Origin of the sequence: Halioxenophilus sp. WMMB6, from assembly GCF_033283405.1 — a bacterium.
Taxonomy (GTDB): domain Bacteria; phylum Pseudomonadota; class Gammaproteobacteria; order Pseudomonadales; family Cellvibrionaceae; genus Halioxenophilus.
The window spans coordinates 57,672-115,342 of record NZ_JAWMQR010000013.1 but is presented as its reverse complement, the minus strand read 5'-3'; the positions used below and the strand labels follow the sequence as shown (position 1 = coordinate 115,342).

Below are 57,671 nucleotides of genomic sequence, written 5' to 3'. Positions count from 1 at the left end.
AGCGAGAACGCCGAGTTTGTCGGCCTGTGTGAGGCGGCCGGTATCGCCTTTGTCGGCCCCACCCCCGAACAGATGCAAGGCTTTGGCCTGAAGCACAAGGCGCGCGCCCTGGCCGAGGCGGCCAGTGTGCCGCTGGTGCCCGGTACCGATCTCTTGGCCAGCCTCGACGAAGCGCTGGCCGAAGCCGCGCGCATCGGCTACCCGGTGATGTTAAAAAGCAGCGCCGGTGGCGGCGGTATCGGCATGGCGCTGTGTCACTCGGCCGAGGAGCTGAGCAAGGGCTACGACAGCGTCAAGCGGCTGGGGGCCAACAACTTTGCCGACGACAGCGTCTTTTTAGAGAAGTACATCGCCCGCGCGCGCCATATCGAGGTGCAGGTGTTTGGCGACGGCCAGGGCCAGGCGCTGGCTATTGGCGAGCGCGACTGCTCCAGCCAGCGGCGCAATCAAAAGGTGGTGGAAGAGTGCCCGGCCCCCAACCTGAGCGAGGCCGTACGCAGCCAACTGCACCAGACCGCCGAGCAGCTGCTGGCCAGTGTCCACTACCGCAACGCCGGCACCGTGGAGTTTATTGTCGATGCCGACACCGAGGCTTTTTATTTCCTGGAAGTGAATACTCGCTTACAGGTGGAGCACGGTGTTACCGAAGAGGTGTTTGGTGTCGACCTGGTGGCGTGGATGCTGGCCTTGGCCGCAGGCCAACCGCCGGACCTCAGCGCCGCCCGCGCCACGCTCACCCCCCAGGGCCACGCCATTCAGGTACGGGTCTACGCCGAAGACCCCTACCGCGACTTCCAACCCTGCGCCGGCCTGCTTAGCCATGTTGCCTTTCCCCAAGGTCCCGGTATTCGCATCGACCACTGGCTGGAGTCCGGCATTGAGATTCCACCCTGGTTCGACCCGATGCTGGCCAAGGTGATTGTGCATGCCGCCAACCGTGAGCAAGCGCTCACCAAACTGGCCGACACCCTCGCCCAGACCGAGCTCTACGGCAGCGAGACCAACCTCGGTTACCTGCGCGCCCTGGTGGCCGACCCGCAACTGCACGCCGGCCGGGTCACCACCCGCTACCTGAACGACTTCCGCTACCAGCCAAGTCGCGTCGATGTGCTCAGTGGCGGCACCCAAACCACCATTCAGGACTACCCCGGCCGCAGTGGCTACTGGCATGTGGGCGTGCCCCCCTCCGGCCCCTTCGACAGCTACAGCTTCCGCCTGGCCAACCGTCTGCTGGGCAACCCGGAGGCGGCCGCCGGCCTGGAGATCACCCTGCAGGGGCCGAGCCTGAAGTTTATCGGCGCCACCACTATTGTCCTCACCGGAGCCGAGATCAAAGCCGAGCTCGACGGCCAGCCGCTGCCCGCCTACCAGCCGGTGGCGGTGGCCGCCGGCCAGACCCTGGTGCTCGGCCGCATCACCGGTGCCGGCGCCCGCGCCTACCTGGCGCTGGCCGGTGGCCTGCACTGTCCGGCCTACCTCGACTCCCGCGCCACCTTTACCCTGGGCCAGTTTGGCGGCCACAACGGCCGCGCCCTGCGCGCCGGCGACAGCCTCCACTTTGGCCAGTCGGCACCGGTAGCGGCCACGCCCCTGGCCGACAGCTTGCGCCCGGCGCTTAGCCACACCACCGAACTGCGGGTGATCTACGGCCCCCACGGCGCCCCCGACTTCTTCACCGACGACGGCATCGCCAGCTTCTTCGCCAGCGACTGGGAGGTGCACTACAACTCCAGCCGCACCGGCGTCCGTTTGATCGGCCCCAAACCCCACTGGGCCCGGGCCGACGGCGGTGAGGCAGGGCTGCACCCCTCCAATATTCACGACAACGCCTACGCCTTCGGCACAGTCGACTTCACCGGTGACATGCCGGTGATTCTCGGCCCGGATGGCCCCTCGCTGGGCGGCTTTGTCTGCCCGGCGACGGTAATCAGCGCTGACCTGTGGAAACTGGGCCAGCTGCGCGCCGGCGACAAGGTGCGCTTTGTGCCGGTCAGCCTGGAGAGCGCCGTGGCCCTGGAGGCGGCCCAACACCAGGCCCTGGCCAGCCTGCAGCCGGTGCCGATGACGGTGCCTGAGGTAGCCCCGGAAAGCCCTATTCTGGCGCTCATTCCCGAGGACGAAAAAGGAGAACGGGTGGTCTATCGTGCCGCCGGCGACCACTTCCTGTTGGTAGAGTACGGCCCCGAGGTGCTCGATATCCGCCTGCGCTTTCGCGCCCACGCCCTGATGCGCTGGCTGCAGGCCAACCCTCTGGCCGGACTGAAGGAGCTCACCCCGGGTATCCGCTCGCTGCAGGTGCACTACGACAGCCAGCAGCTCAGCCACGAGCAGCTGCTCAACCATCTGCAGTCAGCCGAGGCGGTGCTCGACGACACCCTCGACGAGCTGAGCGTACCCTCGCGCATCGTCCATATTCCCCTCTCCTGGGACGACGAGGCCTGCCACCTGGCGATTGCCAAGTATCAGCAGTCGGTGCGCGCCAACGCCCCCTGGTGCCCCAGCAACCTGGAGTTCATCCGGCGCATCAACGGCCTGGCCAGCATTGAGGCCGTTAAGCAGGTGGTGTTCGACGCCGCCTACCTGGTGATGGGCCTGGGCGACGTCTACCTGGGGGCGCCGGTGGCCACCCCCGTGGATCCACGCCACCGGCTGGTGACCACCAAGTACAACCCGGCGCGTACCTGGACGGCAGAGAACTCGGTGGGTATCGGCGGCTCCTACCTCTGCGTCTACGGCATGGAGGGGCCGGGCGGCTACCAGTTTGTCGGCCGCACCCTGCAGATGTGGAACCGCTACCGCCAGACCGTCGAATTTAAGGAGCCGTGGCTGCTGCGCTTCTTCGACCAGATCCGCTTCTACGAAGTGAGCCACGACCAGCTGCTGCAGATCCGCCAGGATTTCCCCCAGGGGCGCTATCCGCTCAAAATTGAGGAGACACAATTCAGCCTGGCCGACTACCAAGCCTTCCTCGACGACCAGGCCGATGCTATTACCACCTTTAACCAGCAGCGCCAGGCCGCCTTTGCCGAGGAGCTGGCCCACTGGCACGCCCAGGGGCAGTTCCACTACGACGCTCCCGAGCAGGAGGCCGGCGACGAGGAGCAGAGCTGGCCCGAAGATAGCGTGGTGATCGACAGCCCGGTCTCGGGCAGTGTCTGGCAGACGGAGGTTTCCGTGGGCGATACGGTGCAAGCCGGCCAGACCCTGCTGGTACTGGAGTCGATGAAGATGGAGATTCCGGTGCATGCCCACGCCGCCGGCACCGTCAGCCACCTGTTGCGCGGCGCCGGCCAGGCGGTCAGCGCCGGCCAGGCGCTGGTGGTGTTAACCCCTGACGACAACTAAACAGACACGATATTTCTATTTGGACCCAAGCCGTGCACACCGCACTACCAAGGAGTTAGTTTGATGCAAACCATGACGGTCAGCGCCCTGCGCCAAGCCTACAGCGAGGGCTCGTTAAGCCCGGATACGTTAATGGCCGAGATCCGCCAGCGGGCCGCCGAGTTCAGCGACCGCAATATCTTTATTCACCTGTTGAGCGCCGAGGAGCAGGCCCCCTATCTGGCCGCCCTGGCCGACAAAGCCATCGCCAGCCACCCCCTGTGGGGCATTCCGTTTGTGATTAAAGACAACATCGACCTGGCCGGCATCACCACCACCGCCGCCTGCCCGGAGTTCGCCTACACCCCCGGCGAATCGGCCTTTGTCGTGCAGCAGCTGCTCGACGCCGGCGCCATCCCCGTGGGCAAGGGCAACCTCGACCAACTCGCCACCGGCCTCAACGGCACCCGCTCCCCCTACGGCGAGTGCCACAACAGCTTCGATCCGGACTACATCAGCGGCGGCTCCAGCTCCGGGTCGGCGGTCTCCGTGGCGCTGGGGTTGGCCAGCTTCAGCCTCGGCACCGACACCGCCGGCTCCGGCCGGGTGCCGGCCTGCTTCAACAACCTGGTGGGGGTTAAGCCGAGCCGCGGTCTGCTCTCCAACCGCGGCATGCTGCCCGCCTGCCAGACCCTCGACTGCATCAGCATCTTTGCCCTCACCCTGGACGACGCCAACCAGGTACTGGCCGTGGCCGAGGGCTTCGACAGCGAAGATGGCTACAGCCGCAAAAACCCCTTCCACAACAGCGCGCGCAGCTTTGGCATGCGCAGCGGGCCATTAAAGCTGGGCGTGATTCCCGCCGACCAGCTGAAATTTTTTGGCAGTGACAGCTACGCCCAGGCCTACCAGAAGAGCCTCGACGAGATCGCCCAGGCCGGTATCGAACTGGTCGAGCTCGACTACGCCCCCTTTAACGAAGCCGCCCTGCTGCTCTACGAGGGTCCCTGGGTGAGCGAACGCTACCTGGCCGCCCTGCCCCTGGTGCAAGAGAAACCCGAAGCCCTGCTGCCGGTGATCCGCACCATTATCGAACCGGGCGGCAGCAAGCTCGCCACCGACCTGTTCAGCGCCCAGTACCGGCTGCAGAGCCTGCGCCAGGCCTGCTATGCCCAACTGGAGCAGGTCGACGCCCTGCTCACTCCCACCGCCGGCCGCCACTACACAGTGGCCGAGCTGCTGGCCGAGCCCATCCTCTACAACAGCAACCTCGGCTACTACACCAACTATGTGAACCTGCTGGATATGGCCGGCCTCGCCATCCCCACCCAGTTCACCAGTGAGGGTATGCCCTTTGGCCTCACCCTCATCGGCCCCGCCTTCAGTGACCGGGCGCTGATGGCCATCGGCAACCGCATCCAACAGGCCTGCCCGCTCGACAGCGTCGGCAAAGGCATGCCGGCACCCGCCGCCGCCACTAATCCGGTGGCCGCCCCCAACACCATCGACGTCGCCGTCTGCGGCGCCCACCTCGACGGCCTGCCCCTCAACTGGCAGCTCAAAGAGCGCGGCGCCAGCCTGGTGGCAGCCGTCGACTCCGCCCCCTGCTATCGCTTCTACGCCCTGGCCGGCGGCCCCCCCTACCGCCCCGGCATGATCCGCGACGAGGCCAACGGCCGCGCCATCGCCATGGAGGTATGGCGGGTACCCGCCGCCGAATTCGGCAGCTTCGTCGCCGGCATCCCCGCGCCCTTGGGGATTGGCAAGGTAGAGCTGGCCGATGGACGGTGGGTGAGTGGCTTTATTTGTGAGCCTTGTGGCGTGGATGGGGCGGAGGAGATAACGCAGTTTGGCGGGTGGCGGACTTACTTAGCCAGTAAGGGGTAGTTTTTTTATTGCCATCGAGGTTGCGGGGCCCGCTAGCTTGGGATTTGTTGGCTACAAGATACGCCTGCCGGTGCGTTTGACTCACACTTCGGGTGAGCAGACAGGGATGAATGCAGCGAGTGGCTCCCCATTTCGTGCTAAATCTCCGCTGTGCTCAGGTTCGCTGCAGCTAAAGTGGCATGCTGATGCATGGGGTGGTTCGATTGCCATCGGGGTATTTGCAGGGAGTAACGCAGCAAGCTGCTCGCCCTGCAGCGAGTGGCTGTTACCAAGCCCATGGATGTACTAGGTAAAGGTCTTGACCCACCCACGGGGGCGGGACCCCGCCACCTCGATGGCAATCGATAAAAAAAGCTTAACTACTCCGCCACTCGCTGAAGAGAGACCCAAAGCAAAGTGGTGGCCACGCCCGAATCCGCGAGCAGCTGTGGCATTACTCCCTGCAAATACCCCGATAGCAAACAAACCAAATCAAGCCGGTCAGAACGACGGACTAAAAATCAGCTCTCCACCCAACCAGCACCATAACCCCACCCCAAATACTGCAATCACCACCAACAACACACAAAACCCTCAGGTAAATCGGCCGCAACTGACAAACACTATTACGCAGCTCCCCTCAAACTCAGTAAGTCTTAAGCAACCCTTTTCAACAAATCAACAAAGAAAACAATCGGGTCGGGATAATCCATGGGTCCCAATGCACTACTACCAAGTGACGCAGCTCAAAAGTTCATAATAATCACAATCAACGACTGCAACCCAGAGAGACAGGGACCAGGGAGAGGACACCGTGACCAACATTCAACCAATTGTGATCCAGGAAAACACTGCAAACATTAAAGAAGTGTTAAGTGGAGAACTCAAGCACGTTAGAAAAATAACAGTTTCAAATACATTTACACCTTACAAAAGTGAAGATTTTTGCCCGGATAGATCAGAAGCAATCATCTACCTCGAAGATGAAGATATCGAATTTGCTTCACTCTTAACCTGCTTAAAAGATTTGGAAACACTCGTCGTTATCAATATTCCGTTCGCAGGCCAGCTCGAGAGCTTAGAACAGTGCTCTACACTAAAAAACCTCTCTTTAATACAGAGCCATATTGATGACGATTGCATACAACAGCTGGCCCTACTCTCCAATTTGATCCACCTTAACTTACAAGGTAATCACCTTCGGTCAAAAGGCGTAGCTCAACTGAGTGCACTCAGGCAGCTTACTACAGTAAATCTAAGCAGCAATAGAATCGACGCGCAGGGTGTGGAGACACTGGCTGCATTACCCAATTTAACATCACTCCATCTCAGCAATAATAAACTAGGCTCTGAAGGCGCCAGGGCATTATCCACACTATCAAACTTGAATACACTTAACCTCAGCTACAATCAAATAACGCCAGAGGGCGCAGAATGCATAACTTCACTCAAGCAGCTTTACTCGCTAGATCTTTCTGGTAATAACGTGGGCCTTGAGGGGGTAAAAGCAGTAACAACACTTGCGGGATTAACAGCACTGAACATCTCCAACAATCAACTCGAAAAATCGGAGGGCAAACACGCCTTCAACGCCATTGCCAAACTAACAGCATTAAAATCTTTAAAGTTAAACTTTAACCGAGTCGGCCCACTGGGAATAAAGGCATTAAAACCGCTTGAAAAGCTGACCGAACTCAGCATGGAGAGCTGCGACATAGGCAACGAAGGCATAAAGCTACTAGCTAATTTCAAACAGCTCACTCACCTAAACTTGGTAAACAACAGAATAGGCTCACTCGGCGCTAAAGAGCTCACAACCCTGACACAACTCAAGGTTTTAAACCTTGGCGGCGAATCACAAAAAATTTACCACAAAGATCACCTGCATCAACAATATCTTAATGAGTGGCAAAACAGAATAAAATCCAGCGGCGCAAACCACCTATCCACACTACAAAAGCTAACAACGCTTAATCTTTCAAATAATGAAATTGGACCAGATGGCGCTAAAGCGCTGGCATCACTCAACAATCTGATCACACTAGACCTATCCAAAAATAAAATAGGCGCAGACGGAATTGGGGCCTTATCATCGTTTAAAAAATTAACCAGCCTCAACATAGCACACACCGGATTAACCGCCAGAGATCAGATAGACTTAAGTTCATTCCCAATGTTAAAACTGCTGGACATCTCCAAAAACAGCATCGAAAACACAGAATCGATTCAACTTTACCAACCATCCCAACTGATTACCCTAAATTTAAGCAACAATCCGATTTCAGACTTAACACCATTCGAAGAGCTCATTCGACAAGGATTAACTCCACTACCGAATCAAGACGGAAACTTTGCCAACGGCATCGGGATTTTCGACTGCCCAATAAAGAACCCACCACCAGAGATAATTGAACGCGGGAAGAATGCCATACTCAATTACTTCACCGAATCCAAGGCGCAAGGAACCGACCTTCTTTGTGAGGCAAAAATGCTGGTTGTTGGTGAAGGGGGCGCAGGAAAAACCAGCTTAATTAGACGGCTATACAAACCAGACAAGGGACTACCACGAGAAGAGGAAACCACCAAAGGAATTGATATAGAACCAGTACACTTCAACCTACCCAATAATAGGCCCTTTCGTTTAAACGTTTGGGACTTTGGCGGGCAACACATTTACCATGCTACACACCAATTTTTTCTTACCAAAAGATCACTCTACGTATTAGTAGACAGCAGCCGAACCAACGATAAAACTGTTCAAGATGAAGCCTTCAGATACTGGCTGGAAGTCATTGACACATTAAGTGATAGCAGCCCGGTATTAATCTTCCAGAACCACGTGGGAGGCCGAAGCAAATCGATTGATGAGCGAGGCATTCAGAAGAGGTTCACTAACGTCAAGGAGTTCCACGGCGCTAATCTCGCCACAAGAAACAGTGTTGACAAAGTCAAATCCTCTATTGAATACCATGCCCAAAGCCTGGAACACATTGGCGATAATATTCCTGCAAAGTGGGTGGTCATCCGTAGAGCACTGGAAAATCTGGCCAAATCAAAGCCATTCATCAGCCTCGATGAATATTTTAAACTTTATAGAGAGCACATTGAATTTAACCGTGAAAGAGCACTATTCCTAAGCCAATACTTTCACGATCTTGGAGTATTTTTACATTTTCAAGATGACCCTATGCTCAACAAGATTGTGATATTGCAAAACAATTGGGCAACCGAAGCCGTCTTTAATGTGCTTGATGACTCCGAAATTACGGCACGATTAGGAAGGTTTACCAGCGAAGACTGCAATCGCATTTGGAGCAACGCTAATTATGAAAACGTCCGCGGGGAACTACTTGCCCTCATGTGTAAATTTGAACTGTGTTATGAGCTAGCAGACTCAATTCCAAAAACCTGGTTAGCCACACAATTGCTGCCTGCATCCATGCCGGAAACACTGGAAAACTGGCCAAGAGAGGGAGATATATCCCTACTGTACCGATACGACTTTCTCCCCAAAGGGATAATCAATCGCTTAATGGTCAGGATGAACCGATTTGTTAACGACCCAACCCTAGCTTGGAACTATGGCATTCTGTTCAAGAAAGGCGAAACACAACTGCTCGCGCAGGAGACCGGCAGCGGCAACGAAATATCCTTAAGAGCTAGAGGACCAGAGGCGAAATCTTTACTGAGCGTAATCGCAAATGACATCGATACAATCAACCACTCGTTTACTGGCCTACGGCATAAAGTTAAAAAATTCATCCCCTGCATTTGCGCTGAATGCAGAAATTCAGACGACCCACACCTCTATGGAGAAAGCCATCTACTTCGCAGAAAAGATAGAAACAGCCTGCAGGTCGAGTGCGAAAAGAGCTTTCAAAAAGTTAATGTTTTAGAGCTTTTGGACGGATTAAAACTAAGCATCCCCGGATGGGCCAAGGAACCACATCCGACTTTATCGCCCAGCCCAACCAATGAACCAGCCCCCAAAACCAACACACCCATAAAGTTAAAAACAATAAAAGTATTTTTAGCCTCATCTTCAGAACTGAAATATGAAAGAGATGCATTTGACCTATATTTTCGCAGACAAAACGACCACTATAAAAATATCAATATTCACCTTGAGATAATTCGTTGGGAATACTTTCTTGATGCAATGTCAGAAACCCGTTTACAAGACGAGTACAACAAGGCAATCGAGGCGTGTGATATCTTCGTTAGTCTATTTAAAACAAAAACTGGAAAGTACATAGAAGAGGAGTTCGACACCGCCCACAAGCAATTTAAAAACGCCGGCAAGCCTAAGATATACACCTACTTTCAGGAAACCGAAGTTCCCATCCACAGCCTGGACTTAAACGACTTGATATCTCTCAGAACATTTCAAGAAAAGCTAAAAGCGCTAGGGCATTTCCACACTACATTTAAAAGCAAAGAAGACTTGCACCTAAAATTCAAAGATCAGCTACAAATACTATCAAAAGATCTGATAGCAACACATTAAACAACCAGCACTAGCTCGAGCGTAGTCCGCAACTGACGCTTAAACTGGCGCGATTGGCTAAGCTATGTTATGTTGGTCGGCGGGCGCCGCATATCCCTCAAGAGCGAAGGTAGGGGCGCACCGCACGACGCTGGCAGCCCCATCAAAACTGCAACCCCTTGCCACTCAACAACCGTCCAAACGCCTCCGCCGGCAACGGCCGACTAAACAGATACCCCTGCGCCTCCCGGCAACCGCGCGCCTGCAAAAACGCCAACTGCTCCTCGGTCTCCACCCCCTCGGCAACAACCCCCAAGGAGAGGTTGCCCGCCAGGGCGATGATCGCCTCGACGATAGCGGCGTCGCCGGTGTGGTGGTGCAGTTCGTTGACGAAGGAGCGGTCGATTTTCAGGGTGTCGATGGGCAGTTTGCGCAGGTAGGCGAGGGAGGAGTAGCCGGTGCCGAAGTCGTCGATGGCGATGCGCACGCCCATTGCGCGCAGCGCTTTGAGGATCGACACCGCCTGGTTGGGGTCGTCCATCAGGATACTCTCGGTGATCTCCACCTCCAGGTAGTGGGCCGGCAGGGCGTGCTGCGCCAGGCTATTTTTCACCAGCGCAACCAGGTTGCCATCCTGGAACTGCTTGGAGGAGAGGTTGATGGCCACGGGGGTAATCGGCAGCCCCTGGCGGCGCCATTCGCTGATCTGTTGGCAGGCCGCCTCCAGCACCCACTGGCTGATGGGCAGTATCAAATTACTGGCCTCGGCGGCGGCGATAAATTCGTCTGGCGGAATCAACCCCTGCCCCGGTTTATGCCAGCGGATCAGCGCCTCGGCGCCGACTATTTTACCGCTGTCGATGTCCAGGCGCGGCTGGTAGTGGAGCAGGAATTCGTTGTTCTCCAACGCGTGGCGCAGGCCATTGGTGAGCTGCACCCGCCGCTCCAGACGCTCGTTCATGGCCGGGCGATAATATTGAAAATTGCTGCGCCCGCTGGCCTTGGCGTGGTACATGGCGGTGTCGGCATTTTTCAGCAGCTCTTCGGCGGTCATGCCATCACCGGGAAAAACCGCAATGCCCAGGCTGGCGCTGACAAACGCCTCGTGCCCTTGCGGTGCAAACGGCTGACTCAGTGCGCCGATAATATTCTGTGCCACCAGGCCGATGTCATCCTCGTTGTGCAGGTTGGTTAACAGCACCGTAAATTCATCGCCGCCTAGGCGCGCCACCATATCGGTTTTGCGCACACAAGCTTTGATACGGCTGCCGGCCAGCTGGATAAGACTATCGCCGACGTCGTGGCCGAGGGTGTCGTTAATATCCTTGAAGTTATCGAGGTCGATAAACACCAAGGCTAAGATATCCTCCTGACGCAGGGCCGAGGCCAGGGCTTCACTCAGCCGGCGCCGGAACAGGCCGCGGTTGGGCAGGCTGGTTAATGGGTCGTAGAAGGCGAGCTGCAAGAGCTGCTCTTCCGCCTCTTTCTTTTCGGTGATGTCGCTGAAGATGCCGACATAGTGGCTCACCTGGCGTTGGTCGTCGTAGATGGTGTTGATGGTCAGCAGCTTGGGGAAGAGTTCACCATTTTTGCGCTTGTCCCAGATCTCGCCATGCCAAAAACCCGCCTCGCCAATGCTCAGCCACATCTGCTTATAAAATTCTCGATCGTGCAGACCGGACTGGGTAATTCTGGGGTTGTTGCCAATCAGCTCATCGTAGCTGTAGCCGGTGATGCGGCAGTAGGCGTCGTTAACATCGGTGATGCAGCCTTGGGCATTGGTGATCACCACCCCTTCGCCGGTATTTTTTATCACCTTCTGCGCCAGCTGCAGCCGCTCCTCAATCGCCTTGCGCTCACTGATGTCGGTGCGGATGCAACCGACACCATAGATGCCACTGCTGTTGCGCAGGGGAAAGCGGGAACTCAGGTAGGTGCGGGTCTCACCGCCGGCGGTCAGCTTCTCCTCCAGGGTGCTGGCCCGCTCGGTTACCAGCACCGCCTGGTCGCGGGCGGCACTGAGCCGGCTCTGGGCGCCGGGCAGCAGCTGTTGCAGGGTGCGCCCCAGGCTGTGGCTGCCGGCCATGCCCAGAGTCGCTTCAAAGTGACGGTTAACCAGGGTCAGCTGGCCATCGGTGTCCTGCAGGGAGATCAGCGCCGGCGAATACTCGATCAGATCGCTCAGGCGCTGGCGGGCGGCCTCCAGCTCCGTGCTGCGCTGCTCCAGCGAGAGCTGGTTTTGGCGGGTACGCTTGACCATCTGATAATAGAGGTCGACAAAAAACCAGAGAATCACCAGATAGGCCAGCAGCCGCAAAAAGTGCCACAGCCACCAGGTAAAATCCCACAGTGCGGAGAGATGAAACAGCAACCCGGCGGAACCAAACAGCAGGCAGTGGTTGGCCAGCACCAGCCGTTCGCGGCGGTCGTGCAATGTGCCCAGAAAGGCGAAGTGGAACCAGGCAAAAATAAACCCGGCGCCACCGATAAAGTTGAGCGCCTTGGCAGTGGTGGTGAACGCCTTATCCACCACCATGGCCGGCAACAGCTCCGGGTAGAGCAGGGCACCAACGCCAAGCAAAATACAGACCGGCGCCATGATCTGGGGGGCGCGGTTGAGCGGCCGCCAGCGCGCCAGAGACTCGGGCAGAATCACCAGGGCGAAGGTAATACCACCAATAAAGGTGGCAAAGCTGTGCAGCCAGACAAACGCCTCGCCGGGGCCGACGGCGGCGTGGAAGCCATCCAACAGCCCCATCCCCATCAGGGTGGTCGCCACCCAGATATAGCACGGCGTCAACAGTGCGCTGCTGCGCATCACCAAGATAAACACCGCCAGCAGCACGGCGATAAAGGCGCCGATACTCTCCACCAGGGCGTGCACGGGTTCATTGGCCCAAGTGCTGTCGCGCAGCAGTGGCGTAATCAACAGCGCGACGCCAATCGGCAGCACGGCACTGGGCACAACCGTCGACAACAGGGTCGCTAACCATCGGCTTCTGTGCCGATGCACTTCCGTATCTTGTAAAGCAGCCGTCATGGCAAAAGTGGTCCTATTATTCTTGAGAAGCAGCCGCGTCCGGCACCGGGCATTTCAGCCCGGGCAACCTAACGGCTCTTCTCTAATTGCCACAACAGTCAAACGTGGAGCGGAGGCAAAGCGTTTCGGCCTGAAGTGACGGGTTGAACGCTACGCCTTGGGAAAATACACCTACTGTGTGTAGGTTTTATCAAATAATAGGCACCTATTTCCACATTTATCCGGACTAAATGCTCAGCGAGTTGATAATAATCGCATGTTTATAGGTCATTTGAGCCGCGCAGATTACTTTGTAATGCAATGCTGGCTTGGCACCCGGGATAACCTAGTTGTCCTTTAACGACCCATTTTCGGCATAGATTGCTGAGCAAGAGAACGCCAAATAGCGTTTATAAACAGCCGCGGGGGCGTGAGCACCCCTCTTTCGATCGCCAGTCCTCGTGATTACAGCCCCAGCCGATCGCCCCGTCCTTAACTTCAGCCGGAATAAATTGCTCTTTTTTTAACCCGCTTATTCAAATTGCTACTAAACTTTTAAATTGTAATTCCGATATAAATCAAACTGACCCGGATCTGCTGGCACTTCTGGGGCAGCGCGGGCTGTGTAGAGACGTATTCACATAAGCAGCGGACACATCGTATGACACGGACTTCCACCTCTTCTGGCGTGAGTTTGCCGAAGAAATTGTTGATTCTGACCGGCCTCTCCATCCTCCTGGTAGCCGGCGGCCAGATGATCTCCAACTACACCAACCTGAAAAAAGAGGCGTTGAGCGCCCTGGCGTCGCAGGTGGCCTCGGGCACGGGTATCTTAAGTCGCAGCATTCAGGACTGGGTCACCAGTAAAAAGCTGATGGTTGAAGGGCTGGCCGACAAAGCCAACAGCAGCACCGACCTGACCGGCACCATTGCCCAGACCAAATGGGATGGCCAATTCTTATCCACCTACCTGGGTACCGCCGAGGGGGTGATGTTATTGGAAACCGGTGAGATGGGCGGCGACTATGACCCGCGCACCCGCCCCTGGTACCAACAGGCCAAGGCGGCCGGGCGCACGGTACTAACCCCGCCCTACACCAACGCCTCCGATAAGGGCGAACTGGTGATGACCTTCGCCACCCCCACGCCGGAACAGAACGGGGTGATCGGTGCCGATGTCGCGCTCACCGACGTAAAGGAGACCATTCTCAACGCCGACCCGGGCGGACACGGCTATGTAATGCTGCTGGATGCCAACAACCGCATTCTGGTGCACCCGGATCAAAGCCTGTTGATGGAACCGGTTACGGCGTTAGCTACAGCACTGAACAGCCAGCTGATTGACGAACTGAAGCGTTCCGGTCGGATGGCCGAGGTCGAAGACCGCAACGGCGAAGGCCTGTTGGCCGGGGTCTACCCGATTCCCGAAACCGACTGGTTTATTGCGGTGATCCAAAACCGGGAGAGCGTCATGGCCTACGCCCAGCGGTCGCTGTTAAGTTCGCTTATCACCGCCGCGGTGATTGCCGGTATTTCACTAATTTTTGTCAGTGTTTTTATCAGCCGCACCCTGCGCCCCTTGCGCCACCTCAACGAAGCCATGGCCGAGATCGCCCAGGGCGATGGCGACCTGAGCCGCACGCTCACGGTGGAGACGCGCGACGAACTGGGCGCAGTCAGCCGCAGCTTTAATCAGTTTGTCGATAAGATTCGCACTCTGATCAGCGACAGCAACCAGACCAGCCTGGCCTTGAAAGAGCAGTCGGAGCGGCTCTCGCGCGATGCCCTCAGCAACGCCGACAAACTGGCACAGCAGCAGAGTGAAATCGCCCGGGTGGCGACCTCCATCAGCGATATCAGCAACACCGCCAACCAGGTCGCCAGCCAAACCGAACAGACCGCCAGCGAAGCGCAGCTCTCCGCCGAGGCCTCCAACACCGCCCGCACGCTGGCCGAGGACAACCACAGCAACATGAGCAATCTGCTGGCCGGCATTGAACAATCCACCCGTGTGATTGAAGAGCTCGACAGCCACGCACAGAACATCAGTTCGATTATGGCCACCATCAGCGGCATTGCCGAACAGACCAACCTGCTGGCCCTGAACGCCGCCATTGAAGCCGCCCGCGCCGGCGAACAGGGGCGCGGTTTTGCGGTGGTGGCCGATGAGGTGCGCGTACTGTCGCAGCGCACCCATCAATCCACGCAGGAGATTCAGGCCATGATCGAAACCCTGCAACAGCAGACCAAAAATGCCGTGCGCATGATGGACAGCAGCCAGGCGCTGGCGAGCAGCACCATGACCAATACCCAACAGGTCACCGACGGCCTGGCCGGCGTCAGCGAATCCATCCAACGCATCTCCGTCATGGCCAAAACCATGGCCGCCTCCTCCAGCGAACAACACACCGCCACTGAAGCCATCAACCGCATCAGCAGCGCCATCGCCAGCGCCGCCAACGACATGGCCGACAACGCCGCCGACACCCTGGAGACGGCCAAAGCGTTGGATCATCTGTCGAGTGATTTGAATGTGAATTTGAGTCGTTTTCGGTTGTAGGAGTTGGTTAGCTTGTAGGAGCCTATGGCTCACCCTCCGGGTGAAAAGGCAGGGAGTTGCTGCGTTAAACCAAGTATCAGGGAAGAATTCTCGCCTCGATTCTATTTAATAAAACGTTTGAGCGATTCCAGGCCATGAATGGTCTGTAAGCGCGACTCCCAAAACTCGATTGGAGGGAGGCAGGCCGGATAGCTACATGGATGTAGCGTAGTAGAGCAACGCAGGGGCACCGGGCTGGCGTACCAGTTGCCGAGGCCGAGTGTTGCCGGGGTGTGCTTGGTCTGCCTGCGGGGCGGGACCCCACAAATAGCACCGATGACAACTGCAAATTACTGAAGCCTCTGCAATTTGGCGCCGAAATAAATACCTCAGAGGTATTAAAAATAAACTCCAAGGTTAAAACACCCACCTCCAGGCGAATTTAAAATACCTAAAAGCTAAAAAGCCTAAGCTCCAAGCTCAGTGAAAATACCCCAAGGGTTAGAAAAAAATACCTCAGAGCTATTTTCACTCCCCAAAAAGGTGCGCCACTTAAGCTAAAAGATAAAAACCCTAAGCTCAATGCTTAGGCGACAAAGCAAAAAGATTAAGAAAGGCAGCTCAAAGGTATTAAAAAAATAGCGCCGAGCTATTTAGCGGTGGTTGTGGCAACCCTATCTGGGCTGCAACTGAAGTGGGTCTGCCTAACAAGACAGGAGGGGGTTACCTCGTGCGCTATGGGGTGGGTACCTTAAAGTCTCGCGCCCGCAATAAAAGCCTCGCCACCGAAAGAAAAAGCTCCGCCTTCCCAGCAAAAGGCCCCCCACCCTAACGATAAAGATCAAGCCAAGGCCAAGCTGCGCGGCGAAGCACCCGCTGGTTTTATTATGGTGCATGGCCAAAAAAGTGGTTTCGGGTGGCTCGCAGCCATTACCCAAAATTTTAGTTGGCCCAATGGCTGCATCGCGTTAAGCAACTCCGCAATGGACCAATTTAACCATTTGGTTAAAGTGGGTACCCCCATTCAAATCGAATGGTAGGATTACTCTCAATAAAAAAGCGCTCCCTGCTTCACTGACTGCTCCTCAACATCCCCCCAATAGAACCCTTCCCCCGCCAAACACTTACAACCGCGTCCGTTGCGTCGGTTTTACATAGCTGAAATGAATCGACAGCCGTCGCTGTTCCGGGTCTGAATCAAACGCCGGCCGGCCCTCCTCGCCGGTTGGCTCTGCAGCAGGAGCCGCCATTGGCTTATCACCATTGGGAGCACGACTATCCACCCAGGCAAAGCCCGCACTCAGGGTACCGACTACAAGCACCACCAACACCACTCTAACGACAACTGCCCAACGCCCCATCATCTCTTCACAACCGCTTTCAATAGTTATTCGGCACCGGGCTCCCCCAATCAACGGGAACCCGGCAGTTAGAAGCAGAGTAAGGAGCAGGCGTTTTAGCGAGCGTGGTAATGAGCGTGGTAATTTGCGCTGGCAGCGTGGTTAGGGTGTTTTTTGTGATTAAGAAGGCGATTTATAGAGTTTCGACTGCGGGGTTTTATGAATTAGGGGAGTTACGGCTGAGCGGGTGGTGCGGGCTCGCAGGTGTGTTGTTGGGTATCGTAGCGGCCGCCACTATCCAGGCATTTATCTTCCGCCATAAAGGCGAACAGGTGTGGCATCAGCAGGCCAATCAACAGCCCCAGCGCTACCACAAACAACACTACCCCCAGCATTATTCTGGCTTCCCGGCGGAAGTGATGATTGATGGTGTTCATGGGGGGCTCCTGCATGGCAGCCTGCGCAGTAGTGCCACCATTCGTTTTCGACAGAAAATTGGGGCAAGATTACCACGCTGATTTCCACGTTCCACGGTTAACATCGCCACTCAAACCAGACCGGCACTCTCCACCGGCACCCTCCAGAAAGGAAGATTATGGCCAAGCCACACCTCACCCACACCCCAACGTTGCTGCTGGTGCTGCTTACCCTGCTGGCCAGTGGCTGTACCAGTCTGCGCACCACCGAGCCGAGCCCAGCCAACGAGTGGCAGTTGACCAAACAGCAGGCGGGAATCGATTTCTACACCCGCCCCAGCGAGTTGGGGCCACTGCCGGAGTTTAAGGCCAGCACCGTACTCAAGGTACCGAAGGGCGAGGTGATGAATCTGCTGCTCGATTTCGAGCGCCACCCCCAGTGGGTCTATGGCTGCCAGGAGAGCGAGATGATTGCCATGGAGAGCTACACCGAGGCCTACATCTACCAGGTGACCAAAATGCCGGTGATCAAGGGGCGGGATTTGATTATGCTGGCCACCACCACCGAGGATTACGCCAATGGCCAAACCATTATTGAGTTGCAGGCGGCACCCGATTACTGCGCTAATAATTCCGACCGCGACTGCACCGCCATCCGCGCCGCCAACTATGTGCATGTACAGCACGCCCGGGGCCGTTTTATTGTCACCGAACTCAGTGAGCAGAGCACACAGATCGACTGGATACAGTATGTCGACCCGGCCGGCCTGGTGCCGCACTGGCTGGTGCGCGCCAACCTGGCGCGGGTGCCGATTAAATCACTGCGCCAGTTGAAGGCACTGTTGGAATCTGAAAAGGCGGGAGCAAAATAAAGCGCAAAGGCAAAGGCAAAGGCGTAATAATCGAGGAATAAACCCGGTTTTAGTCGGGCAGGTAGCGCTTCTGCAATTTGCGCTGCAGAGTGCGGCGATGCATTTTCAGCTGTTTGGCGGTCGCCGAGATATTGCCGTTGTTCTCCTCCAGCGCCTGTTGAATGGTCTCCCACTCCACCGACCTCAACGACGGCTTGGCCAGCTCGTCCGGCTGGGCCGCCACACCCTCCTCTTCGCCCAGCAGAGCGGCGATAATCTCCTGGGCCGAACAGGGCTTGCTGAGAAAATTAACCGCCCCCAATTTCATCGCCTGCACCGCGGTGCGGATGCTGCCGTAGCCGGTGAGCATAACAATGGTATCGATACCCGCCTGTTTCAGCTCTTCAATTAACTCCAGGGAGTTATCCTGGCCAATTTTCAAATCGAGCAACGCATGGCTGTAGTGCCCCTCCGCCACAGCCATGCGCAGACCGGCCAGGCTGTCGCAGTGGCAAACGTCAAAGCCGCCACGCGCCAGCGCACGGCTGGTGACGTGGGCCAGGGCTGGGTCATCCTCCAGGTAGAGCAGCCGGTTAACCATCGGCCACCTCATCGTTCTGGCAGGGCAGCGCCACGGTGACACAGACGCTGTAGAGGCCATCGGCGGCGGCCGGTTCAACATCAATAGCGACCGTGCCGCCCAGCCGTTCGATGGTGCTGTTGGCGAGAAACGAGCCAATGCCAAGGCCGGTGGTTTTTTCCGACTGCAACAGCTTGCCCCACTGGCGCAGGCGCTGCTGCTCTCCCGCTGGCGAGCGGTTGCTGATGGCGATGGTGAGCTGCTGTGCGCGCCGGCCAAAGCGTACCAGCACCTCCCCCGCGGTGGACTCCAGGGCGTTGTTGATCAGGTTGATCACGGCAAATTCAAACAGCTCGTTGACCGCTACTATGCCCTGCCCCCCGCCTAGATCTTCAAAGCGGGGCTGGCGCTCCGGCTGGGCAAGGGCGTAGTGGTCGATCAACTTGTCGATCACGCTCTGTGTTGCGCGCGGAGTGAGTTGATCGCTCTCGCGGGCGACTTTGGAGAGCTGTTTGATAGTCGCCTGGCAGCGCTCGATCTGCTGCTGCATCACCGGCAGGTCGGCGATGAGCAGCTCGCTCTGCTCGCCACTTGCGGCCAGCTCCTCCACCAGCAGGGTGAGGGTCGCCAGCGGCGTGGCGAGGTTGTGCACCGCCGAGGCGGAGACGGTGGCCAGGCCAATCAGCTGCTCGCTGTTGAGGTTCTGTTCGCGTATCTGCTGCAGCAGGGTGTATTGCCGACGCAGGGCGGCCACCAGGGTACTGACAAAAAAGCAGATCAACACTGCGCCAATCAGGTAGTTCAACCACATGCCAATCAAGTGCACCTGGTAGGCAGATTCGAAGTGGCGAAAGTGGGCCTGCAGCTGCAGCCCCAGCAGCAGTGAGTAGATCACAATAGTCGCCAGGCAGACCAACCAAGCCAGGCGACGCGACAGCAGCATGGCGGCAAAGGCAATAATCACCAGGAAGTAGTAGATAAACGGGTTGGCGGCACCCCCGGCCAAGGCCAGTACCAGGGTAGACCAGGCCAGGTCGAAGAGCACCTCGCGGCTATTGCCATTGGCCCAGGATTGCAGCTTGGGCCGGGCCAGCACCAGCAGCGTCCAGCCAAGCGCGGCGGCAATCACCAGCGCCAGCAGCCCACCGTGTTCGCTGGCCTGCATGGCCAACTGCCAGTAGACCAGTGCCACTACCGCGCACAACAGGGTGACCAGGCGAATGTAAAGCAGGAAGCGGACGGAGAACCTGGCATCCACGGCCGACCAGGTCTCGGGGCGCAGGGGTTGACTAGCTTGAGGGTGCATTAGGGGTAGCGGCTGCCCACGGATTGTTCGAATGCCCCTATTGTATGCATCGCCCGGTAAATAGAAACCGGCGCGACAATATGCCGCGCAAGACTCTAGCCAACGGGACGACTAGCGACTTGGCCAACCAATAAAAAGCCGCCGCAAAAACGGCGGCCAAAGTAAATAGACAAATTTAAAATTGATCGTTAAGCAACTGTCGAAAAACTAAGCCGCTTCCCCTTCCAGGGTAACGGCGTATTTGGCTTTATCCATTGCCGCCTGTACTTCTGCGTAAAAGGCCGGGTCCTTACCGAAGCGAGGGTCCTGGGAGAGCTGGATCATCGCCTGATTGGCCTCGACATAGGGTCGCATTTGGCAATCGTAGCGGGCAAAGGCCGCCTGGTAATCCGCCGGCGATTGCGCCAACTGATAGGCCAGCGAATAGGCACCCACCAGCGCCAGACTGGTCCCCTGGCCGGAGTAGGGCGACGGGCAGTAACCAGCATCGCCAACCAGCGCCACCCGGCCTTTGGTCCAGGCGGGCATTTTCACCTGGGCCATCAGACCGATGTAAAAATCATCCGCCGACTGCATAGCCGTCAACAGTTTGGGAACCTCCCACCCCATTACACCGCAGCGCTCCTGTACTAAATCCTTCTGCCCCTGCAGGTCGCGAGGGATATCGCCCAAGCCAGCGGTAAGCCCCATGCAGACGCGCAACTCCTGGTTATCGCGCGCGGTGTAGAGCATGGCGCTGTGTTTATCCCCCTGATAACTCAACTGCCAGTGCTCCAGGCCGAGGTAGTTGGGCGCGCTGAAGACCGCCAGGGCCACTCCCAACGGCAGCAGGAATTGATCGTCCGGGCCAAACACTGAGCGTCGAATCGAAGAGCCGATACCGTCGGCGGCCACCACCAGATCAAACTCCCGCTGACTGCCATCTTCAAAGTTGACCAGCACCGAGGCGTCCCCTTCCTGCAGACTTTGCACAGCGTTGCCGTATAAAAACTCGGTCTCTGCAGACAGCGCCTGCAACAGAATATTGGCCAGATCGTCACGCAGAATTTCGATATCTTCGTTATCGAAATTGCCGCCAGTGATGGTCATCTCCTCCGAGCGCCAGTACTCCTCGCCCGCACTATTGAGCTTGGAGACCCCCTTCATGGTGGCTCGGTGGGCCAAGGTCGCCTCCAGCAGCCCCATGGCCCGCAAAACCTCCAGCGCCGAACCACGCACATCAATAGCGTGACCACCCGGGCGCGGGCCGGGGGCTCGCTCCACCAATGTCGGCGTATAGCCATAGTGTTGTAGCCAATAAGCGAGGGCGGGGCCGGCGATACTAGCCCCCGATATCAAGACACGTCTATTTTGATCCACCGAATTCTCCTGATCACTGAAGGATGGCTATTTGGCGTTGAGCAGAGTTGACCGTATCATTCCGCTCTTATCATCAATCGCCACTTATGAAACACATGGATCATATCTTTGAGGAACCAGCGTCGTCAAACTCCACCGATGCCCGCATGCTGCGCACCCGTGCTGCGCTGCATCGGGCTATCTTCGAGCTGCTTGCGACAAGCACCTTCGAGTCGATTACCATCCGTGACCTCACCCGACAGGCGGGTATCGGTTACGCCACCTTCTTCCGCCACTACGCCACCAAAGAGACACTGCTGGAGGCGGCGGCCGCGGCCGAGATTCGTCAACTGAATGAGCTAACCATGGCGCTGTTTGACACCCAGGATTGCCTAGCCGCCTGCCTGGAGCTCTGCCGCTACATTGAGCTGCGCCGGGCACTGTGGCGATTGCTGCTGAGCGGCCGGGGGGAGCAGGTAATTCGCGACGAGTGGATTCGCCTGGCCCAAAACAATGCCGAGGTGCTGGGTAAGCAGCCCAATTTGGAGGATGAGGCAGCGATTGTGGTATCTATTAGTGCCAACATTGGGCTGCTCAACTGGTGGCTAAATCAGGAGCAACCCCTGGCCACCGAGCAGATCGCCCAGCTGTTAAATGCTCTGGTTATGCAGCCCTCGCTGCAACGGGGCTTTGCCACACACCTGCAAGGGCAGGCGGCCAAGCCACACTCTGAGCAGAGATAAAGAATGCGTCGCCGTCAGTGCAAAGTGCAGTCGTATGGCGAGGTTATTGCGTGTCACACCGGAGGATTACACCATGCAGTTAAGGAGAAGAGATGGGGCGCTTGTCATCCAACAAACTGTGGCTTGGGCTCCTGGCCCTGGTTATCGCCTGGCCGGCCATGAGTGAGCCCGACGCCGCAGCGCAGTGGTCGCAGGTTAGCCTAGAGCGCCACACCCTCACTGCCAAGCCCGTGAGCCGCAGCCTGCGCCTGCAGGTGGCCCTGCCCGCCGGTTACGACCCCAACCAGCGCTACCCGGTGCTCTACTACACCGACGCCTTCTCCCAGGCCGGGCGGGTCAGCGAAATCGTCTACTCCCTGGGTGCGGTGGGCGTAATTCCGGCGATGATCAGCGTTGGCATCGACAGCGACAGCAACACCGGCGCCGAGGCCACCGAGGCCCGCGCCTACCTGCTCACCCCCACCCAGGCCGACACCTACCAGGCCCCCTTTGGCGTACAAAAAGGCTGGACCGGCGGCGGTGCGCTCTTTTTAGAGAGTTTGGCGAAGGAGGTGATTCCGTTTATCGAGAGCCACTACGCCGCCAGTGGCGAACGCACCCTCTACGGTCACTCCTTCGGTGGCCTGTTCGCTGCCTACACCCTCTTCAGCCAGCCGCAACTCTTCAGCCGCTACCTGATCTCCAGCCCCTCACTGGCCTGGGACAACCGGCTGATCTTGCAGCTGGAGAGCCAGTATGCCGCCAACCACAAACAACTGCCGGTGCGGGTGTTTCTCTCGGTGGGCAGCGAGGAGAATATTCCGGTGTCGCCCATGGTGGACGACGTGCAACGGCTGAGCGAAGTGCTTAACCAACGCGACTACCGCGAATTTCAGTTCACCAGCCGGATCTTTGCCGGAGAGGATCACTTCACGGTAACCTCGCAATCGATCAGTATCGGTTTGCGGGCGCTGTTTGCCGCCGAACAGGCGCACTAATTTTTACCCCGGCCAAAACAGTAATGACCACGCTATTTTGCCCGTTATATTCTCTCTGTGAAGCACTCAAACTGTATGCCGAAAAATAAGAGTAAAGCTGAAAAATTGGCGGGTAAGCTGATCTCAACCCTACAGAAAGTTTGGGGAGAACAGACCGGAGAAGCTCAATCGGAAGCCTCCGAAACTGTGATGAAACTGGGCCACACTCTGCTACAGGCTGGTAGTGCGGAGGCGATGAAAGAGGTACTCAATGGTCGCAGCGTAGCACAGTACCTTGGCGATATTTGGCTAGAAAAAAATCCTAGCGTAAAACCCATTGTCCGCGAGTTAAACAGCGAAATATATAACGCTAACGATTAACAAAACCTCGTTATCGCCAACGCTCAGCAGAGCCAAACTTCCAAACAAAAAAACCGCGAACAGAGTCGCGGCTTTTTCACACTGCGGTTATTTGCGCAGCTATTTATTACGCTGCTTTTTAGGCAGAGTAGACCGGGAACTGTTTACACAGGGCCAGCACTTTCTCTTTGGTAGCAGCGATAACGCTTTCGGAGTTGCCCGCTTCCAGGCTGTCCAGCACATCGCAGATCCAGTGAGTCAACTGCACACACTCGTTCTCTTTAAAGCCACGGGTGGTGACCGCCGGGGTGCCCACGCGCAGGCCAGAGGTGACAAACGGTGAACGCGGGTCGTTGGGCACGGCGTTTTTGTTGACGGTGATGTAGGCCTCACCCAGAGCGGCGTCGGCATCTTTACCGCTGTAAGGTTTGCCAATCAGGTCAACCAGCATCAGGTGGTTTTCGGTACCGCCGGAGACGATTTTAATTCCGCGCTCAATAAAGGTGGCGGCCATCGCCTTGGCGTTGGTGACTACCTGCTGTTGGTAAACCTTAAACTCCGGAGAGAGTGCCTCTTTAAAGCTGACTGCCTTGGCGGCGATCACATGCATCAGGGGGCCGCCCTGGCCACCGGGGAATACCGCTGAGTTGAGTTTCTTTTCAATCTCTTCGTTGGCTTTGGCCAGGATGATACCGCCGCGGGGGCCGCGCAGGGTTTTGTGGGTGGTGGAGGTGGTGACGTCGGCAATCTGTACCGGGCTTGGGTAGACACCGGCGGCAACCAGGCCGGCCACGTGCGCCATATCGACCATCAGGTAGGCACCCACCTCATCGGCAATGGCGCGGAAGCGTTGCCAATCCATCACCATGGAGTAGGCCGAGAAACCAGCAACAATCATTTTGGGCTTGTGCTCTTTGGCCAGGCGCTCAACTTCGTCGTAGTCGACTTCGCCGGTCTCTGGGTTGAGGCCGTACTGCACGGCGTTGTACATCTTGCCGGAGAAGTTGACCTTGGCACCGTGGGTCAGGTGGCCACCGTGGGCCAGGCTGAAGCCCAACACGGTATCGCCCGGGGCACACAGCGCCTGGTAAACGGCAGCGTTGGCCTGGGAGCCGGAGTGCGGCTGTACGTTGGCGTAGTCGGCACCAAACAGCTCTTTGGCGCGCTCGATGGCCAGCTCTTCGGCCTGGTCGACAAATTCACAGCCACCGTAGTAGCGCTTGCCGGGGTAACCCTCGGCGTATTTGTTGGTCAGCGAGCTGCCCTGCGCCGCCATCACCTGGGGGCTGGTGTAGTTTTCAGAGGCAATCAGCTCGATATGCTCTTCCTGACGCTGGTCCTCTGCCTGGATGGCAGCCCAGATTTCGGGATCGTACTCTGATAACGGCTTGGATGAATCAAACATTGGCTACCCCCTGGTGCACTAAGGGTCGACCGGGCACTGCCTGTCGACGGTCAGCTTTGCGGAAAACTCGCGGAAAAAAAGAGGCGCGGATTGTACACCATTTACCCGGAGGAAACCGACCCCTAAATGCAGGCCGGCGTTACCGCCGGTCGGCGCGCCCGCCCGGGCTAGTCGAGTGGCGTGATCTCCAGGTCGAGATAGACCAGGCGATGGTCCGAAGAGGCCGCCCGATCGGTGACCAGATAGGCCTCGGGCGCCTCGGCGGTGGGCCAGAAGACGCCACCGCCCACCACCGTCAGCCCCGCCTTGGAGGGCAGCACATAGTCGGCGCGGCTGCGCCACAGTGCGGTGTGGCTGGCGGCCTCGGCCTGCTCCGGGGTGTGCAGGCGGCCGCCGTCGCTGGTGGGTGTGAAGCTGCCGTTGACCAGGGGGTGGTCGAGCAGCTGCTGCATGGTGCCGGGGTAGGTCTCCTTGCTCTGGGTGCCGGCGTTGAGGTCGCCGACAATCACAAACCGGCCGCCGGCAAAGGGGGCTCTGCTGTCATTGTCATCATAGAGATAGGGGGCAGCGGTGAGGTAGTCGGCCAGTAGGCGGATCTCATCGTGGTTGCGCCTGCCGTTGCGATCCTCCGGGCCATCGAACACCGGCGGTGTCGGGTGCGAGGCCAACAGGTGCAGCGGCTGCCCGGCCACTAAAATGGGCAGATCCCAAAGCGCCTTGGAGGGCAGCCGGAAGGCCTGCCACTGGGCCGCGCTGTACCAGGGCTGGCCGCTCTCGGGATCGATCGGCGCCAGAGCGCCGGGCATATCGCGCCAGCGAAACTGGCGAAAGCTGCGCACCTTGGCCCCGTCTATGGGGTAGCGGCTCAGCACCACCATGCCATACTGGCCTGGGTAGTTGCCAAAGCCCCAGGCATCGCCCCCCTTGCCGGTGGCTTGGCCATCGTGGTCGAAGTCGTGGGGGCTGGGGTCGCCGGTGTTGACCGGGCCGATGTGGAAGTAGGGGTAGTCGATGGCGGTGACGCCTTCGGCCTGGGCCACAGCCAGGTAGTTGCGCAAAAACTGCAACACCCCCTGTTCGGGCTCTTCGATATAGTCGAACTCATTGAGCAGCACAATATCGGGCCGCACCCGCTGGATGATCTCAGCAATGTGGCCAATCTGGCGGTTTTTGCCACTGGCCAGCTCGGCTTTCAGCACCGCCAGTGAAAGCTTGTCGGTTTGGTCAACTTGGTAGTTGCCCGCCTCCATACTGACGTTAAAAGTAGCCACCCGCAGCGGCACGGGTTTACTCGCAGCGTTGGCTGCATGGTGTAGGGTCATCGCAAAAACTGCCCCCAACAGCGCTTGAACTGGCCAAAAGGCGTTCAATTTCCTCATAAAACTCTTTCCTATTTACGCCACAAAGCAAGCCATCTTGACGCTTAAAGAAAACTTCAAAAATTGTTTGCCCTATTGGTCAAAAAGTTAATTTAAGGCTCTATAAACCGTCACAGATTTGTAATATTTTGCCTCGACAATGCGGGAGTTAACCGAATCACTCGTCTACTTATTACACCATTTGCATCACACCGGGGGCCACCCCCTCTCGACCATTTAGGGAAGAAACTATGAAGCCTTTTATCAAGCAGCGCCTGGCTATGGCGGTATTGCTGGCTGCCACGGCCGGTAGTGCTGTGGGCCAGGAGACCACCTCTGCCATTCGGGGAAAGATTCTCACACCAGCCGGTGAGCCAATGACCAACACCACGATCGTTATTATTGACGATCGTACCGGTGCCAGCCGCACCTACACCACCAACTCGGCGGGCTCTTTCTACGCGCCCAAGCTCTCCGTCGGTGGCCCCTACACGGTGATCATCAACGAAGACCAGAAGGTAGTGGTTGACTCCATCTCCCTGGGTGATGTCTACAACCTCACCTACGGTTACGAAGAGAAAAACATGGAAGAGGTGACGGTTTACGCCGACGCCAGCTCGGTGGCCACCACCGCCGTGGGCCCCTCCTCCACCTTTGGCCTGTTTGAGCTGGAGAACAACACCTCCGGCGACCGCGATATCGTCGACATCATCGCTATCGACCCACGCATCAACCTGGACCCGGGCACTGGCGGCATCACCTGTGCCGGTAAACACCCCCGCTTCAACAGCACCACCTTGGATGGTGTCAGCCAAAACGACCGCTTCGGCTTGAACAGCAACGGCTACTCCACCGCCACCGGCATGCCCTTCCCCTTCGCGGCCATTGAGCAGGTCTCGGTGGAGCTGGCTCCCTACGCGGTGCAGTACGGCGGTTTCAGCGCCTGTACCATCAACGCGGTTTCCAAAGCCGGTACCAACGAGTTCCACGGTGGCGTTTTCTATCAATACACCGACGACAGCCTGAAAGGCGACTCTATCGACTACGGCCACGGGGAATCCTCCAAGTTTGAGAGCGAGTCCTACGACACCTACCGCCGCGGTTTTGATTTCGGCGGTCCTATCCTGAAAGACAAGCTCTTCTTCTATGTCTCCTACGAGGAGTCTGAATCGCCGGAGTTTATTGCCCAGGGCTACAATGGCGGCAGCGGCGACACTCGCGATTGGTTGAGTGAAACCGACTATAACCGCATCGCCGATATCGCCCGCAACGTCTACGGCTACGAGCCCGGCGGCCAGCCTGGCAACGGCGTACAGGAAGAGGAGAAGTACGCGGCCCGTATCGACTGGAACATCACCGATAGCCACAGCCTGGCGTTGATCTACAACTACTACGAGGGCTTTGAAGATCGCGCCTCCGATAGCGACAGCGACGAATTTGAGTTCGCCAACCACTTCTACCGCAAAGGGGCGGAATCAGAGACCACCACCGCTAAGTGGTCTGCCCAGTGGACCGACACCTTCTCCACCGAGCTGTTTATCAGCCACAACGAGATGAACGACTCTCAGGTGAATGTGGCCGACCAGGGCTTTGGTGAGATGCAGATCTCCATTGGCAGCAATATCGTCTACCTGGGTACCGATGACTCCCGCCAATCCAACGCACTCAATACCGAATCCGATTACTTCAAATTTAATTCCCAACTGTTGGCCGGCGACCACGTATTAACCGCCGGCTACGAGCAGGAGGCGCTATCGGTCTTCAACCTGTTTGTACAGCACTCCGATGGTGGTGAGTACCGCTTCTTCGACAGCTCCAGTTCCGGTGGCCTCTCCGGTATCGACAAATTCGAACTGGGCACCCCCAACCGCGTCTACTACGGTAGCGGTGGTGGCACCAACAATCCCAACGACGCTGCCGCCTCCTTCGAGAACGTCCAGCACACCCTCTATATTCAGGATGAGTGGTACATCGCTCCCAAAAACCTGACCTTGGTTTACGGCCTGCGTTACGAGAAGTTCACCAGTGACGATGCGCCCAACACCAACCCGGCGTTTGAGGACTACTTTGGTGTTCCCAACGACACCGGTGTCGATGGCCTCGATATTCTAATGCCACGCTTTGGCTTCACCTGGGGAGCGGCAGACTCCTTGACCATTCGCGGTGGTATTGGCCTCTTCTCCGGCGGCAACCCCAACGTCTGGATCTCTAACGCCTGGAGTAACGATGGTGTGACCAACGTGCAGGTCTCCAACACCTCTTACGCCGACTCCATTCTGACCGCACCTCTGGCTAACGGCGGTGCACCTGGCTTCGCACCGCCACAGTCACTGTACGATATTGTTGCCGCCACCACCGTCGCCGATGGCAACATCAGCTATGTCAATATTATCGACCCTGACTACGAACAACCGGGTGAATGGAAGTACTCCTTGGGCTTCACTCAGGAGTTCGAATCCGGCTGGACTCTGGATGGTGATTTCATCTACTCCCAGACCCAGGATGCCGCCTACTACCAGGATATCTCCCAGGAGATTGTCGGCTACACCACCACCGGCGCACCCATCTATGACTACGCCGACAGCAGCGTGCGCGACGTTTACATGCTGACCAACTCCGACCGCACTGCGGAAGGGTTTGTCGCATCGTTGAACCTCTCCAAGGCGTTTGATAACGGCTTCTACGTCTCTGTTGGTTATGCTCAGACCCGCTCTGAGGATATCAGTCCGATGACCAGCTCCACCGCCGGTTCCAACTTCGACAACACCGCCCTGCTGGATATTAACGATCCACGCCCGGGCACCTCCAACTACGAAACCCCACACCGTTTCAGCCTCTATGTGAACTACACTCACGCCTTTATTGGCGACCTGGATACCAAGATCAGCCTGCGCGCTGTGCGTAAACAGGGCCAGGGCCAGAGTTACGTGATGGATGGCCAGGATCTTGAAGGCGATGGTTACTACGGCCGGCACCTGCTCTACGTGCCCACCGGCGCGGATGACCCCAACGTCGTCTTTGCCGATGGCTTCGATCAGGATGCCTTCTTCGCCTGGGTAGATAAAAACGGCCTGGATTCCGGTTACGTGGCACGCAACGAGGTTAACGCCCGCTGGAGCACGCTGGTCAATCTGGCGGTACGCCAGGAGCTGCCCACCTTCTTTGATGGCACCTCCGGTGAGGTCTACTTCCTGCTGTACAACCTGGGCAATTTCCTGAACGACCGTTGGGGTCACCAGTCCGATGCCGAGTTCTTCTCGCAAGAGGTGGTCGATGCCGAGGTCAATGACCAGGGTCAATACGTTTACACCAACTTTAAAGGTGGCAGCGTCACCGACAAACTCGAAGACCCGGAGTCTCTGTGGGAAGCCAAAGTGGGTGTTAATTTCCGCTTCTAAGGCAGACGCACCTCGCTTCACTGACGGGCCACAGCTGTGGCCCGTTTTTTTTTACGGGTAAGGGTTGCAGGCGGGACATAGCCGCCGCAACTATTGAACTTCAAAAACGCATCAGTTACCGTGCCCGCCAAATTTGGCTAAACCCAGAGAGGATCACAGCCACATGGCCCAATACGTCTACTCCATGAACCGCGTTGGCAAGATCGTGCCGCCCAAGCGCGAGATTCTTAAAGATATCTCCCTGTCGTTCTTCCCCGGCGCCAAGATTGGTGTGCTCGGCCTGAACGGCTCCGGTAAATCCTCGCTGCTGAAGATCATGGCCGGAGTCGACCAGGACTACAACGGCGAGGCCCGGCCTATGCCCGGCATCAAGGTGGGCTACCTGCCCCAGGAGCCGCACCTCGACCCCAATAAAGATGTGCGCGGCAATGTGGAAGATGGTGTGCGCGAAGCGCTGGACGCGCTGGCGGCACTGGATAAGGTCTACGCCGACTACGCCGAGCCGGATGCCGACTTCGATGCCCTGGCCAAAAAGCAGGCACAACTGGAGGATATTATCCAGGCCTGGGATGCCCACAATTTAGAGCACAAGCTGGAGACCGCCGCCGACGCCCTGCGCCTGCCGCCCTGGGATGCCGACGTCACCAAACTCTCCGGTGGTGAACGCCGCCGGGTGGCCCTCTGCCGCCTGCTGCTGTCGCGCCCCGACATGCTGCTGCTGGACGAACCCACCAACCACCTGGATGCCGAGTCGGTCTTCTGGCTGGAGCAGTTCCTGGTCGCCTTCCCCGGCACCGTGGTGGCCATCACCCACGACCGCTACTTCCTCGATAACGCCGCCGGCTGGATTCTGGAACTCGACCGCGGCCGCGGCATCCCCTACGAGGGCAACTACTCCGACTGGCTGGAGGCAAAAGAGAAGCGCCTGGAGCAGGAGCAGAAGACCGAAGCCTCACACCTGAAGGCAATGAAGTCAGAGCTGGAGTGGGTGCGCCAGAACCCCAAAGGGCGCCACGCCAAGAACAAGGCCCGCCTGGCCCGCTTTGAAGAGATGCAGTCGCAGGAGTTTCAAAAGCGCAACGAGACCAACGAGATCTACATTCCCCCCGGCGAGCGCCTGGGCGACAAGGTGATTGAGTTCAACCACGTCAGCAAAAGCTATGGCGACCGGGTGTTGATCAACGACCTGAGCTTCAGTATCCCCAAAGGGGCTATTGTTGGGATTGTGGGTGGTAACGGTGCCGGTAAATCGACCCTGTTTCGTATGATCGCCGGTTACGAGCAGCCGGACTCCGGCAGCATCGATATCGGCGATTCCGTAAAGGTCGCTTTTGTCGAACAGAGCCGGGAGAACCTCAACGACAACCACACCGTGTGGGAGGCGATCTCCGGCGGCGCCGATGTGCTCAACATCAACAACTACGAGGTGGGCTCCCGCTCCTACGTGGGCCGCTTTAACTTTAAAGGCTCCGACCAGCAGAAACGCGTGGGTGAACTCTCTGGCGGTGAACGCGGCCGCCTGCATCTGGCCAACACCCTGAAACAGGGCGCCAATGTGCTGCTGCTCGACGAACCCTCCAACGACCTGGATGTGGAGACCTTGCGCGCCCTGGAAGAGGCACTGCTCAACTTCCCTGGCTGCGCCCTGGTGATCTCCCACGATCGCTGGTTCCTCGACCGCGTCGCCACCCACATTTTGGCCTATGAGGGCGACAGTGAAGTGGTCTTCTTTGAGGGCAACTACACCGAGTACCACGAGGATTTCCAGAAGCGCAAGGGCAATGAGGCACAGCCCAAGCGCATGAAGTACAAACCGATTAAGGTTTGACCCTAGCGGGTAAAAAAACTGACCGGGCCGGCCATCAGGCTGGCCCTATCTCCCGCGATAAGCGCACATTCTGACTGGACTTGCTCTTATCCAGCCACCATCTACGCACTATGGCCACTAAGCCGCGCACAACCACTGTGCTAGCCTGCCACTTTGGGAACTTAACCGGTTTGTGAACCAATACTCAAATAGTAAAAGTTAACCCATTTGCCGTATTGCCCAGTACCTGGATCTGTTAGCGTAAGAGCTTCGTTTTTACCGTTGTGTCACTGTTTTCCCGCACTATTGGTCAGCGCGCAGCCAACAGCCGCTCAAGTTGTTGTAACCCAGATTGAATGGCAGGCGCACATCACCTCCTAGAGTGAACCAAAGCATTAGAGTGCGTAATAGGTGAGATTGTCGTTCGCCCTTGTTCACAAGTTTGGTGTCGCTTTAACAGAGTTTACTTTCAGCGCCACTGCCCGTGCGTTGTTGCCCCTATTCAGACTGTTTCAGCTTAGCAATTGGCAAGAGTCTATTATGGCAAGCAGTATCGACCTTCCTAACCGACATAGCCGGGAGCGCCGCAACTTCCCACGGGTGCTCTATCGCACCACCGCCGAAATCGAGGCGGCCGGCGGCCGTTGGCCCGTGCAGTTGGTGGACCTCTCCTTCAGTGGTGCCCTGGTGGTCTCCACCAACACCTGCCCACTGGATGTCAGCGACGAACTGATTCTGCACGTTAACCTGCACGAGGAGGGCCGCATTAAGATGCGCGGCCACCTGGCCCATGTACAGGGCAGCTACCTGGGCATTGAGTGTACTCCGGCCGGTATCGACCACCGCGCCAAGCTGCGCCGCCTGATCAAAACCTTTAATCGCGCCGGCTAGATTCCGGTTCTGCTCGCGCCAGAGCCGCTGCAGCCGGCAACCGGCCCGAACAACACCCTCGGCAACACTATTTCACCCAGGCTAAGAGAGCGCCTCAATGGCATCCGCCAAGCGCTTCACCGGCACCAGCTCCATCCCTTCAATACCCTGCTTGGGGCAGTTGGCAGCCGGCACGATGGCGCGCTTAAAGCCGTGTTTGCGCGCCTCCCGCACCCGCTCCTGGCCGTTCGGCACCGGCCGGATCTCGCCCGACAAACCGACCTCGCCAAAGGCGATCAACCCCTCCGACAGGGGCTGATCGCGAAAACTGGAGATTACCGCCAGCAGCAGCGCCAGGTCGGAGCTGGTCTCCACCACCTTGACTCCGCCCACCACGTTGACGAACACATCCTGATCACCCAGGTGCAGTCCGCCGTGTCGGTGCAGCACCGCCAGCAGCATGGCCAGCCGGTTCTGCTCCAGCCCCACCGCCACCCGCCGCGGGCTGCCAAAGTGACTGTCGTCGACCAGGGCTTGAATCTCCACCAGCAGCGGCCGCGTCCCTTCCCAGACCACCATCACCACCGAGCCGGAGGCGACATCCTCGGCCCGCTGTAAAAAAATGGCCGAGGGGTTGGAGACCTCTTTCAAGCCCTGTTCGGTCATGGCAAACACGCCCAGTTCGTTGACCGCTCCAAAGCGGTTCTTGTGGCTGCGTAGGGTGCGGAAGCGGCTGTCCTGGTCGCCATCGAGCAGGGTTGAGCAGTCGATCATATGCTCCAGCACCTTGGGCCCGGCCAGGCTGCCATCCTTGGTGACATGGCCCACCAGAATCAGCACCGTGCCGGAGGTCTTGGCGTAGCGGGTGAGGTAGGCGGCGCACTCGCGCACCTGGGAGACACTGCCCGGCGCCGATTGGATATCGGCCATGTGCACCACCTGGATGGAGTCGACCACCAATATTTTCGGTTGCAGCTGGCTGGTCGCCTGAACAATGGCCTCGACGTTGGTTTCGGCCAGCAGATTGAGCTGGTCGGTGGGCAGATTGAGGCGCGCGGCACGCATGGCCACCTGCTGCAGCGACTCCTCACCGGTAACGTAGAGCGCAGTCATGTTGGCCGCCAGCCGGCAGAGGGTCTGCAGCAGCAGGGTCGACTTGCCCGCCCCGGGGTTGCCGCCAATCAGCACCACCGAGCCCGGCACCAGGCCGCCGCCCAGAACCCGGTCAAACTCGGCGGTACCGGTCGAGAGCCGGGGCAGATCCTCCAGGCTGATATCCTTTAACTTCTGCACCCGGGCACCGCCGGAGGCACCGGCATAGCCCTCCAGGCGGTGGCTGTGGCCCTTGGCAGGCCCCAGGCGCACCTCGGAGAGAGTATTCCAGGCACCGCAATCAGCGCACTGCCCCTGCCATTTGCTGTAGTCGGAGCCACACTCACTGCAGACGTACGCAAGCTTGTTTTTTGCCACTCAATTCGCCTTCCGTAAAATAATCGGCGCTACATTAACACATTGCCTTTCCACCCGCGGGGCTTAAAATCCCCCCTTACGACTGCTATGAGTAACCCCATGCCCGCTGCCACCATCCCAGAGCGACCGATTCTGGTCTCCCCCCGTTTAGCCACCGAACTGGGGTTGGAGGCAGCCACCCTGCTCGCCATTTTGGCCGAGTATGGCTTTCACCAGCCGGCCCGGGTGCGCAATGGCTACCACTGGTATCGGCTAACCCAGGTTGAGTGCCAGCACTACATGCCCTTCTGGACGGCCGAGGATATCCAACGCATCAGCCAGAATCTGCGCGCCAAGGGGCAGCTGCTGCTCGCCTCAGCCCCCTACGCCAGCAGCCTGGAGCTGAAATTCGCCTTCAACCAGCGCCAGACAGAAAACCCGGCAGCGGTCACAGCCGCTGCCGCTCCGGTGGCAACCGCCAATGCCGCGGTCGCCGCCAGCCCCATGCCGGCCAACTGGTCGCCCAGCGCCGAGGTGATGACACGCCTGGCCGAACACAATATTCCGGCCGGCTTCAGCCGCGAGATACTGCCGGAATTTATCACCTACTGGCGCGAGCGGGGCGAGAGCCAGCGCTCCTGGGGGGCCAAATTCCAGGCCTACGCCCTGCGCCGCTGGCGCCAGTTTGAGGCGCACAAGGCGCGCGAACAGAAGCAGCAGTCGCAACAATCACCCCTGCCCGAGCAGTGGGCACCCGACGAGCAGGTGCTGGCCCAGCTCAGCCAGGAGGGGATTCCACTGGCCCACATCAACGACTGCGCCAACCGCTTCCGCCTCTACTACCGGGAGACCGGTACCCAGATGGCCTCCTGGACCATGACCTTCTACGCCTGGGTAAAAAAAGATTGGGAGGAGAAACAGCTGCCCTTCCTGGCCAACCGTAAGCCGGTGGCCATGAGTGGCGACTGGCAACCGGCCAAACACACCCTCGACTACCTGCAACAGCTGGAGATCGACCCGGAATTTATCGACGAATGCGTGCCGGAATTTGTCCACAAGTGGATCGAGAATGGCTCCTATCGCAACAACTGGGGCGACCTCTTCTGCCAGCATGTTGCCAACCAGTGGGCACACCTGCAAAACGGCATCACCCCCAACCCGGTGGCCTCTCTGATCAGCACCGAGTGGCAACCGAGCCGCGAGTGTGTGGAGCTGCTGCACCAGCAGTGCGAGATGCCGTTGGCGTTTATAGAGGCACAAATTCCCGAGTTTGTTTTATACTGGCGCAATCGCTCAGAACCAAAACACAGCTGGGATAGTATTTTTATCCGCCATCTCAAGTATATCTGGGCCAAACAACACAAACTCCCCACGGGACACCATGAAAGAGAGCAAACAGGTGATCGACCAAGTCAAACGCGAGATATCCCACTCGCCCAACGACTTACCGACCGCAGCTGGGCTTACTGAAACCACCCGGCAGCCGCCCAACCCGGACCTGATCGACGCCATCAATCAGGTGTTCAGCCTGTTCAGCATCAACTTTCACAACCAGTACTACGCCGCCTTTCGCGACCCGGAGCTGGAGGTACAGGCCAAACGTCTGTGGCTGGAGACTTTAAAGTCCATGCCCGCCGACGTTCTGCTGCGTGCCGCCAAGTCGATCATCAGCCACTCGGAGTACCTGCCCACCCTGCACACCATGCTCGATCACTGTCAGCGCGTGCGCGGTGATCGCCTGCCCGATGCCCACAGCGCCTATGTTGAAGCCTGCCGCGCGCCCAGCCCCAAAGCGGCGGCCAAATGGTCGCACCCGGCGGTCTACCACGCCGGCCTTGCCAGTGACTGGTATTTTTTGGCCTCCAACCCGGAGTCGGTGGCCGCACCAGTATTCAAACGCCACTACGCCGAGCTGTGCGAACAGGTGCGCGCCGGCGTTAGCCTGCCCAACCCCGAGTACATCGCCCTCCCCGAGAGCAGTGAAACCAGCCTCAGCAAGGCGGAAAACCGCCAGAAGCTGGCCGACCTCAGGCAGCAGCTCGACCTCTAGCGCGCCCCCCGAACCATAAAAATAACGACGATGCCGATTGCCCAACGCCCAACCTCTGCCCAAACATTTCTTGTCGCCCTGTTCTTCGCCTACGCCCTGGGCCTGCTCGGCCTCACCTTCTGGCTGGCCCGTCCCGCCGAAGAGATCACCCCTACCAGCGAACCCGTCGAGCCCGCGCCGGCACCGGTTGAACCCTGGCACCTGACCCAGATACCGCCGGATTTCGGCAGCATTACCGAAATCGACGCCAAAAAGGGGGCCTTCTACGACTATCTGCTGCCCGGCATCGAGTACCACAATCAGCGCCTGGCTCAGGCGCGCAAACAGCTGCTGGCCATTGCCGAGAAGCTCAACAGCGATACCCCGTTAACGGCGCCAGAAAAAGAGCGCTTGGCGGCGCTGTCGACCCAATTTGACAGCAGCGATATTGCCGTGTTGTTGCGCCGGGTTGATCAGATTCCCCCCTCCCTGGCCATCGCCCAGGCGGCCACCGAGAGCGGCTGGGGCAGCTCCCGCTTTGCCCAGGAGGGCAATAACTTCTATGGCGAGTGGTGCTACAAACCCGGCTGCGGCCTGGTACCCAGCCGGCGCCTGAAGGGGGCCAGCCACGAGGTACGCCGCTTTGATACCGTCGCCGACTCCATCGGCTCCTACTTTGATAACATCAACACCCACCCGGCCTACCGTACCCTGCGCGCCCTGCGCGAACAGGCCCGGCGCGACGGTAAACCGCTGACCGGTGAGTATCTGGCCAGGGGGCTGGAGCGCTATTCGGAGAAGGGCGAAGAGTATGTGAATTACATTCGGGCCATGATCCGCAGTAATGATCTGGGCCGTTTTGATGCGCCGGTTGCGAGCGGCTCCGGCTGACAGGACGCTATTTCAGAGCGCCGCATTGAGTAAAGTTAGCGCCTCCAAACCATACTGCCGCGGGTCAACGGCGCGCGTAATGGTCACCTCGCAGGCGTGTTCAGAGAGATCCAACGGGTAAGGTGGCAGCAGCAGACGTTGGTCCAGATGATAGACCACCTTCACCACCGGCTTGTCCATTAGGCTTGGGTGTTCGCTCACCACCACCGCCAGGCGGTGATTACTCAACAGGACCACCGCCCCCGGCGGATAGACCCCCACACAGCGGATAAACTGATAGACCAGATTCTTATCCAACTGCTGGGCGTCGCTCCACTCCAGCATCTTTTTCAGCGCCGTTGTCGGCGCCATCCCCTGGTGGTAAACACGATCGGCGGTGACCGCATCATAGACATCCGCCACCGATGCCATCCGGGTGTGCAGCGGCAACTGTTCGGCGCTGAGCCCGCGCGGATAGCCGCTACCATCCAAACGCTCGTGGTGTTGTGCACAGATCTCGATAATCTCTGGCGCCAGCGAGTCGTCCTGGCAGAGAAACTCCTCACCGTAGGTCACATGACGCTTCATCTCTTCCCACTCCTCGGGCGTGAGGCCGCCCGGCTTGTGGAGAATGTTATCGTGCACCCGAATTTTGCCGACATCGTGCAGCAGCGCACCGCTCACCAGAGCCTGCAACTCGCGGCCATGAAAACCGAGTGAGGAAGCTAACACCCCCATCAAGACGCTGACGTTAAACGAGTGCTCGAGCAGATAACGATCCTTGGTGCGCAGCTGGGTGACACACAACAGTGCATTTTGATTGGATTTCAGGGATTCCAAAATAGCGTCGGCGGTCTCCTGGGCGGGGCCAAAATCGAGGGGCAGGCCAAGCTTGGCATCCATCATCACCTTGGAGACCAGTTCGGTCGCCTCGGATTGGATTTTTTTGGCCTCAACCAGCGCCTGATCAAAGACACTTTTGGCCGAGGGGCGCTCGTAGGGGCGGGCCACCAGCGCCTGCAGCTGCTCCGCTTGCCGGCGATTGATGTCACTCAGCGATAGACCCACTTCGGCCGCCTTACCCCGCCCCTGATCGATATAGACCTCAGTCACACCCAATTTAATAATCTGCTCGATCACCTTGGCGTTTTTGATCAACCCCTTGCGGCTGAGGTTGTTGTCCGGCACCCAGGCATTGTTTATATCGGTGATGTACATACCCACTTCCAGCGCGGAGACGGGGATTCGAACAATATTGGTCATATGAGATCACTTACCGGCCACGGATAAAGCACTTAAACAGGGAGTAACCAAAACCTGAAAAGTATAGACCGCTATCAATGGACCATACGCCAGTGAGCGCTAAAAGGGTGAACCAGTGGAGTGGAAGAGACTCCCCCACCTTCGTCGGTTGAGGATCACTCTCTGATTTGGGGGATTGGGCGAAACAGCGGTTCGAACAGTGCTTGCGGGTAAGGTTCGAACCGAGGGAGCGCTAGGGCCTGTTGCAACTAGGCAATAAACTGTAAGCCCAGGCCGGCGGCATCGGAACGGACCACACGGGTCATTCGTTGAGGCCCGTGGGGCAGGCCGGTTACCACTTGCAGAGCGAGGGTGGAACCGACCGGTAAGCGGGTGTCGCAATCCAAGCAGACGAACAGCCCCGAATCGGAAATATCCTGGCACACTCCCTGTTGTTCCCCCAGTTCGGGGTGGTTAATCATTAACCGACAGTGATATTGGGTACGTTGGCATTGGCGTTTTTCCATGGCACGACTCCAATCTTATTTTTGTGAGCAAGAACCTAAAGTGTAGACGCAAGCCCATAAGCTAGCCGAAAACGGTCTGCGCCAAAAGTAGTATTAAACCACCTCGACGCTATCCACCTTCTGGAATCCACGCGGTAATTTATGCCCTCTTCGGCCACGTTCGCCCAAATAGTGCTCCATATCGGCGAATTTCATTAAGGTCTTGCGTTTGCCGGCGTAGAGGGTGAGCGTCTGACCAGATGTTAAAACTGTGATTGCAACCACATACTCCTGGCGGGCCTCTACCCGGGCGGAGGCGATGTTGATGATTTTATTGCCCTTACCGCGCGCCAGCTGCGGCAGCTCCGCCACCGGAAAGACCAGCATGCGCCCCTCGTTGGTGACCACCGCCAACAGCGCGGAGTCATCACTGGGCACCAGCACCGGCGCCAACACCCGGGCACCGGCCGGCAGGTTCAACAGGTTCTTGCCCTTGCTGTTCTTGCTCACCAGGTCGTCGAGGGTGGCGATAAAACCGTAGCCGGCATCGCTGGAGATCAGCAGCTTCTGCTCGCCCTCGCCCATGATCAGCCCCTCGAAGGTGGCGCCACTGGGCGGGCTCAGTTTACCGGTCACCGGTTCGCCCTGACCGCGGGCGGAGGGCAGTGTGTGGGCCGGCAGCGAATAGCTGCGGCCGGTGGAGTCGAGCAGTACCACCGGCTGATTGCTCTTGCCGCGGGCGGCAAAGCGGAAGGAGTCGCCCGATTTGTAGCTGAGTGCGGCCGGGTCGATATCGTGGCCCTTGGCGGAGCGAATCCAGCCTTTATCGGAGAGCACCACGGTGATCGGATCGTTGGTTAACAGGTCGGCCTCGGTTAACGCCTGCGCCTCGCCCCGCTCGACAATCGGTGAGCGACGGTCATCGCCATACAATTCGGCGGCGGCTTGCAGCTCTTTGCGCACCAGGGTTTTCAAGCGGCGAGCGGAGTCGAGAGTCTGTTGCAGGTCAGCGCGCTCTTTCTCCAGCGCCTCCTGCTCCTCGCGGATTTTCATCTCCTCCAGGCGCGCCAGCTGACGCAAGCGGGTATCGAGAATGTAGTCGGCCTGCATCTCGATCAGATTGAAGCGCTCCATCAGCACCGGTTTCGGGTGATCTTCGGTGCGGATGATATGGATCACCTCATCGACGTTGAGGTAGACCAGCATCAAGGCCGCCAAACGCAGCAAACGCTCTTCCACCTTCTGCAAACGGTGCTGCAGACGGCGGCGTACGGTCACCGTGCGGAAACTCAACCACTCGCTGAGCAAGAGGTTAAGCGGCTTCACCTGGGGTTTGCCATCAATGCCGATAACATTGATGTTGACCCGGTAGCTGCGCTCGAGATCGGTGGTGGCGAACAGATGGTTCATCAGCTGCTCGACATCGACCCGGTTGGAGCGCGGCACAATCACCAGGCGGGTGGGGTTTTCGTGGTCGGATTCGTCGCGCAGGTCGGCCACCATAGGCAGTTTTTTGGCCTGCATCTGGTTGGCAATCTGCTCCATCACCTTCTCACCACTGGACTGGTAGGGCAGCGCGGTAATGACGATATCGCCCTCCTCATCCGTCCAGATGGCGCGCATGCGCAGGGCTCCGCGGCCGGTTTCGTAGATTTTTAGCAGATCCTGCCGGCTGCTGATGATCTCGGCATCGGTGGGCATATCCGGGCCAGGCATAAACTGGCAGAGCTCGGTTACCGTGGCATCGGGGTTTTCCAGCAGATGGATGGTGGCGTTGACCACCTCGCGCAGGTTGTGCGGCGGAATATCGGTGGCCATGCCCACGGCGATGCCGGTGGTGCCATTAAGCAGAATGTTGGGCACCTGCGCCGGCAGTACCTTGGGTTCATCCAGCGTGCCGTCGAAGTTGGGCAGCCAATCCACCGTGCCCTGGCCCAGCTCGCCGAGCAGTGCCTCGGCGTATTTGGTCAGACGCGACTCGGTGTAACGCATGGCGGCGAAGGATTTGGGGTTGTCCGGGCTGCCCCAGTTGCCCTGGCCGTCGACCAGCGGGTAGCGATAGGAGAAGGGCTGCGCCATCAACACCATCGCCTCATAGGCGGCGCTGTCGCCGTGCGGGTGGAATTTACCGATCACATCCCCGACCGTCCGCGCCGACTTTTTGTACTTGGCGTTGGCCGCCAGGCCCAGCTCGCTCATGGCGTAGACAATACGCCGCTGCACTGGCTTCAGACCGTCACCCAGGTGCGGCAGGGCGCGGTCCAGAATCACGTACATGGAGTAGTCGAGGTAGGCTTTTTCGGTAAAGGTCTTGAGGGCGATGGTCTCTTCACCATCGGCGCTGAAGGTCAGGTCAGACATGCTTCTCCTTGGAGGTAGACAGACTTTTGTCGTTTTAGGGCTGGCTTATACCAAAGCCCGGCCCCGGGGGCAATCGGGGGCGGGTGAACAAGCCGAACGCGAATTAGATTCCAACACTCACCTGGGGCTGGCCCATATCGCTCAGCTCCACCGGCGCTTCACACAGCGCCACCTGAGAGCTGATAGCACCGGCGTCGATCAGGTAGCGCTTGATCAGCCGGCCACGATCAACCGCCAGGTTGTGCAGCGTCTGGTTGCGCGCCTGCACGCTGGCCTCATCCTCACCGGCCGCCACCGCCCCACTGGCAACCAGGGCATCTCGGTCAGCGCCGTTGGCAGCGGCACAGAAGCGCAGTGTTACATTGGGCCGCTCTGCAAGCTGGGGCACCATGGCATTCAGGCGGGCCTGCACATCGCCGCTCAGTTCGCTGCTGCCGGGGGCAAAGGGCAGCGGCTCAAAGCGCAGTTTGGTCACTTCACCCAGAGCGAAGCGCGCCAGGCTAACCACACCAAAGGGGGTGTAGTAGTGGATGACCGCCTCGGTCAGCGCCTTGCGTAACACCACCGCCAACACCTGATTAGGGGAGATATTGGGGTCGTGGATATCGCCACTGATGGGCAACTTCAAACGGATGCGATCATCGCTGTCACGCAGCAGGTTTAAGGCGACACCAATCGGCAGCATCGACTGGTTCTGGTCGTCACTCTCCTCGGCGGTCAGCTCTCCCGTCAACTGCAGTTGCAGCAGCACTATCTCGATGTCGGCATCCAGTTGGTCATTCACCACCTGCACCGAGATCGACTGATTGAGCTGGCCCGATTCAATACGCTGACCAACAAACTGGCGCAGATAGGGGCTGGCGGGGCTGAGCGCAAGGTCGTTGACCTCGCCGGTGAGGCTCATATTGAGTGGCGCCGCCAGCGGGGTCATGGTGCCGGCCAGTTCGATATGGCCAAATTCCCCAACCTGGCTAGCCAGGGAAATAGCCGTGGGCTCGGTGGGTGCGGCGCTGTCGATGGCACCGATGTTGATCGCCAGCTGGCTGACATCAATCGCCACCGGCGGTGTTAATTGGCCGTCGTGGTAACGGATCAGCGTATCGCCACCGACACTGATCTGGCCAATGCGAAATTGTGGACCGGGAGCAGGTTCTGCCTCGGCAACCGCTGCCGCACTGCTCTCGGCCGGCGCTTCTGACGCTTGCGGCTCTTCTGGCTGGGCAGGCGCTTCCGGTTGGGCTGCTGGCGCCGGTAGATAGGCCTGTAGCGGCTGTAGAAACTGCCACTGGCCGTCGCTGTCGGTGGATAACAGCGCCTTGGGGCCCATCACCTGCAGCGCATCGATAGCCACGGTGGTGGGCTGCTCGGTGACACTCAAGCCTGACAGCTGCAGGTAATCCAGTTCGGCGTAGTGATCCAGCTCCGGCGCCAGGGCCTCGCCTTGCGGCCGCTGCAACAGTTGCAGGCCACTGAAGGCAAAGCTGGCAAGGGACTCCTGCCCGGGTTGCACCCGTAACTGCCCGGCCGTTAGGCCCGCCAGCGCCAACAGTTGCTGCTGATCATCGGCCACCTGCAGCCCATCCAGGCTGATCTGGCCCAGGGCGATATCGGTGGCCGCCAGGTCAAGAGCGAGGTCGTGCACACCAAACTCGGCCAGCGTCACCTGGCTGGGTGTGGCCGGCAGCTTCAGCAGCGGCGCGCGGGTAAGCGCCAGCTGCTTGAGCTCGGTGCTGGCCAGCGACAGCTGATCACCCGCCAGCGCCAGGCCGGCCAGCGACACCTGCTCCAGGCCGGCCCAGGTCAGGCCATCGCCATCGATCAGGGCCAGCTGCTTAAGCAACAATTGTGGCAGCTTGAGGTGCATGGCCTGATCCAGACTCAGCGCCACCCCTTCGGGCAATTCCAGCGCCGCCAGTTTCAGGCAGGCGGCCAACGGCTGACTGGCCAGCTCTGCCGGCAGGTCGGCCGTGCTACACAGCTGCCAGTCGTCAAACCGCAGGTTATGGATGGTCAACGCCAGGGGGGTTGGCTCGGCGGGGGCATCTGATGAAGATGGTTCTGGCGTGGAGGGCTCCGCAGTGGAGGGCTCAGCAGCGCCCCCGCCGGCGATAACAAAGCCGGCCACCTCGTGGCCAGCCTGCTGCCAGCGGCTGTCGATAGCGAGCCCGGATATGGCCAGTTCGTCGATCTGGAACTGGTTGCTCAGCAGCCCCGACCAGCGCCAGTCGAGCTCGAGCCGGTCGAGTGCAAACAGCGGCTGCCCATCCCGCGACCAGCCCAGGTGCTCTATGGTCACCTGGCTGCGCAGCAGGGCGATATTGAGATCGCCAAAGCGGGCGTCAAAGCCCTGCTTACCCAGCCACCAAAGCACCCCCAGGCGCGCCGCCAGCGGCACCAGGGAGAGCAGCAACAGCAGCGCGAACAGGGTCCAGGCAATTACAGTTAAGAGGCGTGTTCGCACTCTATTTGGCATCAAAATCTTTCCTTAACCCACGTCATAGTGAGAAAATCAGCCGGCGAATGGCCGCAAAGTATTACACACTATCGCCGACAAAGGCGCCATCGGACGGGCGTAAATTGGCTAGCGGTTGCTTCACTCCCCCAGAGCTTGTTAACGTCCCCCCACCACGACCGTAAGGAGAATGCCCATGAAAGCTTCCGACCTCATGGTTCAATGCCTGGAAGAAGAGGGTATTGAATATATTTTTGGCGTCCCCGGAGAAGAGAACGCCGACTTTATGATGTCGCTGGAGTCCTCTGAGCAGATCCGCTTTATCCTCACCCGCCACGAACAGGGCGCCGCCTTTATGGCGGAGATCTACGGTCGCCTTACCGGCAACCCGGCCGGCTGCCTGGGCACCCTGGGCCCCGGCGCCACCAACCTGATCACCGGCGTGGCCGACTCCAACATGGACCGCGCTCCCATGCTGGTACTCACCGGCCAGGGCGCCTCCACCCGCCTGCACAAGGAGTCCCACCAGGTGATGAACGTGGTCGATATGTTCGACCCGGTCACCAAATGGGCCACCACCGTTTGGCACCCGGAGAATATTCCCGAGATCATCCGCAAGGCGGTGCGCGTGGCGCGCACCGAAAAACCCGGCGCGGTGCACATCGAACTGCCCGAAGATATCGCCAAGCTGCCGGTCGCCAAGAAGCCGCTCAAGGTGAAAAAATTTCGCCGGCCAGTGCCGGACGACAAGATCGTCAACCTCGCCTTCGAGCGCATCAAGGCGGCCAAAAACCCGGTCATCATTGCCGGCAACGGCTGTATTCGCCGGCGCGCCAGTAAGCAGCTGCGCCAGCTCTGTGAGAAGAGCGGTATCGGCGTGATCAGCACCTTTATGGCCAAGGGCTGTGTCGACATGAACGCCGACTACAGCCTCTACACCATCGGCCTGGGCGCCAAGGATATCCCCGCCTGCGCCATCGATGCCGCCGACCTGGTGATCACCATCGGTTACGACATGGTCGAGTACCACCCCAAACTGTGGAACCCGGGGCGCCAGAAAGAGGTGCTGCACATCGACTTCCTGCCGGCAGAAATCGACGAGGATTACGATCCGGCGGTAGAGGTGGTGGGCGACCTGGCCCACGCCCTGTGGATGCTCAACGAGCGGCTCGATGCCCACGGCCCCCTGGGCCTCGATCTGCGCCAACAGCGCGCCGTGCGGCGCGATATGACCGCTGAACTGGAAGCCCATAAAGACGACCGCGGCGAAGGCCCGATCAGACCGCAGAAGGCGCTCTGGGATGCCCGCCAGGTGCTGGCCGCCGAGGATATTCTGCTGAGCGATGTCGGCGCCCACAAAATGTGGATCGCCCGCCACTGGATCGCCTACGAGCCCAACACCTGCCTGATCCCCAACGGCTTCTGCTCCATGGGCTTTGCCCTGCCCGGCGCCATTGCCGCCAGCCTGGTGCACCCCGAGCGCCGGATACTGGCTATCTGCGGCGACGGTGGTTTTATGATGAATATGCAGGAGATGGAGACCGCCAAGCGGCTCGGCTGTTCGCTGACGGTGATGGTTTGGGAAGATGGCGGCTACGGCCTGATTGGCTGGAAACAACAGAACGAGTTTGGCCGTCACACAGACCTGGCCTTCACCAACCCCGACTGGCTGCAGCTGGCCGCCGCCTTTGGCTGGCACGGCCACCTCTGCACCCGCGCCGAGGAGCTGCAAAACACCTTGGAGCAGGCCTGTGCTGAGCCTGGCCCCAGTCTCGTTGTCATTCCCATTGATTACCGTGAGAACGTCAAGCTCACTAAGAAGCTGGGTGAGATGACCTGCCCGATCTAAGCCGGGCCCAGACTTACAACCACCAGACTTACAACCACCAGAGTGACAAGTGCAGGTGCCCGCACCTGAGACCAGTTACATTAATCGCTGTTAGACCACCGTGAATTAGGAACTCCGTATGAAAAAATTAGCAATCAGTGCCAGTTTGATGTTGTTTGCCGCCAGCGGCGTTATGGCCGGTGGCGACCCGGCCGCCGGTAAAGCCAAAGCTGCCGTGTGTGCCAGTTGCCACGGTATGGAAGGCAAGGCCATCGCCCCCATGTACCCCAATCTGGCCGGGCAGAACGAACCCTACCTGGTGGGCGCCCTCAAGGCCTATCGCGATGGCCAGCGCCAGGGCGGTATGTCGGCGGTGATGAGCCCCATGGCCAAAACCCTCTCCGACGACGACATCAACAACCTGGCTGCCTACTTCGCCAGCCAGAAGTAATTGATCCTCGGTTACCCCGCCGCATAGCCGGCTGCCCGGGGCTCTGGGAACCATCCCCAGCCCGGGCAGTCGAAACCAGCGTCCCCAGCTTGAGCCTGTTACGACCAGTCTGCAATGAAACCCTTAGCCGCCATCGTATTCGTCCTATTGATCTTCTCTCTCTCTGCGCGCGCCGCCATGCCACCGCAGACGGGCGAAAAAGCACCCGATTGGATACTCACCACCGGTGCCGGTGATCGTATCTCGCTCTATGCCGATTCCGAAGATGAGAAGGTGGTGTTGATCTTCTGGGCAACCTGGTGCCCCTACTGCCGGGACTTAATGCCCAAGCTTGAGCAGTTAAGGGCAACACTGGCCGGCAAACCGGTGCGCTTCTACGCCCTAAATGTGTGGGAGGACGCCGACCCGCAAGCCTATCTGGCAAACAGGGGGCTGCATCTGAAGTTACTGCTGCAGGCAGAACCGGTGGCACAGCGCTATGGCGTGGTGGGCACTCCGGGGCTGTTTGTGATGGATGAAGAGAAAAACATCCTCTACATACGCCAGCGCGGCACCAGCAACGATCAGGTGATCGAAGCCATTAAAACCGCACTGCAGTTCTAGGGCGGATTTTTAGGACTGGTCTTCCAAAGCGTTATCAAAATCTTCCAGCAGGTCTAGAGGCTCCACCTCGACACCGGCCAGCTCCTCGTTCCAATTAACCCCCACCAGAAACTGGTCGTCGTGCATACCGGGCAGCCAGTCGTCAAGAAACTCCTCGGTGCTCACCGCCACCACCTCATACACCTGCCACTCATCCAGCCGATGGCACTCGGCATACTCCGGTTGTGACCAGAAGGGCATCACCTGGCTATTGGGGTAGGATTCGGAATCACACAGCGCCCACCCCTCGGGCCCCTCCAACCCCCAAACGCAGCCGGTGGCCAGGGCATCGATTAGAAATTGGTCGTAGTTTTTATCGAGGTCGTCACCGAGCGCTGTCATTGTTTATCTCTTGTATCCAGTAAAAATGGTGTTTGGCCTTGGGCCGTTAGCCATGGTTGGCGGCGGCAAGCATACCGCTAATAGCGCTAGAACCAGAGCCCTGCGCCATTCTCTTTTAACCACTGCCGCTGCCGGGCGTAGTCGGGGCACACCTCCGCCACCAGATCCCAAAAAGCACGGCTGTGGTTGAAGTGACGCAGATGGCAGACCTCGTGGGCTACCAGGTAGTCGACCACCGATTCCGGTGCCTGCACGATCAGCCAGTTGTACTGCAGTACCCCCTGGCTGGTGCAGTGCCCCCAACGACTGCGGGTTTTACGCAGCCGCACGGCACTGAATTGTAGCCCCAGCCGAGCCGCCAAAGCGGCTGACTTCTCGGCCAGTATCTGTTGTGCCTGGGCCTTGTACCAGTCGCTCAGCAGCCGCTCCAGGGCAGCCGGCGCATCGGCAGACTGACGGGCGGAGAGCAACACCAGTAGTTGCTCGTCACGCCGTTGCACGCGGCCGCGACCGCCTGCCGCCAGCACCAGCGTCAGCGGCTCACCCAACCACCACCAAGTGGCGCCATTAACAAACTGCCGGGGCGGAAAGGCCAGCAACTGCTGCTGATGCGCGGCTAACTTCTCCTGCACCCAGTGGCGTCGTTCCCAGAGAAAGCGATCAATCTGCTGCTGGCTGACACGGGTCGGCGCCCGCACCCGCACCTCGGCGCCGCGCACCTGAATCTCCAGGGTGCGGCGTCGGGGGGAGCGGTGCAGCGAGTAGTCGAAGTCGAAGGTCAGGGGTTTGCGCTTCAGCACAGGCGATCAGCCAAAGTTTTTATCGGCGACAAAGGGGTTGCTGCGCTTCTCCTGGCCGAAGGTCGACATAGGCCCATGCCCGGGCACAAACTGGACCTCTTCACCTAGGGGCCAGAGCTTGCCTCGGATGGAGTGCACCAGGTCGTCATAGTTGCCGCGCGGGAAATCGGTGCGGCCAATGGAGCCGGCAAAGAGCACGTCGCCGACAAAGGCCAGCTTGCTCTGGGGCTCGAACAGCACCACATGGCCAGGGGTGTGGCCGGGGCAGTGGATCACCTGAAAGGTCAGCTCGCCCAGAGTCAGGGTATCGCCATCGTCCAGCCAACGTGTTGGCTGAAACGGCACCACAGTGGGAAAGCCCATCATTTTGGCTTGATCGGGTACCGAAGCCAGCCAGAAGTCATCCTCTTTGTGGGGGCCGATAATCGGCAGCGAGAGCTCACTGGCCAGCTGCGGCGTGCCGCCCACATGATCGAGGTGGCCGTGGGTCAGCCAGATGGCCACCGGCGTCACCCCGGCCTGCTCAATGGCACTGTGAATGCGATCCAGGTCGCCACCCGGGTCGATCACCGCCGCCTGCAGGGTTTGATCGCACCAGACCAGGCTGCAGTTCTGTTGGTAGGGGGTTACCGGGATCACTCGATATTTAAGCATAGCTAGTCACTGATAGGCGTTGAAAAGGGATTTGGCGCTCTGTTGGCCCGCACACCGTGGCAATGACACACCCCGGCAGCGGCTGAATCCGCCAGACTGGGCCGAATTATGCTGTGCCATTGCCACTGCCGCAACCAGCCCTCGCCAAACTCACCTCGCGGCCGCCGCAACGCCGGCATCCTGCCGCCAGCCAATTTATTGATCGCAAGAGCGTAGTGAGTGCAGGCTCAGGCGTGTGACCAACAGGACGACGCATAACCCTATGAAAATCGCAGGCCTGGTGAGCCAACGGGCGGCAAGAGGATACCGATAGAAAAGTAGTCATGCAGCACCCACGCCTCCCAATAGCACAGAGCCTAGCAACCGCACCCTTAGGCGGAAAATTGAATCTGCGGATTGAGTTCAGGTTTTAATTTGCGCGAATGGGTGTAGGGCCGCCATAACTATCGTTGCTGATGGGCGCTCCCGCCGACTTTAACGCTTGGTGATGAGCGGCAATAGGGGTTTTTAAACTGAGATCCTCCCAACGTTGCAACTTGGTAAAGCTCGGCCGCTGCAATAGCGTCGAAACCAACTGCTGAACCTTTGGCCAACGCTTGGCATCAATCTGAAAGCCGGCAAACAGCGCATTGCGGAAAAAGCAGGCCAGCGCGATATCCGCGATAGTAAGCTGACCAAAAATAAAGCCCGCCGCGGGAACTACCGACTCCAAATAATCCAATATTTCTGGTGCTTCCTTATTTTTGGCATGACTTAAAACCTCCAGGTTGGGCTCCTGCAGCCAAACGTATTTTTTAATAATCACCTCGTTATACATCCGCCAGATAAAGACATCACCCATGTGGCTATCGGCATACTCCTCCAACCAGCGCACCTTTGCCCGCGCTGCTGGGTCGCCGGGCAATAACGCCGGTGTTGGATAGCACTCTTCCAGGTACTCGCAGATTACCGAAGAGTCAGAAATTGCACCGTTATCGTCAATCAAAACCGGTATTCGGCGCAGCGGGCTGATCTGCTTAAATTGATCATTGCCATAAAATGGAACAATGGGATCCACCTCATAGGCAACGCCCTTTTCTTCCAAACAGACCAATACTTTTCTCACGTAAGGCGAAAGGTAGGAGCCGACGATTTTTATAGTGCAGCAATTCATAGATTTACTGCCTCCATCGATTGACTGAACAAACGATTTATTGAATAAGCTATTTTTTTATCAAGCCGACTAACTGTATAGACTAATGACCGTATAGACAATGGACTGATAAAAGCCAAAATCAAGCCGCACAAAAATACCATCGCCCCTGGCTTAACAGAAGCAGGGGCGAAAATAGAAATTGTGAGGAAATTAATTGGTTGAACAGGTGACGGTCAGCACCATCGCACCAATACCATTAAGCAGAAATTTTTGGCCATCGATACCATCGTCGGTTCCGGTTACCGGCACACTACCAACAACCGAATTAGTGATCGTCTCAACATAACCACCGGCAATAATACGAGGGTGTGAGCTGGTGCACTTGAAGGTTACCGGCACAAACGGAATACCAGGCGCCACGACCTCCTCTTTGAAAGTAATGTAACCATTACCCATGTCTTTAGCACAGACCGGCGTGCCATCTGCTGTGATCTCTTGAATAAAGTACCCCTGACCACAACTGGTGGCCAAATTTCCTTGCAACAGATCGAGCTGCTCTTGCAGCACAGCAATATATGATTGCAGATCACCAATTTCTTGAGCGTTATCCTCTGTGGCGGCGGTCAAATCGGCAATCAACAAATTGGCACTGTCGATCTGCCCCTGCAGCGTTGCAACAGCATCCTGCAACTGCGCTTCCACATCCGCTATTTCAGATTGTATTTGCAAAAAAGGCTGCCCTTTGGGGAACATCTCTTTTGCTTGGCTATTCGCTGCCGTCAGACAGGAGATGGCAACAGCCGCCAAAGTAATTTTTTGCAAGGTTGAGCGAGCGATTTGTTTTTGGTTTGCAAATAAAAATTTCACAACGTAGTCCCTAACTTTGTTTATTGTTTGTCAAAAAGATGAATGAATGTTCGGCCAAGCAAGAACTTTATCTACCAACCTGCTTCATCGGCCTGAACGCAATATTACGGATGAGCGATGAACGCCAGTAGATACAGACAGAGAGCGTTTTAATAAATACAGCAAATTAATAACTGCCAGAGACGGCAAATCTTTTCCACGGAGCAACCGCCAGCATAGGAGGCAGGAAATTAAAAAGCATTAACGGAAAGCACTACCTATTGGTGAAGGCAGGTTATAGAACAAAAATTAGAAGGTGCTCAGAGCGGGCACTCTATGATAGAAATCCAATCAACTCCCCTGCCAATGGCAGCAGAGTTGACTATACACTCCAGATTAAACAACGAGGGGCACTACTAAATTTTGAATACCGATTACTCATCGGCTGCTTGAGCCATGGCACTACGCATAACGACCGCCATACTGGTAAAAAACTGCAGCCACTCCGCTTCCTGCTTAGGGCTAAATGCAGTACCTAAAAATTGCTTAAAGGTTTCAACCAATATCGGCCCCATCAATTGAAAATGGTTCTGTTGAACCTGGTAGTGGTGGTGCCTAACTCCGGCGGCGCGCAGCAATAAAATAAGCCGATCGGGTTCGGGCACCAATTCAATGGCTTCAGAAAGCGTATTGGTAAGCCGCTGCTGTTGCTGCTGCATATCCCCGGGAAACAGGTTCACCAACTCGGGGTGGGCTTGAAACAAACGTTGATAGAAAACTTCGCTGAATTTTGCATCCAAGTCCTGACTGGCACGCCAAACCTGCACCAGGTGCCCAGCCGCCGCCGGGCTTAAATTGGCAAGCCACTGTTCCGCGTCCTGGACCTGTCTAGGGCTTGGCGGCGCACTACCTGGGTGTTGATTTTCAGCGAGTGTCATTCGGGTTTGGCTTCTGGTTGCAGTGGCTTTTGGCTGGGGGTAAATGCCGGCGGCCTCATTATAAAGATTTAACCGAAAACTAACAGAACCCACCCCCTATTAAATCCTTACAGAGATAGTGACTATTTACGCCATTTTGGTACATACTCTCGCATATTTTTTTACCCACCTACAGATACAGATTGCGGCAAAACGGATAGATACACCCGGGCGCACTATCGCGCTTTAGCTTTGAGACAGCCATGGCATCGACCAAATATGAAAAGTTAGTGAACGAGCTGACACGGGCAATTCAAAGCGGAGGCCTGGCACCCGGAGCAAAGCTGCCCTCGGTAAGAGAGCTCATGCGGCAACAGCAGCTAAGCCTGGCAACGGTAACCACCGCACTGACTATTTTGGAAGAGCAGGGTTTAATCGAGCCAAAAGCGCGCTCAGGCTATTTTGTTCGAAACGAACAGCCCAGCCGCTTACGATATGCCGACCCCCATTTCGCTGATCGCGAATCCGGTTACCATTGGTGGCCCGACGGCGACCTCTACCCCAAAGAGCGGCTACGCAAACTCACCGCCACCATGATTCGCCGCTACCCCAACCTGCACACCTTCTCACCCCGCAATAATAATCCTCGCCTGGTACGCCAGTTGATTACCAGAGCCGCAGAGATTGGTTGCTACACCACGGCAGAAGAGGTACTGATCACCCACGGTTTAATAGAGGCCCTCTCTGTGGTGCTGCGCAGCCTCACCGCCCCGAGAGAAAAAGTTTTATTGCAACACCCAACCTCGCCCGTCTATCAGGCAGTCTGTGACGCACTAAAATTGCAGCCGGTATACATCACCAGCAACCACGATGAAAAACAATTTTTAGCCAACCTGGAACAAATACTGGCTGAACAGCGCGAGCTGAAAACCTTGCTGTTGGCTTGCAACTTCCACTGCCCCACCAGTGATCTCATCTCACTGGCAGGTAAACGTTCGCTACTTAAAATCGCCGGGCAATACGATTTAACGATTATCGAAGATGACTCCAGTGGCGACCTCCATTTCGAAAATTCACGGCCGCTACCACTAAAAGCATTGGACGAGGAGAAACGGGTTATTTATCTGAGCGCGGCCACTCACAGTTTTGCGCCCGGCATTCAGGTGGGCTGGATTTTCGCGGATCGCCAAAGGCTGCAACAGTTTGAAGATTTAAAAAGTGTTAGCACCTGTGCGGTGGACCAGTTACCGCAATTGGTATTGGCAGAATTTCTGGATCAGGGCAGCCATTTACCACACCTGCGTAAATTGTGTGGCGCCCTGAAGGAGCGGGTGCAACTGTTTGAATCACTTATGCAGCCGTGCCTTGCGGCCTGCCAAGGCTTAACCGGCCGCAGTGGCGGCTTTAACCGTTTTTTAAGACGCAGCGATATTGCATTTGATCACCAACTGGAAAAGGAGTGCAAAACGCGCTGGCCGAAACTATTCAGTATCGAGCACCCCTTTTTCCATTTCCTCGACTCCGGTATCTCCGCGAATCTCTCGCTGCCTATAGATGAGACCATCGCCCAGGAACTGCGCCAGTTTGCTGAGTTTCTCGCCAATCTTAACTGCGAATTGGCGAGCTGATTCCGGCGGTTTACACCTCAGCCAGATCGCCCTTGCTCTCCAGCCACTGCTTGCGGTCGGCGGCGCGTTTTTTGGCGAGCAGCATATCCATAATACTGAGCGCCTCCTGCTCGTTGTCGATAGTCAGCTTAACCAGCTTGCGGGTGTCGGGCGCCATGGTGGTTTCACGCAGCTGCAGTGGGTTCATCTCACCCAAACCTTTAAAGCGCTGCACGTTGGGTTTACTCTTTTTCTTCTCGGCGGAGATGCGCTCTAAAATGCCGTTTTTCTCCGACTCATCCAGCGCGTAGTAGACCTCCTGGCCCACATCAATGCGATAGAGTGGCGGCATGGCGATGTAGATATGGCCGGCTTCCACCAACGGCTTGAAGTGACGCAGGAAGAGCGCGCACAGCAGTGTGGCGATGTGCAGGCCGTCGGAGTCGGCGTCGGCCAGGACACACACCTTGGCGTAGCGCAGACCCTCCAGGTTGTCGCTGCCCGGGTCGACCCCCAGCGCCACGGAGATGTCGTGCACCTCCTGGCTGGCCAGAATCTCGCCGCTGTCGACCTCCCAGGTGTTCAGAATTTTTCCGCGCAGGGGCATGATCGCCTGGAATTCCCGATCCCGGGCCTGCTTGGCCGAGCCGCCGGCGGAGTCACCCTCCACCAAAAACAGCTCGCTGCGGGTGGTGTCGCCACTGGCACAATCGGCCAATTTGCCGGGCAGCGCCGGCCCCTGGGTGATCTTTTTACGAGCCACCTTTTTACTGGAGCGAACCCGCGCCTGAGCGTTGCTGATACAGTGCTCGGCGAGCTTCTCGCCATCGCCGGTGTGCTGGTTGAGCCACAAGCTGAAGGCATCCTTGGCGACGCCGGAGATAAACGCCGCCGCCTCGCGCGAGGATAACCGCTCTTTGGTCTGACCGGAAAATTGCGGGTCGGCCATTTTGGAGCTGAGTACGAAACAGCAGTTGGACCAGATATCCTCCGGTGCCAGCTTCACCCCGCGCGGCAGCAGGTTGCGGAATTCACAGAACTCGCGCAGCGCTTCCAAGAGACCGGTGCGCAGGCCGTTAACGTGGGTACCACCCTGGGCGGTGGGGATCAGGTTAACGTAGCTCTCCTGGGTTAATTCACCACCTTCCACCAGCCACTGCACCGCCCAATCGGCACCTTCGGTGGGGCCATTGAAGGAACCGACAAATGGCAGCTCCGGCAGACAGGCCCAGCCCTGGGTGCTGGCGGCCAGGTAATCGCGCAGGCCATCCTCGTAGTACCACTCGTCGCGCTCATCGCTCTGTTCGTTGGTAAAGTTAACGCGTAAACCCGGGCACAGCACCGCCTTGGCACGCAGAATATGGCGCAGACGGGAGACAGAAAACTTATTGCTGTCGAAATATTGCGGGTCGGGCAGGAAGCGTACGCTGGTGCCGGTGTCCCGTTTCGGACAGGTACCAATCACCTCCAGTTCCGAGGCCTTCTCGCCCCCCATAAAACCGATGCGATGGATTTCGCCACCGCGCCGGATGGTCACCTCCAGAATTTTGGAGAGGGCGTTGACCACACTCACCCCCACCCCGTGCAGACCACCGGAGAACTGGTAGTTTTTATTGGAAAACTTACCGCCGGCGTGCAAAGTCGACAAAATTACTTCCACCCCCGGCTTGCCCTGTTCCGGGTGAATATCCACCGGCATGCCGCGGCCGTTATCGGTGACGGTCATGGAGTGATCAGCGTGCAGAACCACATCTATCTGGTTGGCGTGGCCGGCCAGGGCCTCGTCCACCGAGTTGTCGATCACCTCTTGTGCCAGGTGGTTGGGACGGGTGGTTTCGGTATACATACCCGGGCGCTTGCGCACCGGGTCCAACCCCGTCAGTACTTCAATGTCTTCTGCTGTGTAATTTGCCATTGCTTGTGTAAACGCCCTTTAAAAACTGCGGCAATCTTATACGCAAACCGGAGCTGTTTGCCTAGCCCTGATAAAAGTTTTGGTAAAAAGCCCAGCACTCCGGCAGGTGTTGTTCAAAGTTCTGAAAGCCGTGATCGCCCCCCTCCTCCACCAACTGGCGGCAGCCGGCGTATTTTTCCAGCGCTTTGCGGTAATCGAGGGTTTCATCGCCGGTTTGCACCATCACCCAGTAGTTGGCCGGCCGGCGGATGCCGTTGGTGTCTGCATCCTGCAGTTCGGCCAGGTGCGACTCATCCAAACGGTAGCTGTCCGGTGTGTGGTAGTTGTGCAGCGTCTGGTGCAGATAGCCGGGCATCAAGCGCATGGGTTCACAGGCCGGGTTAATCAACACCGCTGGCAGATCATACTGCTCAGCCAGGTAGGTTGCCCAAAAGCCGCCCATGGAGCTGCCCATCAAATAAATGGGTTGCTGCCCGAGTCGGCTGATCAAGGCATCCAGCTGCTGGCGGGTCTGGCCGGGATAGGGGGTCAGTGCCGGCGCCACAAACGCCACCTCGGTGTGTTCCCTCGCCAGCCAGGCTCCGGTCTGCACTGCTTTGTGGCTTTGCGGTGAACTCAAAAATCCGTGTATGTATATAAGCGCAGACATGCTTTGGGTGTCCCTGCCTCGTCATGAGTTACTGGGTTATTGGTATGGATGAAGGATTAGCCCACGTGGATTTGGCTAACTTAGCACATTACGCCGGGAATTAAAGTTCGATGCCGATGCTGGACCACTTGGTACACACTCTTGTACTGGATCTGGCGGCAGCAGAGGCTATGACAGGAGAAAAATTGCGCTGGCGTCGAATCGAAGCGGAAAGATCACCGCCCACGGCGCACTGAAATCAGTAACCGCAGGAGGCCAGATCGATGTTGTAGTCTCTCACACCAACGCGGTTCACCTGTGTACTGATGCCACCGTCGCGGTGCAGCTCAAACAGGCGATAGCCGGGCATGGCGGTATCGACAGCGAAGTCGTCACTATTGGGTTTGAACTGGGCACAGGTAGAGGGGGTGCCAAACAGCTGAACACCATTGCGTATGGTTTGGAAATCCTGATGCACATGGCCCCAGGCAACGGCGCGGACATTGTCGTGGCGGTCCAGCACACTGAAGAAACGATCGGCGGAGCGCACGATGTATTGATCCAACCAGCGACAGCCTACCGGTACCGGTTGATGGTGCAAAAACACCATGGCGTTCATGTTGCTGTTGCGGGAGAGGGCTTTATCGAGAAAGGCCAGCTCGCGGTCACTCAAATTGCCGTACTCGTAGCCGGGCACCCGGGAATTGAGCAGTACCAGCAACCAGGAGTCGTGCACCATTACCCGATTGACCACCTCAGGGCCCAGCACACGCTGCATAACCTGCTCGTCGTCGTGGTTGCCGGGCAGGCAGGACCAGCTATTAATACCGGCATGAGCGAGGGTATCGGCAAAGCGGCGATAGGACTCGGGGCTGCCATCATTGGAGAGATCACCAGAGGCAATCACCAGATCATGTTCGGGCAACTGTGACAGCACGTCATTCAAGCTGCGATCGGTATCGACGCCCAGCAGACAATCCCCCGGGTTCTTACCCAGGTGGGGGTCGCTGATCTGCGCTATCCGAATGGTATCGCGTTGAAAATACATAGAGTGTTTTGCTCAGTTGACTTATATCTATGCCGAGTCGAAAAAAGCATGTGCCAGATTCACCTGCAATTATAAACAGGTAATTCTGAGAGGCTAAAACAGTTGACTGAAAACTAAACACCTATTTGTCGAATTTTTGCAGCAGTCGACATTTTTAGGCCAGAGCGCACCAAAGTGGACCAGAAAAGAGCGGGAATCTTTCGACTCAACCGGCAATAGTAGAGATAACTCGCCCTCTGGCGAGGCAATGTGATAACCACTCCCCCAGGAACCGGTTAAGTTGAAACTTTTCATCCTGCTGATGCATGGCTTCGTTGGGGTAGTGATAGCGGGAACGGGTATTCCAGTGCCGCCCCCAGGAGACGACCTCCGCCATTTTGGCATCATGATAGAGGCGAACGCGCAACACCCGCTCCTGTTCATAAGGGTGGCTGGCATCCATCTGCTGCACCTCAACGGTGGTGGTATAGCGGGCGCTGTCGAGTAGCTTCAACTGCACCCGTTGCGAGGTCTTGTGGCTTTTGCCCTCCACCGAATACTCCCACAGCTCCCGCTCGGAGAGGTCGGGCAACAACTTGCACAGGCGCAGATAGTTGGCCTCACACTCAGCCTGCTGGGTGCGCAGGTCCACCGCGTACTGCGCTTTGCGCAATACCCGCTGTTTCATCTGGTTGATTGGATAGTTGATTGGAAAATCCCCCTTGATGCCGCGCGACGGCATGGTCCGTTAGTTGGCGCCATCGCATTCAAACTGGGTGGCCGATACTGTCCTAATTAAAAGCCGTCCTAATTAAAAGCCGCTCTGGTAAAACCGTCCTGGTTAAAAATAGATCAACAAAAAGTGCGCTGACAAAGGTATCACTGTTCCTCGATCAAGCTCAAACGGTTCGCCTGCAACCACTGCAAGCCAATGAGCGTGGCCGCATTGCTATAACGTTCATTATAGAGGTCGGCAAACACCGTCTCGGCCGGCAGTACGTGCAGTTGGATATCCTCCGCTTCGTCATCCAACCCAAAAATGCCTGCGGCGGATGACAGGTCACCCAGCGCGCAGTAGAGTTCGATGCGTTCGCTGGTGCCGCCGGGACTGGAGAGATAGGAGCAGATTTTCAGTAGTCTATCCGGGATGAACTGCGCCTCTTCGATCAGCTCCCGACGAATGGTCGACTCCGCTGAGTCATCGCCATCAATCATGCCGGCCACCACCTCAAAGCACCAGGGGTTGATGCCAGCGGCCATGGCGCCGACGCGAAACTGCTCGATCAATCCAATCAGGTCGTGCGCCGGGTCATACAGCAGCGCCGCGGCGGCGTGGCCCCGCTCAAACAGCTCGCGCCGCAGCGGCTGGCTCCAGCCGCCGGCAAAGAGGCGGTGGCGCAGGGTGTAGGTCAATATTTTAAAAAACCCACGATAACTCTCCCGCAGCTGTAACTGCTCCACATCCGCCGGTGAAAACTTATTCATAGCCTCGCCTGCAACCCGCGATCAAAAATAATTTTGAGTGCTCGCCACTGTTTGAACGTCTTTCAGAAAAGCCCTTTATGGCGTTATACTAGCCGCCGCGCGGTATTCGGGTGCCAGTAACTCTCCCGCAATAATTACCAGGAGCCACCCATCGCTTGCTGGTTCAACATAACCAAACTTTGGTAACACGAAATAGCCAGATTTTGGCAACACAATTTACTTTACAACTGTGCTGAGCGAACGATAGAAACACAAAGCCCACCGAATACCCAATACTTTTAACTCCACGCCAATCCAGTGCAACCTTTTGGCGATAGCCTTCGTCCAAGGGCTTCTTCGGCCAACAGCTTCATCTGCGCACTGGTACTGGCTGTCGCTTCGGCGAACTTACCCGGGCTTTTTACACATGGAGACAGGTAGCCACTTACCACTGGCTAAACATTATCTCTGGCCCCAATAGCCAGAACTCGAACATTGAATTCGAAATTCAAAAGGCAATGACGCATGACTAAAAAACCCGCCA

At 57.8% G+C, this 57,671-nt stretch carries 44 protein-coding genes (2 of these 44 cut by a window edge); 20 read left to right on the top strand and 24 right to left on the bottom strand.

Features of this window, described 5'->3' with window-relative positions:
* From uca to SBL51_RS22170, 3 genes are all read left to right on the top strand, one after another.
* On the top strand, positions 1–3,345 hold the 3' portion of the coding sequence (gene uca, locus SBL51_RS22180) for an urea carboxylase (RefSeq protein ID WP_317933375.1). The gene continues 255 nt to the left of window position 1, outside the view; 3,345 of the gene's 3,600 nt are visible here — the last part of the coding sequence; the start codon falls outside the window, past its left edge; it ends in the stop codon at positions 3,343–3,345.
* Positions 3,346–3,408: 63 nt separating this feature from the next.
* On the top strand, positions 3,409–5,211 hold the full coding sequence (gene atzF, locus SBL51_RS22175; protein WP_317933374.1) for an allophanate hydrolase: 1,803 nt from the start codon (positions 3,409–3,411) through the stop codon (positions 5,209–5,211).
* A gap of 793 nt (positions 5,212–6,004) precedes the next feature.
* Positions 6,005–9,697 carry a COR domain-containing protein gene (locus SBL51_RS22170; RefSeq protein ID WP_317933373.1) on the top strand — a complete coding sequence of 1,231 codons (3,693 nt, stop codon included), beginning with the start codon at positions 6,005–6,007 and terminating at the stop codon, positions 9,695–9,697.
* 142 nt (positions 9,698–9,839) lie between these two features.
* On the opposite strand, the gene SBL51_RS22165 is transcribed toward SBL51_RS22170, so the two are convergent.
* Complete coding sequence (locus tag SBL51_RS22165) at positions 9,840–12,716, bottom strand: EAL domain-containing protein (RefSeq protein WP_317933372.1); 2,877 nt, start codon at positions 12,714–12,716, stop codon at positions 9,840–9,842.
* Positions 12,717–13,356: 640 nt separating this feature from the next.
* On the opposite strand from SBL51_RS22165, the gene SBL51_RS22160 reads away from it, so the two are divergent.
* Entirely contained in the window at positions 13,357–15,255 is a 1,899-nt protein-coding gene (locus SBL51_RS22160) for a methyl-accepting chemotaxis protein (RefSeq protein WP_317933371.1), read from the top strand.
* A 749-nt stretch (positions 15,256–16,004) separates the two neighbouring features.
* Complete coding sequence (locus SBL51_RS22155; protein ID WP_317933394.1) at positions 16,005–16,274, top strand: L,D-transpeptidase family protein; 270 nt, start codon at positions 16,005–16,007, stop codon at positions 16,272–16,274.
* Between the two features lie 84 nt (positions 16,275–16,358).
* On the opposite strand, the gene SBL51_RS22150 is transcribed toward SBL51_RS22155, so the two are convergent.
* Both SBL51_RS22150 and SBL51_RS22145 read right to left on the bottom strand, forming a co-directional pair.
* Complete coding sequence (locus SBL51_RS22150; RefSeq protein ID WP_317933370.1) at positions 16,359–16,598, bottom strand: hypothetical protein; 240 nt, start codon at positions 16,596–16,598, stop codon at positions 16,359–16,361.
* A gap of 209 nt (positions 16,599–16,807) precedes the next feature.
* Positions 16,808–17,011, bottom strand: coding sequence for a hypothetical protein (locus SBL51_RS22145; protein WP_317933369.1), 204 nt, complete (start codon positions 17,009–17,011; stop codon positions 16,808–16,810).
* Positions 17,012–17,169: 158 nt separating this feature from the next.
* Between SBL51_RS22145 and SBL51_RS22140 the strand changes: the two genes are divergently transcribed.
* On the top strand, positions 17,170–17,862 hold the full coding sequence (locus SBL51_RS22140; protein WP_317933368.1) for an START domain-containing protein: 693 nt from the start codon (positions 17,170–17,172) through the stop codon (positions 17,860–17,862).
* A gap of 49 nt (positions 17,863–17,911) precedes the next feature.
* Here SBL51_RS22140 and SBL51_RS22135 read toward each other — a convergent pair whose 3' ends face one another.
* The 3 genes from SBL51_RS22135 to SBL51_RS22125 form a co-directional block, all read right to left on the bottom strand.
* Complete coding sequence (locus SBL51_RS22135) at positions 17,912–18,442, bottom strand: response regulator transcription factor (protein ID WP_317933367.1); 531 nt, start codon at positions 18,440–18,442, stop codon at positions 17,912–17,914.
* Complete coding sequence (locus SBL51_RS22130; protein WP_317933366.1) at positions 18,435–19,727, bottom strand: hypothetical protein; 1,293 nt, start codon at positions 19,725–19,727, stop codon at positions 18,435–18,437. Before SBL51_RS22130 ends, SBL51_RS22135 begins: the two co-directional genes overlap by 8 nt.
* A gap of 207 nt (positions 19,728–19,934) precedes the next feature.
* Positions 19,935–21,086, bottom strand: coding sequence for an FAD-dependent monooxygenase (locus tag SBL51_RS22125; RefSeq protein ID WP_317933365.1), 1,152 nt, complete (start codon positions 21,084–21,086; stop codon positions 19,935–19,937).
* A 95-nt stretch (positions 21,087–21,181) separates the two neighbouring features.
* Here SBL51_RS22125 and SBL51_RS22120 point away from each other — a divergent pair, with 95 nt between their 5' ends.
* The 3 genes from SBL51_RS22120 (at position 21,182) to SBL51_RS22110 (ending at position 23,145) form a co-directional block, all read left to right on the top strand.
* Positions 21,182–21,808 carry a TetR/AcrR family transcriptional regulator gene (locus SBL51_RS22120; RefSeq protein WP_317933364.1) on the top strand — a complete coding sequence of 209 codons (627 nt, stop codon included), beginning with the start codon at positions 21,182–21,184 and terminating at the stop codon, positions 21,806–21,808.
* 92 nt (positions 21,809–21,900) lie between these two features.
* Positions 21,901–22,785 (top strand): alpha/beta hydrolase, encoded by an 885-nt coding sequence (locus SBL51_RS22115; RefSeq protein WP_317933363.1) that lies wholly within the window; start codon positions 21,901–21,903, stop codon positions 22,783–22,785.
* 75 nt (positions 22,786–22,860) lie between these two features.
* Positions 22,861–23,145: a hypothetical protein gene (locus tag SBL51_RS22110; protein ID WP_317933362.1), complete on the top strand. Its 285-nt coding sequence runs from the start codon at positions 22,861–22,863 to the stop codon at positions 23,143–23,145.
* Between the two features lie 118 nt (positions 23,146–23,263).
* Here the strand turns inward: SBL51_RS22110 and glyA are convergent, their stop codons facing one another.
* Both glyA and SBL51_RS22100 read right to left on the bottom strand, forming a co-directional pair.
* Positions 23,264–24,529: a serine hydroxymethyltransferase gene (glyA, locus tag SBL51_RS22105; protein ID WP_317933361.1), complete on the bottom strand. Its 1,266-nt coding sequence runs from the start codon at positions 24,527–24,529 to the stop codon at positions 23,264–23,266.
* Between the two features lie 167 nt (positions 24,530–24,696).
* Positions 24,697–25,908, bottom strand: a complete 1,212-nt coding sequence (locus SBL51_RS22100) for an endonuclease/exonuclease/phosphatase family protein (protein WP_317933360.1) — start codon at positions 25,906–25,908, stop codon at positions 24,697–24,699.
* Positions 25,909–26,138: 230 nt separating this feature from the next.
* On the opposite strand from SBL51_RS22100, the gene SBL51_RS22095 reads away from it, so the two are divergent.
* From SBL51_RS22095 to SBL51_RS22085, 3 genes are all read left to right on the top strand, one after another.
* A complete protein-coding gene (locus SBL51_RS22095; RefSeq protein ID WP_317933359.1) occupies positions 26,139–29,285 on the top strand; it encodes a carboxypeptidase regulatory-like domain-containing protein in 3,147 nt (1,048 codons plus the stop codon).
* Between the two features lie 163 nt (positions 29,286–29,448).
* On the top strand, positions 29,449–31,113 hold the full coding sequence (gene ettA, locus SBL51_RS22090) for an energy-dependent translational throttle protein EttA (protein WP_317933358.1): 1,665 nt from the start codon (positions 29,449–29,451) through the stop codon (positions 31,111–31,113).
* Positions 31,114–31,632: 519 nt separating this feature from the next.
* Entirely contained in the window at positions 31,633–31,983 is a 351-nt protein-coding gene (locus SBL51_RS22085) for a PilZ domain-containing protein (protein ID WP_317933357.1), read from the top strand.
* Between the two features lie 81 nt (positions 31,984–32,064).
* Here the strand turns inward: SBL51_RS22085 and radA are convergent, their stop codons facing one another.
* Positions 32,065–33,432 (bottom strand): DNA repair protein RadA, encoded by a 1,368-nt coding sequence (radA, locus tag SBL51_RS22080; RefSeq protein WP_317933356.1) that lies wholly within the window; start codon positions 33,430–33,432, stop codon positions 32,065–32,067.
* 99 nt (positions 33,433–33,531) lie between these two features.
* On the opposite strand from radA, the gene SBL51_RS22075 reads away from it, so the two are divergent.
* The 3 genes from SBL51_RS22075 to SBL51_RS22065 are packed head-to-tail and all read left to right on the top strand — an operon-like array spanning position 33,532 to position 36,331.
* Positions 33,532–34,881 carry a DnaT-like ssDNA-binding domain-containing protein gene (locus tag SBL51_RS22075; protein ID WP_317933355.1) on the top strand — a complete coding sequence of 450 codons (1,350 nt, stop codon included), beginning with the start codon at positions 33,532–33,534 and terminating at the stop codon, positions 34,879–34,881.
* Complete coding sequence (locus tag SBL51_RS22070; RefSeq protein ID WP_317933354.1) at positions 34,793–35,461, top strand: hypothetical protein; 669 nt, start codon at positions 34,793–34,795, stop codon at positions 35,459–35,461. Before SBL51_RS22075 ends, SBL51_RS22070 begins: the two co-directional genes overlap by 89 nt.
* 30 nt (positions 35,462–35,491) lie before the next feature.
* The gene (locus SBL51_RS22065) at positions 35,492–36,331 is read left to right on the top strand and encodes a glucosaminidase domain-containing protein (protein ID WP_317933353.1); all 840 of its coding nucleotides are present in this window, start codon (positions 35,492–35,494) and stop codon (positions 36,329–36,331) included.
* 12 nt (positions 36,332–36,343) lie between these two features.
* Here the strand turns inward: SBL51_RS22065 and SBL51_RS22060 are convergent, their stop codons facing one another.
* The 4 genes from SBL51_RS22060 to SBL51_RS22045 form a co-directional block, all read right to left on the bottom strand.
* Entirely contained in the window at positions 36,344–37,573 is a 1,230-nt protein-coding gene (locus tag SBL51_RS22060) for an HD-GYP domain-containing protein (RefSeq protein ID WP_317933352.1), read from the bottom strand.
* Positions 37,574–37,821: 248 nt separating this feature from the next.
* The gene (locus tag SBL51_RS22055; RefSeq protein ID WP_317933351.1) at positions 37,822–38,079 is read right to left on the bottom strand and encodes a PilZ domain-containing protein; all 258 of its coding nucleotides are present in this window, start codon (positions 38,077–38,079) and stop codon (positions 37,822–37,824) included.
* Between the two features lie 93 nt (positions 38,080–38,172).
* Positions 38,173–40,419 carry a DNA topoisomerase IV subunit A gene (gene parC / locus SBL51_RS22050; protein WP_317933350.1) on the bottom strand — a complete coding sequence of 749 codons (2,247 nt, stop codon included), beginning with the start codon at positions 40,417–40,419 and terminating at the stop codon, positions 38,173–38,175.
* 103 nt (positions 40,420–40,522) lie between these two features.
* Positions 40,523–42,892 carry a DUF748 domain-containing protein gene (locus tag SBL51_RS22045; protein WP_317933349.1) on the bottom strand — a complete coding sequence of 790 codons (2,370 nt, stop codon included), beginning with the start codon at positions 42,890–42,892 and terminating at the stop codon, positions 40,523–40,525.
* A 175-nt stretch (positions 42,893–43,067) separates the two neighbouring features.
* Here SBL51_RS22045 and SBL51_RS22040 point away from each other — a divergent pair, with 175 nt between their 5' ends.
* The 3 genes from SBL51_RS22040 to SBL51_RS22030 all read left to right on the top strand — a co-directional run bounded on the left by SBL51_RS22040 (position 43,068) and on the right by SBL51_RS22030 (position 45,753).
* A complete protein-coding gene (locus SBL51_RS22040; RefSeq protein WP_317933348.1) occupies positions 43,068–44,720 on the top strand; it encodes an acetolactate synthase large subunit in 1,653 nt (550 codons plus the stop codon).
* Positions 44,721–44,838: 118 nt separating this feature from the next.
* Positions 44,839–45,150 carry a cytochrome c gene (locus tag SBL51_RS22035; protein WP_317933347.1) on the top strand — a complete coding sequence of 104 codons (312 nt, stop codon included), beginning with the start codon at positions 44,839–44,841 and terminating at the stop codon, positions 45,148–45,150.
* A gap of 114 nt (positions 45,151–45,264) precedes the next feature.
* Complete coding sequence (locus SBL51_RS22030) at positions 45,265–45,753, top strand: TlpA disulfide reductase family protein (RefSeq protein WP_317933346.1); 489 nt, start codon at positions 45,265–45,267, stop codon at positions 45,751–45,753.
* Between the two features lie 9 nt (positions 45,754–45,762).
* On the opposite strand, the gene SBL51_RS22025 is transcribed toward SBL51_RS22030, so the two are convergent.
* The 6 genes from SBL51_RS22025 to SBL51_RS22000 form a co-directional block, all read right to left on the bottom strand.
* Positions 45,763–46,134: a DUF2750 domain-containing protein gene (locus tag SBL51_RS22025; protein ID WP_317933344.1), complete on the bottom strand. Its 372-nt coding sequence runs from the start codon at positions 46,132–46,134 to the stop codon at positions 45,763–45,765.
* Between the two features lie 86 nt (positions 46,135–46,220).
* Positions 46,221–46,934, bottom strand: a complete 714-nt coding sequence (locus tag SBL51_RS22020) for a SprT family zinc-dependent metalloprotease (protein WP_317933343.1) — start codon at positions 46,932–46,934, stop codon at positions 46,221–46,223.
* 6 nt (positions 46,935–46,940) lie between these two features.
* Entirely contained in the window at positions 46,941–47,588 is a 648-nt protein-coding gene (locus tag SBL51_RS22015; RefSeq protein ID WP_317933342.1) for an MBL fold metallo-hydrolase, read from the bottom strand.
* Positions 47,589–47,997: 409 nt separating this feature from the next.
* A complete protein-coding gene (locus SBL51_RS22010) occupies positions 47,998–48,741 on the bottom strand; it encodes a glutathione S-transferase family protein (protein WP_317933341.1) in 744 nt (247 codons plus the stop codon).
* Between the two features lie 192 nt (positions 48,742–48,933).
* Complete coding sequence (locus SBL51_RS22005) at positions 48,934–49,590, bottom strand: hypothetical protein (RefSeq protein WP_317933340.1); 657 nt, start codon at positions 49,588–49,590, stop codon at positions 48,934–48,936.
* Positions 49,591–50,003: 413 nt separating this feature from the next.
* A complete protein-coding gene (locus SBL51_RS22000) occupies positions 50,004–50,507 on the bottom strand; it encodes a globin domain-containing protein (protein ID WP_317933339.1) in 504 nt (167 codons plus the stop codon).
* 242 nt (positions 50,508–50,749) lie between these two features.
* Here SBL51_RS22000 and SBL51_RS21995 point away from each other — a divergent pair, with 242 nt between their 5' ends.
* Complete coding sequence (locus tag SBL51_RS21995; RefSeq protein WP_317933338.1) at positions 50,750–52,114, top strand: PLP-dependent aminotransferase family protein; 1,365 nt, start codon at positions 50,750–50,752, stop codon at positions 52,112–52,114.
* A 10-nt stretch (positions 52,115–52,124) separates the two neighbouring features.
* On the opposite strand, the gene parE is transcribed toward SBL51_RS21995, so the two are convergent.
* From parE to SBL51_RS21970, 5 genes are all read right to left on the bottom strand, one after another.
* Positions 52,125–54,008, bottom strand: coding sequence for a DNA topoisomerase IV subunit B (parE, locus tag SBL51_RS21990; protein ID WP_317933337.1), 1,884 nt, complete (start codon positions 54,006–54,008; stop codon positions 52,125–52,127).
* A gap of 61 nt (positions 54,009–54,069) precedes the next feature.
* Positions 54,070–54,657: a YqiA/YcfP family alpha/beta fold hydrolase gene (locus SBL51_RS21985; RefSeq protein ID WP_317933336.1), complete on the bottom strand. Its 588-nt coding sequence runs from the start codon at positions 54,655–54,657 to the stop codon at positions 54,070–54,072.
* Positions 54,658–54,895: 238 nt separating this feature from the next.
* The gene (gene cpdA, locus SBL51_RS21980; protein WP_317933335.1) at positions 54,896–55,684 is read right to left on the bottom strand and encodes a 3',5'-cyclic-AMP phosphodiesterase; all 789 of its coding nucleotides are present in this window, start codon (positions 55,682–55,684) and stop codon (positions 54,896–54,898) included.
* A gap of 205 nt (positions 55,685–55,889) precedes the next feature.
* The gene (locus tag SBL51_RS21975; RefSeq protein ID WP_317933334.1) at positions 55,890–56,405 is read right to left on the bottom strand and encodes a DUF1249 domain-containing protein; all 516 of its coding nucleotides are present in this window, start codon (positions 56,403–56,405) and stop codon (positions 55,890–55,892) included.
* A gap of 137 nt (positions 56,406–56,542) precedes the next feature.
* Positions 56,543–57,148 (bottom strand): NUDIX domain-containing protein, encoded by a 606-nt coding sequence (locus SBL51_RS21970; protein WP_317933333.1) that lies wholly within the window; start codon positions 57,146–57,148, stop codon positions 56,543–56,545.
* Positions 57,149–57,652: 504 nt separating this feature from the next.
* On the opposite strand from SBL51_RS21970, the gene SBL51_RS21965 reads away from it, so the two are divergent.
* On the top strand, positions 57,653–57,671 hold the 5' portion of the coding sequence (locus SBL51_RS21965) for a TolC family outer membrane protein (protein WP_317933332.1). The gene runs 1,322 nt beyond the window's last position; only the first 19 of its 1,341 coding nucleotides appear in the window; it begins with the start codon at positions 57,653–57,655; its stop codon lies beyond the right edge, outside the window.

What these genes read in the sequence shown, in the direction of transcription:
- atzF (WP_317933374.1), top strand. Translation starts at nt 3,409, where the DNA reads ATGCAAACCATGACGGTCAGCGCCCTGCGCCAAGCCTACAGCGAGGGC.
- SBL51_RS22165 (WP_317933372.1), bottom strand. Translation starts at nt 12,716, where the DNA reads ATGACGGCTGCTTTACAAGATACGGAAGTGCATCGGCACAGAAGCCGA.
- SBL51_RS22160 (WP_317933371.1), top strand. Translation starts at nt 13,357, where the DNA reads ATGACACGGACTTCCACCTCTTCTGGCGTGAGTTTGCCGAAGAAATTG.
- SBL51_RS22150 (WP_317933370.1), bottom strand. Translation starts at nt 16,598, where the DNA reads ATGATGGGGCGTTGGGCAGTTGTCGTTAGAGTGGTGTTGGTGGTGCTT.
- SBL51_RS22145 (WP_317933369.1), bottom strand. Translation starts at nt 17,011, where the DNA reads ATGAACACCATCAATCATCACTTCCGCCGGGAAGCCAGAATAATGCTG.
- SBL51_RS22140 (WP_317933368.1), top strand. Translation starts at nt 17,170, where the DNA reads ATGGCCAAGCCACACCTCACCCACACCCCAACGTTGCTGCTGGTGCTG.
- SBL51_RS22135 (WP_317933367.1), bottom strand. Translation starts at nt 18,442, where the DNA reads ATGGTTAACCGGCTGCTCTACCTGGAGGATGACCCAGCCCTGGCCCAC.
- SBL51_RS22130 (WP_317933366.1), bottom strand. Translation starts at nt 19,727, where the DNA reads ATGCACCCTCAAGCTAGTCAACCCCTGCGCCCCGAGACCTGGTCGGCC.
- SBL51_RS22120 (WP_317933364.1), top strand. Translation starts at nt 21,182, where the DNA reads ATGGATCATATCTTTGAGGAACCAGCGTCGTCAAACTCCACCGATGCC.
- SBL51_RS22115 (WP_317933363.1), top strand. Translation starts at nt 21,901, where the DNA reads ATGGGGCGCTTGTCATCCAACAAACTGTGGCTTGGGCTCCTGGCCCTG.
- SBL51_RS22110 (WP_317933362.1), top strand. Translation starts at nt 22,861, where the DNA reads ATGCCGAAAAATAAGAGTAAAGCTGAAAAATTGGCGGGTAAGCTGATC.
- glyA (WP_317933361.1), bottom strand. Translation starts at nt 24,529, where the DNA reads ATGTTTGATTCATCCAAGCCGTTATCAGAGTACGATCCCGAAATCTGG.
- SBL51_RS22100 (WP_317933360.1), bottom strand. Translation starts at nt 25,908, where the DNA reads ATGAGGAAATTGAACGCCTTTTGGCCAGTTCAAGCGCTGTTGGGGGCA.
- SBL51_RS22095 (WP_317933359.1), top strand. Translation starts at nt 26,139, where the DNA reads ATGAAGCCTTTTATCAAGCAGCGCCTGGCTATGGCGGTATTGCTGGCT.
- ettA (WP_317933358.1), top strand. Translation starts at nt 29,449, where the DNA reads ATGGCCCAATACGTCTACTCCATGAACCGCGTTGGCAAGATCGTGCCG.
- SBL51_RS22085 (WP_317933357.1), top strand. Translation starts at nt 31,633, where the DNA reads ATGGCAAGCAGTATCGACCTTCCTAACCGACATAGCCGGGAGCGCCGC.
- SBL51_RS22075 (WP_317933355.1), top strand. Translation starts at nt 33,532, where the DNA reads ATGCCCGCTGCCACCATCCCAGAGCGACCGATTCTGGTCTCCCCCCGT.
- SBL51_RS22070 (WP_317933354.1), top strand. Translation starts at nt 34,793, where the DNA reads ATGAAAGAGAGCAAACAGGTGATCGACCAAGTCAAACGCGAGATATCC.
- SBL51_RS22065 (WP_317933353.1), top strand. Translation starts at nt 35,492, where the DNA reads ATGCCGATTGCCCAACGCCCAACCTCTGCCCAAACATTTCTTGTCGCC.
- SBL51_RS22060 (WP_317933352.1), bottom strand. Translation starts at nt 37,573, where the DNA reads ATGACCAATATTGTTCGAATCCCCGTCTCCGCGCTGGAAGTGGGTATG.
- SBL51_RS22055 (WP_317933351.1), bottom strand. Translation starts at nt 38,079, where the DNA reads ATGGAAAAACGCCAATGCCAACGTACCCAATATCACTGTCGGTTAATG.
- parC (WP_317933350.1), bottom strand. Translation starts at nt 40,419, where the DNA reads ATGTCTGACCTGACCTTCAGCGCCGATGGTGAAGAGACCATCGCCCTC.
- SBL51_RS22045 (WP_317933349.1), bottom strand. Translation starts at nt 42,892, where the DNA reads ATGCCAAATAGAGTGCGAACACGCCTCTTAACTGTAATTGCCTGGACC.
- SBL51_RS22040 (WP_317933348.1), top strand. Translation starts at nt 43,068, where the DNA reads ATGAAAGCTTCCGACCTCATGGTTCAATGCCTGGAAGAAGAGGGTATT.
- SBL51_RS22035 (WP_317933347.1), top strand. Translation starts at nt 44,839, where the DNA reads ATGAAAAAATTAGCAATCAGTGCCAGTTTGATGTTGTTTGCCGCCAGC.
- SBL51_RS22030 (WP_317933346.1), top strand. Translation starts at nt 45,265, where the DNA reads ATGAAACCCTTAGCCGCCATCGTATTCGTCCTATTGATCTTCTCTCTC.
- SBL51_RS22025 (WP_317933344.1), bottom strand. Translation starts at nt 46,134, where the DNA reads ATGACAGCGCTCGGTGACGACCTCGATAAAAACTACGACCAATTTCTA.
- SBL51_RS22015 (WP_317933342.1), bottom strand. Translation starts at nt 47,588, where the DNA reads ATGCTTAAATATCGAGTGATCCCGGTAACCCCCTACCAACAGAACTGC.
- SBL51_RS22010 (WP_317933341.1), bottom strand. Translation starts at nt 48,741, where the DNA reads ATGAATTGCTGCACTATAAAAATCGTCGGCTCCTACCTTTCGCCTTAC.
- SBL51_RS22000 (WP_317933339.1), bottom strand. Translation starts at nt 50,507, where the DNA reads ATGACACTCGCTGAAAATCAACACCCAGGTAGTGCGCCGCCAAGCCCT.
- SBL51_RS21995 (WP_317933338.1), top strand. Translation starts at nt 50,750, where the DNA reads ATGGCATCGACCAAATATGAAAAGTTAGTGAACGAGCTGACACGGGCA.
- parE (WP_317933337.1), bottom strand. Translation starts at nt 54,008, where the DNA reads ATGGCAAATTACACAGCAGAAGACATTGAAGTACTGACGGGGTTGGAC.
- SBL51_RS21985 (WP_317933336.1), bottom strand. Translation starts at nt 54,657, where the DNA reads ATGTCTGCGCTTATATACATACACGGATTTTTGAGTTCACCGCAAAGC.
- cpdA (WP_317933335.1), bottom strand. Translation starts at nt 55,684, where the DNA reads ATGTATTTTCAACGCGATACCATTCGGATAGCGCAGATCAGCGACCCC.
- SBL51_RS21975 (WP_317933334.1), bottom strand. Translation starts at nt 56,405, where the DNA reads ATGCCGTCGCGCGGCATCAAGGGGGATTTTCCAATCAACTATCCAATC.
- SBL51_RS21970 (WP_317933333.1), bottom strand. Translation starts at nt 57,148, where the DNA reads ATGAATAAGTTTTCACCGGCGGATGTGGAGCAGTTACAGCTGCGGGAG.